Annotated in this window: 57 protein-coding genes and 2 pseudogenes (1 of these 59 only partly in view); 31 read left to right on the top strand and 28 right to left on the bottom strand. The window is 52.4% G+C overall.

What is annotated here, in order from left to right; translation table 11 throughout:
• Positions 1 to 82: 82 nt before the first annotated feature.
• From metJ to J4645_RS20595, 3 genes are all read left to right on the top strand, one after another.
• Positions 83 to 400 (top strand): met regulon transcriptional regulator MetJ, encoded by a 318-nt coding sequence (gene metJ, locus J4645_RS20605; RefSeq protein WP_000852811.1) that lies wholly within the window; start codon positions 83 to 85, stop codon positions 398 to 400.
• Positions 401 to 857: 457 nt separating this feature from the next.
• The gene (locus tag J4645_RS20600) at positions 858 to 2,648 is read left to right on the top strand and encodes an aryl-sulfate sulfotransferase (RefSeq protein ID WP_023214541.1); all 1,791 of its coding nucleotides are present in this window, start codon (positions 858 to 860) and stop codon (positions 2,646 to 2,648) included.
• A 200-nt stretch (positions 2,649 to 2,848) separates the two neighbouring features.
• Positions 2,849 to 3,511, top strand: a complete 663-nt coding sequence (locus J4645_RS20595; RefSeq protein WP_023214540.1) for a TIGR02117 family protein — start codon at positions 2,849 to 2,851, stop codon at positions 3,509 to 3,511.
• A gap of 44 nt (positions 3,512 to 3,555) precedes the next feature.
• On the opposite strand, the gene rpmE is transcribed toward J4645_RS20595, so the two are convergent.
• Complete coding sequence (gene rpmE / locus J4645_RS20590; protein ID WP_000715284.1) at positions 3,556 to 3,768, bottom strand: 50S ribosomal protein L31; 213 nt, start codon at positions 3,766 to 3,768, stop codon at positions 3,556 to 3,558.
• A 203-nt stretch (positions 3,769 to 3,971) separates the two neighbouring features.
• On the opposite strand from rpmE, the gene priA reads away from it, so the two are divergent.
• From priA to rraA, 7 genes are all read left to right on the top strand, one after another.
• Positions 3,972 to 6,170, top strand: a complete 2,199-nt coding sequence (gene priA / locus J4645_RS20585; protein ID WP_023214539.1) for a primosomal protein N' — start codon at positions 3,972 to 3,974, stop codon at positions 6,168 to 6,170.
• A 154-nt stretch (positions 6,171 to 6,324) separates the two neighbouring features.
• Positions 6,325 to 7,350: a DNA-binding transcriptional regulator CytR gene (gene cytR, locus J4645_RS20580; protein ID WP_000841337.1), complete on the top strand. Its 1,026-nt coding sequence runs from the start codon at positions 6,325 to 6,327 to the stop codon at positions 7,348 to 7,350.
• A gap of 93 nt (positions 7,351 to 7,443) precedes the next feature.
• Entirely contained in the window at positions 7,444 to 8,418 is a 975-nt protein-coding gene (gene ftsN, locus J4645_RS20575; protein ID WP_023377031.1) for a cell division protein FtsN, read from the top strand.
• Between the two features lie 91 nt (positions 8,419 to 8,509).
• The gene (hslV, locus tag J4645_RS20570) at positions 8,510 to 9,040 is read left to right on the top strand and encodes an ATP-dependent protease subunit HslV (protein ID WP_000208240.1); all 531 of its coding nucleotides are present in this window, start codon (positions 8,510 to 8,512) and stop codon (positions 9,038 to 9,040) included.
• A gap of 9 nt (positions 9,041 to 9,049) precedes the next feature.
• Complete coding sequence (hslU, locus tag J4645_RS20565) at positions 9,050 to 10,381, top strand: HslU--HslV peptidase ATPase subunit (protein WP_001293360.1); 1,332 nt, start codon at positions 9,050 to 9,052, stop codon at positions 10,379 to 10,381.
• Between the two features lie 66 nt (positions 10,382 to 10,447).
• Positions 10,448 to 11,377: a 1,4-dihydroxy-2-naphthoate polyprenyltransferase gene (menA, locus tag J4645_RS20560; protein WP_000139639.1), complete on the top strand. Its 930-nt coding sequence runs from the start codon at positions 10,448 to 10,450 to the stop codon at positions 11,375 to 11,377.
• A gap of 92 nt (positions 11,378 to 11,469) precedes the next feature.
• Complete coding sequence (gene rraA, locus J4645_RS20555; protein WP_000872918.1) at positions 11,470 to 11,955, top strand: ribonuclease E activity regulator RraA; 486 nt, start codon at positions 11,470 to 11,472, stop codon at positions 11,953 to 11,955.
• Positions 11,956 to 12,176: 221 nt separating this feature from the next.
• Here the strand turns inward: rraA and zapB are convergent, their stop codons facing one another.
• Complete coding sequence (zapB, locus tag J4645_RS20550; RefSeq protein WP_000051370.1) at positions 12,177 to 12,416, bottom strand: septal ring assembly protein ZapB; 240 nt, start codon at positions 12,414 to 12,416, stop codon at positions 12,177 to 12,179.
• 398 nt (positions 12,417 to 12,814) lie between these two features.
• Between zapB and J4645_RS20545 the strand changes: the two genes are divergently transcribed.
• The 4 genes from J4645_RS20545 (at position 12,815) to fpr (ending at position 17,154) form a co-directional block, all read left to right on the top strand.
• Positions 12,815 to 13,660: an MIP/aquaporin family protein gene (locus tag J4645_RS20545; RefSeq protein WP_000084285.1), complete on the top strand. Its 846-nt coding sequence runs from the start codon at positions 12,815 to 12,817 to the stop codon at positions 13,658 to 13,660.
• Between the two features lie 20 nt (positions 13,661 to 13,680).
• Positions 13,681 to 15,189, top strand: coding sequence for a glycerol kinase GlpK (gene glpK, locus J4645_RS20540; protein ID WP_001523753.1), 1,509 nt, complete (start codon positions 13,681 to 13,683; stop codon positions 15,187 to 15,189).
• A 111-nt stretch (positions 15,190 to 15,300) separates the two neighbouring features.
• Positions 15,301 to 16,311 (top strand): class II fructose-bisphosphatase, encoded by a 1,011-nt coding sequence (glpX, locus tag J4645_RS20535; RefSeq protein ID WP_001250624.1) that lies wholly within the window; start codon positions 15,301 to 15,303, stop codon positions 16,309 to 16,311.
• Between the two features lie 96 nt (positions 16,312 to 16,407).
• On the top strand, positions 16,408 to 17,154 hold the full coding sequence (gene fpr, locus J4645_RS20530; protein WP_000796304.1) for a ferredoxin--NADP(+) reductase: 747 nt from the start codon (positions 16,408 to 16,410) through the stop codon (positions 17,152 to 17,154).
• A gap of 109 nt (positions 17,155 to 17,263) precedes the next feature.
• On the opposite strand, the gene J4645_RS20525 is transcribed toward fpr, so the two are convergent.
• A complete protein-coding gene (locus J4645_RS20525; RefSeq protein WP_000155238.1) occupies positions 17,264 to 17,692 on the bottom strand; it encodes a DUF805 domain-containing protein in 429 nt (142 codons plus the stop codon).
• Between the two features lie 100 nt (positions 17,693 to 17,792).
• Here J4645_RS20525 and J4645_RS20520 point away from each other — a divergent pair, with 100 nt between their 5' ends.
• The gene (locus J4645_RS20520) at positions 17,793 to 18,389 is read left to right on the top strand and encodes a YiiQ family protein (RefSeq protein WP_000802241.1); all 597 of its coding nucleotides are present in this window, start codon (positions 17,793 to 17,795) and stop codon (positions 18,387 to 18,389) included.
• A gap of 112 nt (positions 18,390 to 18,501) precedes the next feature.
• Entirely contained in the window at positions 18,502 to 19,269 is a 768-nt protein-coding gene (tpiA, locus tag J4645_RS20515) for a triose-phosphate isomerase (protein WP_001216339.1), read from the top strand.
• Between the two features lie 91 nt (positions 19,270 to 19,360).
• On the opposite strand, the gene J4645_RS20510 is transcribed toward tpiA, so the two are convergent.
• The 7 genes from J4645_RS20510 to lsrA all read right to left on the bottom strand — a co-directional run bounded on the left by J4645_RS20510 (position 19,361) and on the right by lsrA (position 26,033).
• Positions 19,361 to 20,125, bottom strand: coding sequence for an epimerase (locus tag J4645_RS20510; protein ID WP_023137067.1), 765 nt, complete (start codon positions 20,123 to 20,125; stop codon positions 19,361 to 19,363).
• 9 nt (positions 20,126 to 20,134) lie between these two features.
• Entirely contained in the window at positions 20,135 to 20,425 is a 291-nt protein-coding gene (gene lsrG, locus J4645_RS20505; RefSeq protein ID WP_023214537.1) for a (4S)-4-hydroxy-5-phosphonooxypentane-2,3-dione isomerase, read from the bottom strand.
• Between the two features lie 82 nt (positions 20,426 to 20,507).
• The gene (gene lsrF / locus J4645_RS20500) at positions 20,508 to 21,383 is read right to left on the bottom strand and encodes a 3-hydroxy-5-phosphonooxypentane-2,4-dione thiolase (protein ID WP_000774146.1); all 876 of its coding nucleotides are present in this window, start codon (positions 21,381 to 21,383) and stop codon (positions 20,508 to 20,510) included.
• Between the two features lie 28 nt (positions 21,384 to 21,411).
• Positions 21,412 to 22,434, bottom strand: coding sequence for an autoinducer 2 ABC transporter substrate-binding protein LsrB (gene lsrB, locus J4645_RS20495; RefSeq protein WP_023208341.1), 1,023 nt, complete (start codon positions 22,432 to 22,434; stop codon positions 21,412 to 21,414).
• 28 nt (positions 22,435 to 22,462) lie between these two features.
• Entirely contained in the window at positions 22,463 to 23,464 is a 1,002-nt protein-coding gene (lsrD, locus tag J4645_RS20490) for an autoinducer 2 ABC transporter permease LsrD (protein ID WP_000981826.1), read from the bottom strand.
• Positions 23,461 to 24,504: an autoinducer 2 ABC transporter permease LsrC gene (lsrC, locus tag J4645_RS20485; RefSeq protein ID WP_000911133.1), complete on the bottom strand. Its 1,044-nt coding sequence runs from the start codon at positions 24,502 to 24,504 to the stop codon at positions 23,461 to 23,463. The genes lsrD and lsrC overlap by 4 nt, the downstream gene beginning before the upstream one ends.
• Positions 24,498 to 26,033 carry an autoinducer 2 ABC transporter ATP-binding protein LsrA gene (gene lsrA, locus J4645_RS20480; RefSeq protein WP_001167248.1) on the bottom strand — a complete coding sequence of 512 codons (1,536 nt, stop codon included), beginning with the start codon at positions 26,031 to 26,033 and terminating at the stop codon, positions 24,498 to 24,500. The genes lsrC and lsrA overlap by 7 nt, the downstream gene beginning before the upstream one ends.
• A gap of 255 nt (positions 26,034 to 26,288) precedes the next feature.
• On the opposite strand from lsrA, the gene lsrR reads away from it, so the two are divergent.
• From lsrR to J4645_RS20465, 3 genes are all read left to right on the top strand, one after another.
• Entirely contained in the window at positions 26,289 to 27,248 is a 960-nt protein-coding gene (lsrR, locus tag J4645_RS20475; protein WP_001283049.1) for a transcriptional regulator LsrR, read from the top strand.
• Positions 27,249 to 27,336: 88 nt separating this feature from the next.
• The gene (gene lsrK / locus J4645_RS20470) at positions 27,337 to 28,929 is read left to right on the top strand and encodes an autoinducer-2 kinase (protein WP_000113082.1); all 1,593 of its coding nucleotides are present in this window, start codon (positions 27,337 to 27,339) and stop codon (positions 28,927 to 28,929) included.
• Between the two features lie 13 nt (positions 28,930 to 28,942).
• Positions 28,943 to 29,293 (top strand): cupin domain-containing protein, encoded by a 351-nt coding sequence (locus J4645_RS20465; RefSeq protein WP_001173080.1) that lies wholly within the window; start codon positions 28,943 to 28,945, stop codon positions 29,291 to 29,293.
• A gap of 89 nt (positions 29,294 to 29,382) precedes the next feature.
• Here J4645_RS20465 and J4645_RS20460 read toward each other — a convergent pair.
• The 11 genes and pseudogenes from J4645_RS20460 to cpxP all read right to left on the bottom strand — a co-directional run.
• A pseudogene (locus J4645_RS20460) lies at positions 29,383 to 29,523 on the bottom strand (CDP-diacylglycerol diphosphatase); the annotation flags it as partial.
• 45 nt (positions 29,524 to 29,568) lie between these two features.
• Positions 29,569 to 29,694 (bottom strand): annotated as a pseudogene (locus tag J4645_RS20455) (hypothetical protein); the annotation flags it as partial.
• Positions 29,695 to 29,791: 97 nt separating this feature from the next.
• Positions 29,792 to 30,514 carry a GntR family transcriptional regulator gene (locus J4645_RS20450; protein WP_001528882.1) on the bottom strand — a complete coding sequence of 241 codons (723 nt, stop codon included), beginning with the start codon at positions 30,512 to 30,514 and terminating at the stop codon, positions 29,792 to 29,794.
• A 62-nt stretch (positions 30,515 to 30,576) separates the two neighbouring features.
• Positions 30,577 to 31,617 (bottom strand): ADP-ribosylglycohydrolase family protein, encoded by a 1,041-nt coding sequence (locus tag J4645_RS20445; protein ID WP_023214535.1) that lies wholly within the window; start codon positions 31,615 to 31,617, stop codon positions 30,577 to 30,579.
• 9 nt (positions 31,618 to 31,626) lie between these two features.
• Complete coding sequence (locus J4645_RS20440) at positions 31,627 to 32,586, bottom strand: aminoimidazole riboside kinase (protein WP_000646489.1); 960 nt, start codon at positions 32,584 to 32,586, stop codon at positions 31,627 to 31,629.
• 10 nt (positions 32,587 to 32,596) lie between these two features.
• Positions 32,597 to 33,931, bottom strand: a complete 1,335-nt coding sequence (locus J4645_RS20435) for an MFS transporter (RefSeq protein WP_001636335.1) — start codon at positions 33,929 to 33,931, stop codon at positions 32,597 to 32,599.
• Positions 33,932 to 34,195: 264 nt separating this feature from the next.
• On the bottom strand, positions 34,196 to 34,951 hold the full coding sequence (locus J4645_RS20430; protein ID WP_023214534.1) for a CDP-diacylglycerol diphosphatase: 756 nt from the start codon (positions 34,949 to 34,951) through the stop codon (positions 34,196 to 34,198).
• A gap of 100 nt (positions 34,952 to 35,051) precedes the next feature.
• Entirely contained in the window at positions 35,052 to 36,041 is a 990-nt protein-coding gene (locus J4645_RS20425) for a sulfate ABC transporter substrate-binding protein (protein WP_000758713.1), read from the bottom strand.
• Positions 36,042 to 36,244: 203 nt separating this feature from the next.
• On the bottom strand, positions 36,245 to 37,207 hold the full coding sequence (gene pfkA / locus J4645_RS20420; protein ID WP_000591793.1) for a 6-phosphofructokinase: 963 nt from the start codon (positions 37,205 to 37,207) through the stop codon (positions 36,245 to 36,247).
• Positions 37,208 to 37,391: 184 nt separating this feature from the next.
• Positions 37,392 to 38,294, bottom strand: a complete 903-nt coding sequence (fieF, locus tag J4645_RS20415; protein ID WP_001077322.1) for a CDF family cation-efflux transporter FieF — start codon at positions 38,292 to 38,294, stop codon at positions 37,392 to 37,394.
• A gap of 147 nt (positions 38,295 to 38,441) precedes the next feature.
• Entirely contained in the window at positions 38,442 to 38,942 is a 501-nt protein-coding gene (gene cpxP, locus J4645_RS20410; RefSeq protein WP_001233463.1) for a cell-envelope stress modulator CpxP, read from the bottom strand.
• Positions 38,943 to 39,092: 150 nt separating this feature from the next.
• On the opposite strand from cpxP, the gene cpxR reads away from it, so the two are divergent.
• Positions 39,093 to 39,791, top strand: coding sequence for an envelope stress response regulator transcription factor CpxR (cpxR, locus tag J4645_RS20405; protein WP_001033731.1), 699 nt, complete (start codon positions 39,093 to 39,095; stop codon positions 39,789 to 39,791).
• Positions 39,788 to 41,161, top strand: coding sequence for an envelope stress sensor histidine kinase CpxA (gene cpxA, locus J4645_RS20400; RefSeq protein ID WP_000580402.1), 1,374 nt, complete (start codon positions 39,788 to 39,790; stop codon positions 41,159 to 41,161). Before cpxR ends, cpxA begins: the two co-directional genes overlap by 4 nt.
• Before the next feature lie 50 nt (positions 41,162 to 41,211).
• Here the strand turns inward: cpxA and J4645_RS20395 are convergent, their stop codons facing one another.
• The 3 genes from J4645_RS20395 to sodA form a co-directional block, all read right to left on the bottom strand.
• Positions 41,212 to 41,607 (bottom strand): nuclear transport factor 2 family protein, encoded by a 396-nt coding sequence (locus tag J4645_RS20395; protein ID WP_000133441.1) that lies wholly within the window; start codon positions 41,605 to 41,607, stop codon positions 41,212 to 41,214.
• Positions 41,608 to 41,618: 11 nt separating this feature from the next.
• Complete coding sequence (gene yiiM / locus J4645_RS20390; RefSeq protein ID WP_000559225.1) at positions 41,619 to 42,308, bottom strand: 6-hydroxyaminopurine reductase; 690 nt, start codon at positions 42,306 to 42,308, stop codon at positions 41,619 to 41,621.
• Between the two features lie 69 nt (positions 42,309 to 42,377).
• Positions 42,378 to 42,998 carry a superoxide dismutase [Mn] gene (gene sodA / locus J4645_RS20385; protein ID WP_000122632.1) on the bottom strand — a complete coding sequence of 207 codons (621 nt, stop codon included), beginning with the start codon at positions 42,996 to 42,998 and terminating at the stop codon, positions 42,378 to 42,380.
• A gap of 328 nt (positions 42,999 to 43,326) precedes the next feature.
• Between sodA and J4645_RS20380 the strand changes: the two genes are divergently transcribed.
• From J4645_RS20380 to J4645_RS20370, 3 genes are read left to right on the top strand one after another with little or no spacing between them, the layout of a single operon-like run.
• A complete protein-coding gene (locus J4645_RS20380; RefSeq protein ID WP_000812816.1) occupies positions 43,327 to 44,310 on the top strand; it encodes a TRAP transporter substrate-binding protein in 984 nt (327 codons plus the stop codon).
• An 18-nt stretch (positions 44,311 to 44,328) separates the two neighbouring features.
• Positions 44,329 to 44,844 (top strand): TRAP transporter small permease, encoded by a 516-nt coding sequence (locus J4645_RS20375; RefSeq protein ID WP_001091413.1) that lies wholly within the window; start codon positions 44,329 to 44,331, stop codon positions 44,842 to 44,844.
• Positions 44,837 to 46,144 (top strand): TRAP transporter large permease, encoded by a 1,308-nt coding sequence (locus tag J4645_RS20370; RefSeq protein ID WP_000566800.1) that lies wholly within the window; start codon positions 44,837 to 44,839, stop codon positions 46,142 to 46,144. Before J4645_RS20375 ends, J4645_RS20370 begins: the two co-directional genes overlap by 8 nt.
• A gap of 157 nt (positions 46,145 to 46,301) precedes the next feature.
• Here the strand turns inward: J4645_RS20370 and J4645_RS20365 are convergent, their stop codons facing one another.
• A complete protein-coding gene (locus J4645_RS20365; RefSeq protein WP_000378721.1) occupies positions 46,302 to 46,985 on the bottom strand; it encodes an oligogalacturonate-specific porin KdgM family protein in 684 nt (227 codons plus the stop codon).
• A gap of 618 nt (positions 46,986 to 47,603) precedes the next feature.
• Between J4645_RS20365 and rhaT the strand changes: the two genes are divergently transcribed.
• Complete coding sequence (gene rhaT, locus J4645_RS20360) at positions 47,604 to 48,638, top strand: L-rhamnose/proton symporter RhaT (protein ID WP_000063541.1); 1,035 nt, start codon at positions 47,604 to 47,606, stop codon at positions 48,636 to 48,638.
• On the opposite strand, the gene rhaR is transcribed toward rhaT, so the two are convergent.
• Positions 48,635 to 49,483 (bottom strand): HTH-type transcriptional activator RhaR, encoded by an 849-nt coding sequence (gene rhaR / locus J4645_RS20355; RefSeq protein WP_000013296.1) that lies wholly within the window; start codon positions 49,481 to 49,483, stop codon positions 48,635 to 48,637. The two genes, rhaT and rhaR, sit on opposite strands and share 4 nt — an antisense overlap.
• A gap of 152 nt (positions 49,484 to 49,635) precedes the next feature.
• Entirely contained in the window at positions 49,636 to 50,472 is an 837-nt protein-coding gene (rhaS, locus tag J4645_RS20350; protein ID WP_000217116.1) for an HTH-type transcriptional activator RhaS, read from the bottom strand.
• A 287-nt stretch (positions 50,473 to 50,759) separates the two neighbouring features.
• Between rhaS and rhaB the strand changes: the two genes are divergently transcribed.
• From rhaB to rhaM, 5 genes are all read left to right on the top strand, one after another.
• Complete coding sequence (rhaB, locus tag J4645_RS20345) at positions 50,760 to 52,229, top strand: rhamnulokinase (protein ID WP_208209012.1); 1,470 nt, start codon at positions 50,760 to 50,762, stop codon at positions 52,227 to 52,229.
• Entirely contained in the window at positions 52,226 to 53,485 is a 1,260-nt protein-coding gene (gene rhaA / locus J4645_RS20340; RefSeq protein WP_000211474.1) for an L-rhamnose isomerase, read from the top strand. The genes rhaB and rhaA overlap by 4 nt, the downstream gene beginning before the upstream one ends.
• Positions 53,486 to 53,627: 142 nt before the next feature.
• Positions 53,628 to 54,455, top strand: a complete 828-nt coding sequence (gene rhaD / locus J4645_RS20335; RefSeq protein WP_001528871.1) for a rhamnulose-1-phosphate aldolase — start codon at positions 53,628 to 53,630, stop codon at positions 54,453 to 54,455.
• Positions 54,456 to 54,581: 126 nt separating this feature from the next.
• Positions 54,582 to 55,730 carry a lactaldehyde reductase gene (gene fucO / locus J4645_RS20330; RefSeq protein WP_000009253.1) on the top strand — a complete coding sequence of 383 codons (1,149 nt, stop codon included), beginning with the start codon at positions 54,582 to 54,584 and terminating at the stop codon, positions 55,728 to 55,730.
• Positions 55,727 to 56,041: an L-rhamnose mutarotase gene (rhaM, locus tag J4645_RS20325; protein WP_000619478.1), complete on the top strand. Its 315-nt coding sequence runs from the start codon at positions 55,727 to 55,729 to the stop codon at positions 56,039 to 56,041. The genes fucO and rhaM overlap by 4 nt, the downstream gene beginning before the upstream one ends.
• A gap of 88 nt (positions 56,042 to 56,129) precedes the next feature.
• Here rhaM and J4645_RS20320 read toward each other — a convergent pair whose 3' ends face one another.
• Entirely contained in the window at positions 56,130 to 56,678 is a 549-nt protein-coding gene (locus tag J4645_RS20320; RefSeq protein WP_001517951.1) for an XRE family transcriptional regulator, read from the bottom strand.
• 100 nt (positions 56,679 to 56,778) lie between these two features.
• Here J4645_RS20320 and J4645_RS20315 point away from each other — a divergent pair, with 100 nt between their 5' ends.
• Positions 56,779 to 57,080: the beginning of an AzlC family ABC transporter permease gene (locus tag J4645_RS20315; protein WP_000683586.1), read on the top strand. 358 nt of this gene lie beyond the right edge of the window; only the first 302 of its 660 coding nucleotides appear in the window; the start codon lies at positions 56,779 to 56,781; its stop codon lies beyond the right edge, outside the window.

Below are 57,080 nucleotides of genomic sequence, written 5' to 3'. Positions count from 1 at the left end.
CCACTACGGTAAACTACGCGCGATTATGGTCCGGGCTCAGGTTCAGACCTCAATATTAATGACGAAGAGGATTAAGTATCTCATGGCTGAATGGAGCGGCGAATATATCAGCCCATACGCTGAGCACGGTAAGAAGAGTGAGCAAGTCAAAAAAATTACGGTTTCCATTCCTCTGAAGGTGTTAAAAATCCTCACCGATGAACGTACGCGTCGTCAGGTGAACAACCTGCGCCACGCCACCAACAGCGAGCTGTTGTGTGAAGCATTTCTGCACGCCTTTACCGGGCAACCCTTGCCGGATGATGCCGATCTGCGAAAAGAGCGCAGCGATGAAATCCCGGAAGCGGCAAAAGAGATCATGCGTGAGATGGGGATTGACCCGGAAACGTGGGAATACTGATAGCAAAGCATGCGGTCAGAACGCCTCTGGCCGCGCTTTTTTAACGATTCCCCCTGTACGCGGCTATCTCCGACATTTTTCTAAATGTTCATCTTCCCGAATAGCCCTCGATAGATAAATTTGTCAGACATGATAAGTTTCTCTTCGTTACTTTCCTGAAAAAAAATTCCCGACATGCCATAACCGATATAATTTTATTATATTTAAACTTCCAATCTTTATTTAAAGTTTCACGTAGCAAAGCGCACATGAATAATAATACACCACCATATATTTACTGAACAAATAGTATAACGATGAGTATTGTTAAAAAGACCATGAATACCTCATATTTGTGACCAGCATCATTATTCCCCTCCGCGGATTGTTTTACTTTTTTAAATGTTTTTTCATCTCCAACAAATAAGGAAGTTAATATACATTCAACTTATCGATAATATCGAATGGGGAAATAAACATGTTATTTACAAGGAAAGTCTTACCTGTATTATGTTGCCTGTGTTTGAGCGGCAGCGTTTTAGCCTCAGGCGTTTTAGACCCAAACAGGCCAATGGTCGCATCAGCAGATGTCATTCCAGTACATGAAGGGCCATTAGGTATGGTCGATGTCGCTCCCTACGGCGGCGTTTTCCCATTAACAGCAATCATTAATAAAGCCAATCATAATGTACAGGACGTGAAGGTTACCGTTTTAGGGAAAGGGGAAAAAGGCATCCCGATCAGTTATGATGTCGGCCCGCAGGCTATAAATACCCATGACGGCATACCTGTATTTGGCTTGTATCCAGATTATGTCAATAAGGTTAAAGTTGACTGGACTGAAGAAGGTAAAAAACAAACATATACGTGGTTCATTTACGCCGCACCGGTATCATTACCCTCTACTACCGGGCAAACTGCCGTTCTTCCTACAGTAGAACCGGTTAAAGTCGATAGCTCGCTTAAAAATCGCTTATATCTTTTTAACCATATAACGGGGATGCCAAGAGCCGGCCACATTATGCATGTCGCAGGCGGCGCGGCGAACTGGGATTATACCGGTATCAACTGGATTAGCGATACGAATGGCGATGTTCGCGGCTATATGAATATTGATAAATTCCGTAACCAGGATGATATAACGCGCTTTGGTTCCATGATGAGCTTCCATCAGGTTAACGATGGCAATCTTATTTTTGGCCAGGGTCAACGTTACTTTAAATATGATTTCTTAGGCCGCGTTATTTCCGATAAACGACTGCCAAAAGGATTTATTGATTTTTCGCACGCCATTACCGAAACGCCGAAAGGCACCTACCTGCTGCGTGTCGCAAAAGAAAATTATCCATTAAATGGTAAATACACCATCAATACTGTGCGTGATCATATTCTTGAAGTTGACCAGAACGGCGATACCGTCGATTGCTGGGATCTGCCAAAAATCCTCGACCCCTATCGTGACGACGTTATTCTGGCGATGGATCAGGGTGCGGTATGTTTGAGCGTCGATGCCGAACATTCCGGTCAGGTCATGACCAAAGAGCAGCTTGCAAAACAACCCTTCGGCGATATCGCGGGCTCCGGCCCGGGCCGCAACTGGGCACATGTTAACTCCGTCAGCTACGATCCTCGCGACGACAGCATTATCATTAGCTCGCGCCACCAGTCTGCCATCATCAAAATTGGCCGCGATAAAAAAGTGAAATGGATACTTTCCGATCCATCCGGCTGGAAAGGCGAACTAGCGAAAAAAGTGCTGAAACCCGTAGACAGCAACGGTAAACCACTAACCTGCGAAGCGCACCACTGCGACGGTGGATTTGACTGGACATGGACACAACATACCGGTTGGTTAGTGCCATCCAAAAGCACCGGAGGTAAAACCGTCGTGACCGCCTTTGATAACGGCGATGCGCGCGGCATGGAACAACCGGCCATGCCATCAATGAAATATTCCCGCGGCGTGGAATATCAAATTGACGAAAAAAATATGACGGTTTCCCAAATGTGGGAATATGGTAAAGAGCGCGGTTTTGACTGGTACAGCGCCATTACTTCCGTCACGGAATATCGCCCGGAAACCAAAACGATGTTCATGTACTCGGCTACAGCGGGAATGAGCGGTACAAAACCGATCGTTTCCGTTCTGGATGAAGTCAAAGACGGTACTCAGGATGTGATGCTGGAGCTAAAAGTACACAGTAACCGTGCCGGTATGCTGGGTTATCGGGCGCTGATTATCGATCCAGAGCAGATGTTTAAAAAATAAAGCGAGATAGTAAAAGTAAAACAGGCGGAAGCCAACTTCCGCCTGAATGGTTAAAACGTATTGTAGTTACGACATCCACCTTATTACCCTCGAAGAGGAATGTAAAAATATCAATGGATTACCAATCCGGTACCGACCCGATAAGCGCTGCGTCATTAGACAAACGCCACAACATACCGCGCCTTTACTGGTGATATGTCATGAAAAATCTCTTTATCGCCTGGTTAAGTTTATTGCTATATGGCTGCACAACCTTTCCACAAGCCGTAAAACCTACGACAGGCGGACATCCCTCCCCGACGGAAATCTATATCGTCAGTCATGGCTGGCACACGGGAATTATTGCGCCGGCCCATGATGTTAATACCGTTCTGCCACAGCTTAAAAAACGGTTCGCTCAGGAGACGCAGTGGTATGAAATCGGCTGGGGAGATAAGGGCTTTTATCAGTCACAAGAAATAACCACCGCGCTTACGCTCCAGGCCATGTTCTGGTCATCCGGCGCGGTTATGCACATCGTCGCCTTTTCCGGTAAACCAGAACGCTATTTCGCCGGTAGCGAGATAAAATCACTGCTCCTGCACACAAACCAGCGTAACAGTCTGATGCGTTATCTGGGCCGCAGCTTTGCGCGTGACGCAGAGGGTAATCTGATTCCGTTAAAACAAGGAGTTTACGGCGATAGCCAGTTTTACGCCGCGAATGGCCGCTACGGCATACTCAATACCTGCAATAAATGGACAGCGAAGGGGCTGGAAAGCGCGGGACTGACTATAAATCCTTCGTTAAAACTCACGGCAGGAAGCGTAATGAAAGCGATTACGGATCACAGAATGTGTCTGAACAAATACTGTTATCCCTAGAAAACAAAAAAAGCGCCCTGCGGCGCTTTTTTTCTGGCGGTAACTTATTTGCTGCCAGGGATGCTGAAGCGCTTGTTGAAGCGCTCAACACGACCACCGGTATCAACAACACGCTGCTTACCAGTGAAGAACGGGTGGCATTTGCCGCACACGTCCAGGTTCAGGTCGTGACCCACGGTAGAGTGGGTTTTGATAACATTACCGCAAGAACAGGTTGCAGTAATTTCTACGTAATTCGGGTGAATACCTTTTTTCATGGGGAACCTCAGTGTAAGGCCGCGTCGCTCTTCCAGCCCTAACGCCAGACACCACGCGAAGTTAATAGTAAAGGGTTTGATGCTCACAACACGCACCAAAGGCGGCGAATCATACAGAATTTGACCACCGTATGCAAACTGATCCGCGCTCCCTTATCGTAATGTGTATACTACCCGACGAAATTTCAAGTCAGGAAGATGCTATGTCCGTCGCGCACGTTGCCTTGCCCGTTCCGCTTCCCCGAACCTTTGATTACCTGCTGCCGGAAGGCGGGGTCGCCAAAGCCGGGTGCCGCGTGCGCGTGCCGTTCGGCAAGCAGCAAGAGCGCGTAGGCATTGTCGTCTCGGTTAGCGACCACAGCGAATTGCCGCTCGATGAATTAAAATCGGTCATTGAAATCCTGGATAACGAGCCAATCTTTTCTCCCTCCATCTGGCGCTTACTCCTCTGGGCGGCGGATTACTACCACCATCCCCTCGGCGACGTTCTGTTTCACGCTCTGCCGGTTTTATTGCGTCAGGGAAAACCAGCCAGCAACGCGCCCCTATGGTATTGGTTCGCCACCGAAGAGGGGCAAGCCGTCGACATCAACAGCCTGAAACGCTCCGCCAAACAACAACAGGCGTTGGCGGCGCTGCGGCAAGGAAAGATCTGGCGCTATCAGGTAGCCGAGCTTGATTTTACTGACGCCACGCTGCAAACGCTGCGGCGTAAGGGGCTTTGTGAGCTTGCCAGTGAAACGCCCGCGTTTACCGACTGGCGGGAGCATTATGCCGTCACAGGAGAGCGCCTGCGGCTGAATACCGAACAGGCGACAGCAGTCGGCGCGATTCACAGCGCGTCGGACGGTTTCTCCGCCTGGTTGCTGGCAGGCGTAACCGGTTCCGGCAAGACCGAAGTGTATCTGAGCGTACTGGAAAACGTCCTCGCCCAGGGCAAACAGGCGCTGGTGATGGTGCCGGAAATCGGCCTGACGCCGCAAACGATCGCCCGTTTTCGCGAACGTTTTAACGCGCCGGTGGAAGTGCTGCATTCCGGGCTAAACGACAGCGAGCGTCTTTCGGCATGGCTGAAAGCGAAAAACGGCGAAGCGGCGATTGTCATCGGCACGCGCTCCTCGCTGTTTACGCCGTTTAAAAATCTTGGCGTGATTGTCATCGACGAAGAGCACGACAGCTCTTATAAACAGCAGGAAGGGTGGCGCTACCATGCCCGCGATTTGGCTGTGTATCGCGCCCATAGCGAACAGATCCCGATTATTCTCGGCTCCGCCACCCCAGCCCTGGAAACGCTATGCAACGTGCGGCAGAAAAAATACCGGATGCTGCGTCTGACGCGGCGCGCAGGCAACGCCCGCCCAGCCCTGCAGCATGTACTGGATTTAAAAGGCCAGCGTCTTCAGGCGGGACTGGCGCCCGCCCTTATCGCCCGTATGCGCCAACATCTCCAGGCCGACAATCAGGTAATTTTATTTCTTAACCGCCGGGGATTCGCGCCCGCGCTGCTTTGCCACGACTGCGGCTGGATTGCGGAGTGCCCGCGTTGCGATCACTACTACACGCTGCACCAGGCGCAGCATCATTTACGCTGTCATCACTGCGACAGCCAGCGTCCGGTACCGCGTCAGTGCCCCTCCTGCGGCTCCACACATATGCTACCGGTTGGGTTAGGGACGGAACAACTGGAGCAGGTGCTGGCGCCCTTCTTCCCCGGCGTGCCGATCTCACGAATCGACCGTGATACCACCAGTCGTAAAGGCGCGCTGGAGCAGCATCTGGCGGAAGTTCACCGCGGCGGAGCGCGCATTCTGATAGGCACACAAATGCTGGCGAAAGGCCATCACTTTCCGGACGTCACGCTGGTAGCGTTGCTGGACGTCGATGGCGCGCTTTTTTCCGCAGATTTTCGTTCGGCGGAACGCTTTGCCCAGCTCTACACTCAGGTTTCCGGCCGCGCCGGGCGCGCGGGCAAACAGGGCGAAGTGGTGCTCCAAACGCACCATCCTGAGCATCCCCTGCTGCAAACGTTACTGTATAAAGGCTATGATGCGTTTGCGGAACAGGCGCTGGCGGAACGGCAAACGCTCCTGCTTCCACCGTGGACCAGCCACGTCATTATTCGCGCAGAGGATCACAACAATCAGCAGGCGCCCGTCTTTCTCCAGCAGTTGCGTAATCTGATTCAGGCCAGCCCGCTATCAGACGATAAGCTGTGGATCTTAGGTCCGGTTCCGGCCCTCGCGCCAAAACGCGGCGGCCGCTATCGCTGGCAAATTTTACTTCAGCATCCTTCACGGATTCGCCTGCAACACATCATCAGCGGCACGCTGGCGTTGATCAATACGCTCCCTGAAGCGCGGAAAGTTAAATGGGTTCTGGACGTCGATCCGATTGAAGGATAGTCCTCACGATGCGAGGCGGATCGTAAAATTAAAGATCCATCACACTTTTTATGAAAATTCTGTAACCGCTTCCACGCACTATCTGATAAAAATGTTTTCGATGAGTGTTACCAGGGATAGATCTGCGCCAGCAGTTCCCAGGCGAGGAGAAAGAGTGAAATCGAACAAGCAGGTTACTGCCGCTACGATGAAGGATGTTGCGTTGAAGGCGAAAGTCTCTACGGCAACCGTATCCCGCGCGTTAATGAACCCCGATAAAGTCTCCCAGTCGACCCGTAGCCGGGTTGAACAGGCCGCGCTTGAAGTGGGTTATTTCCCGCAGTCGATGGGGCGAAATGTAAAACGCAATGAATCCCGTACGATTCTGGTGATTGTCCCGGATATTTGCGATCCCTTCTTCAGTGAAATTATCCGCGGTATCGAAGTGACCGCGGCAGAACAGGGGTATCTGGTGCTGATTGGCGATTGCGCCCATCAAAACCAGAAAGAAAAAACCTTTCTTAATCTCATCATCACCAAACAGATCGACGGCATGGTACTTCTCAGTTCCCGACTGCCCTTTGACGCCAGCGTTGAGGAGCAGCGCAATTTGCCTCCGATGGTGATGTCGAATGAGTTTGCGCCGGAGCTTGAACTGCCGACGGTACATATCGATAACCTCACCGCCGCGTTCAATGCCATGAACTACCTGTTGGATTTGGGCCACAAGCGGATTGGTTGTATTGCGGGGCCGGAAGATATGCCGCTCTGTCACTATCGCTTACAAGGTTACGTACAGGCATTAAGACGCAGTGGCATTGTGGTCGATCCGCATTACATCGCCCGTGGCGACTTTACCTTTGAAGCCGGGGCAAACGCATTAAAGCAGTTGCTTGAGCAACCGTTGCCGCCTACCGCCGTCTTTTGTCATAGCGACGTAATGGCGCTGGGCGCCCTCTCCTGGGCCAAGCGCCAGGGTCTGAAAGTGCCTGACGATCTGTCGATTATCGGCTTTGACAATATCGCGCTGGCCGAGTTTTGCGACCCTCCGTTGACAACCGTGGCGCAGCCGCGTTTTGACATTGGTCGCGAGGCGATGCTGCTGTTGCTCGATCAGATGCAGGGGCAAAATGTGAGCAGCGGCTCGCGTTTAATGGATTGCGAGCTGATTATTCGCGGTTCTACGCGCGCTTTACCCTAAAGTAAATAGCTTTAAGACTCACCTGTCTGGTCAAAGGCCCGCCGCTTCAGTAACATGACGGGCTGACGAACGAATAAATACAGCGAAACGATAGTGGCACAACGAGATTATGTACGTCGCGGCCAACCGGCTCCTTCGCGGCGCAAAAAGAGCACCTCACGGAACTCACGGAAGAAGCAAAGCAACATACCTGCCGTCTCGCCGGCAATGGTCGCGATTGCGGCAGCCGTCCTTGTGACCTTTATCGGCGGTCTGTACTTCATTACTCACCATAAGAAAGAAGAGTCCGAAACGCTACAAAACCAGAAAGTCACCGGCAATGGGCTTCCGCCAAAACCGGAAGAGCGCTGGCGTTACATCAAAGAGCTGGAAAGTCGCCAGCCGGGCGTGCGTACGCCAACGGAACCGTCCGCCGGCGGCGAAGTCATGAATCCGAATCAGCTCACCAGCGAACAGCGTCAACTCCTGGAGCAGATGCAGGCGGATATGCGTCAGCAGCCAACGCAACTTAACGAAGTGCCGTGGAACGAGCAAACGCCAGAACAACGCCAGCAAACGCTACAGCGCCAGCGTCAGGCGCAGCAGCAGCAGTGGGCTCAAACGCAGCCTGTTCAGCAACCACGTACGCAGCCGCGGGTAAACGAGCAGTCGCAAACACGCACGGTACAGTCCGCCCCGGCGCAACCCGCGCGCCAAAGTCAGCCGCCGAAGCAGACGGCCTCGCAGCAACCTTATCAGGATTTGCTGCAAACGCCGGCGCATACCAGCGCGGCAGCGCCGAAAGCCGCGCCAATTACGCGCGCGCCTGAAGCGCCGAAGGCGACAGCAGAGAAAAAAGATGAACGTCGCTGGATGGTGCAATGTGGTTCATTCAAAGGCGCCGAGCAGGCAGAAAGCGTCCGCGCTCAGCTGGCGTTTGAAGGCTTTGACTCCAAAATTACCACCAATAACGGCTGGAATCGCGTGGTTATCGGGCCGGTGAAAGGTAAAGAAAATGCCGACAGCACCATTAACCGTCTGAAGATGGCGGGCCATACAAACTGCATTCGACTCGCCACCGGGGGTTGAAACCCTCAAAATCTCCCCCATCTATACTTGCATTATGCCCCGTACGCCGTACGGGGCCGCAATTCAGCATTAGTAACCAAGGGGTCTGCTCGTGACAACAATAGTAAGCGTACGCCGTAACGGCCACGTGGTAATCGCCGGTGATGGTCAGGCCACACTGGGTAACACAGTAATGAAAGGCAACGTGAAGAAAGTCCGCCGCCTCTACAACGACAAGGTCATTGCGGGCTTTGCGGGCGGTACTGCGGATGCATTCACGCTGTTCGAGCTGTTTGAACGTAAACTGGAAATGCATCAGGGGCACCTGGTCAAAGCCGCCGTTGAACTGGCGAAAGACTGGCGTACCGACCGTATGCTACGCAAACTGGAAGCGTTGCTGGCCGTCGCGGATGAAACCGCCTCGCTCATCATCACGGGTAACGGCGATGTCGTGCAACCTGAAAACGATTTAATTGCTATCGGCTCCGGCGGTCCTTATGCCCAGGCTGCCGCTCGCGCTCTGTTGGAAAATACCGAGCTCGGCGCGCGCGAAATTGCTGAAAAGGCGTTGGATATTGCAGGCGATATCTGCATTTACACCAACCATTTCCACACCATTGAAGAATTGACCGCCAAAGCGTAAGGACCTCTCATGTCTGAAATGACCCCACGCGAAATTGTCAGCGAACTGAACAAACACATTATCGGCCAGGATAACGCAAAGCGTTCCGTGGCGATTGCATTGCGTAACCGCTGGCGTCGTATGCAGCTTGATGAAGAGCTGCGCCACGAAGTAACGCCGAAAAATATTCTGATGATTGGCCCGACCGGCGTCGGTAAAACCGAAATCGCCCGTCGTCTGGCGAAACTCGCCAACGCGCCGTTCATTAAAGTCGAAGCCACCAAATTCACCGAAGTGGGCTACGTCGGGAAAGAAGTGGACTCTATCATCCGCGATCTGACCGATGCCGCTGTGAAAATGGTTCGCGTACAGGCTATCGAGAAAAACCGCTACCGTGCGGAAGAGTTGGCGGAAGAACGTATTCTCGACGTACTGATCCCACCCGCAAAAAATAACTGGGGCCAGGCCGAACAGCAGCAGGAGCCTTCTGCCGCCCGTCAAACGTTCCGCAAAAAACTGCGCGAAGGCCAGCTCGACGATAAAGAGATCGAGATTAACCTCGCCGCCGCGCCGATGGGCGTAGAGATTATGGCACCTCCGGGCATGGAAGAGATGACCAGCCAGTTGCAGTCTATGTTCCAGAACCTGGGCGGTCAGAAACAGAAACCGCGTAAGCTGAAAATTAAAGACGCGATGAAACTGTTGGTTGAAGAAGAGGCTGCTAAGCTGGTCAACCCGGAAGAGCTGAAACAGGACGCTATCGACGCGGTTGAACAGCACGGCATCGTGTTTATCGATGAAATTGACAAAATTTGTAAGCGTGGCGAAACCTCCGGCCCGGATGTTTCACGCGAAGGCGTACAGCGCGACTTACTGCCGCTGGTAGAAGGCTGCACGGTTTCGACCAAACACGGGATGGTCAAAACGGATCATATTCTGTTTATCGCCTCTGGCGCGTTCCAGGTGGCGAAGCCGTCTGATCTGATCCCGGAACTGCAGGGCCGTCTGCCGATTCGCGTTGAACTTCAGGCGCTGACCACCAGCGATTTCGAACGCATTTTGACCGAGCCAAACGCCTCCGTCACCGTGCAGTATAAAGCGCTGATGGCAACTGAAGGCGTCAATATCGAGTTCACCGATTCCGGTATTAAACGTATTGCCGAAGCCGCCTGGCAGGTTAACGAAACCACCGAAAACATCGGCGCGCGCCGTCTGCATACCGTACTGGAGCGTCTGATGGAAGAGATTTCCTATAACGCCAGCGATCTGCACGGCCAAAACATCACAATTGATGCGGAATATGTGAGCAAACATCTGGATGCGCTGGTCGCAGATGAAGATCTAAGCCGTTTTATCTTATAATCGCGTCCAATGCATTTTCATCACTGTTGATGGGGCTGAAAAGCCCCATTTTTATTGGCGCTAAATATGACTGAACAACAACAAATTAGCCGCACCCAGGCCTGGCTGGAAAGCTTACGACCCAAAACCTTACCCCTCGCCTTTGCGGCGATTATCGTCGGTACGGCCCTGGCATGGTGGCAAGGCTATTTCGATCCTCTGGTCGCACTGCTGGCCCTTATCACCGCCGGGCTGCTGCAAATTTTATCCAACCTCGCCAACGATTACGGCGACGCTGTCAAAGGCAGTGATAAACCGGATCGCATCGGGCCGCTGCGGGGGATGCAAAAAGGCGTCATCACCCGGCAGGAGATGAAGCGGGCGTTAATCATTACCGTCGTGCTGATCTGTATCTCCGGACTGGCGCTGGTGGCGGTCGCGTGCCATACGTTAACCGATTTTGTCGGCTTCCTGATTTTGGGCGGGCTGTCGATTATCGCCGCCATCACCTACACCGTGGGTAATCGGCCCTACGGTTATATCGGGCTGGGTGATATCTCTGTCCTGGTATTCTTTGGCTGGCTAAGTGTCATGGGGAGCTGGTACCTCCAGGCGCATACGTTGATTCCGGCGCTAATTCTCCCGGCCACCGCCTGCGGTTTACTGGCGACGGCGGTGCTGAATATTAATAACCTGCGCGATATTAATAGCGACAGAGAGAACGGCAAAAACACCCTTGTGGTACGACTCGGCGATGTCAACGCGCGTCGTTATCACGCCTGCCTGTTGCTAGGCGCGCTGCTCTGTCTGGCGCTGTTTAATCTGCTCTCGCTACACAGTCCGTGGGGATGGTTGTTTATTCTGGCCGCGCCATTGCTCATTAAACAAGCGCGCTACGTAATGCGCGAAAGGGAGCCTGCGGCAATGCGCCCAATGCTTGAACGTACCGTTAAAGGCGCGTTGTTAACCAACCTGTTATTTGTGATTGGGATACTCTTAAGTCAGTGGGCCGTTTAACTGACAAATATCAATTAACAATTGATGATTTTGCCAACAGTATACTTAGCGCGATATACTAAAAATTCTCGCAGCAACTGAACGTTAAGCCTATGAAATACGATACTTCCGAGCTTTGTGACATCTATCAGGAAGATGTCAACGTCGTGGAACCGCTGTTCTCCAATTTTGGAGGACGGTCGTCGTTTGGCGGACAAATTATCACGGTAAAATGTTTCGAGGACAACGGGTTGCTGTACGATCTGCTCGAACAAAATGGCCGTGGTCGGGTTCTGCTGGTCGATGGCGGCGGTTCTGTCCGTCGTGCATTAGTCGATGCGGAGCTGGCGCGTCTGGCTACGCAAAATGAATGGGAAGGGCTGGTTATCTATGGCGCGGTGCGTCAGGTGGACGATCTGGAAGAGCTGGATATCGGCATTCAGGCGATCGCCGCCATTCCGGTTGGCGCCGCAGGTGAAGGCATTGGGGAAAGCGATGTGCGCGTCAATTTCGGCGGCGTGACGTTCTTCTCCGGCGATCATCTCTATGCCGACAACACCGGGATTATCCTTTCCGAAGACCCGCTTGATATCGAGTGATCAAAAAAGGCGCCGTAAGGCGCCTTTTTTATGCGTTGTCGCTGATTGCCGGATGGCAGCTTACGCCTTATCCGACCCACCGGTATCCGCATTCTAAATCCTCTATAGATTTCGCGTCAGGGCAAGGCGGCAAGTAAGTGAATCCCCAGGAGCATAGGCCACTATGTGACTGGGGTGAACGCACGCAGCCAACGCCGCCATAACGTGAAATATGACGAGGATTAGACTTCTTCCATACGACCAAGCAGCGCCTGCAAACGTTCCTGCCAGCCGCTCTGCTGTTCCTTCAGAGAATTATTTTCACGCTCGAGTTCTTCACGCTGATGCTGTGCAGACTGCACTTCCTGCGTCAGGCTGTTGTTCTTTTCTTTCAGCTCTTCAATTTCCATCTGTAACAGGGTGATGGTGTCAATCGCCTGCTGTACTTTTGCTTCCAGTTTCTCAAACACTTCTAAAGACATGATCTTACCTCTCCTGAATTGCAAGGCGACGCTTCACGTAAACGCGCACAATATATAGTGTCGATTGTATGAAGCCCCGCTCTCGCTGTCCAGCGACATACCGCGTAGATCGCGGTTTGCAGCAATTTTCATCCATCTCCTGGTAACATTCATTCAATAACTTAAAAGTGTTAACATATTGGTTAATGAAATGATTCAATTCACTCTCTTCTGCTGTCTCAAAATGCGCCTCATGGCGCGATAACGCTCATTTTATTGACGCAGTACACACATTTTGATTTCGATATTTCTCGTTTTTGCTCGTTAACGATAAATTAACAGTGTGCCTACAGGGCATCGTGGATGTCCATGACCTCCTCGCATACCAATAATCATTACATACTCTTCAGGATCCGATTATGAGTCAAACATCAACCTTAAAAGGCCAGTGCATTGCTGAATTCCTCGGTACCGGGTTGTTGATTTTTTTCGGTGTGGGTTGTGTCGCTGCGCTTAAAGTTGCCGGAGCTACTTTTGGACAGTGGGAAATCAGCGTCATCTGGGGTCTGGGGGTGGCGATGGCTATCTACCTGACGGCAGGTGTTTCTGGCGCACACCTGAACCCGGCAGTGACCATCGCACTCTGGCTATTTGCCTGTTTCGACAAACGTAAAGTTGTTCCTTTTATTATTTCTCAAGTTGCCGGCGCCTTTTGCGCAGCGGCGTTAGTTTACGGGCTTTATTACAATCTTTTTGTGGACTTCGAACAAACCCACCATATCGTCCGTGGCAGCGTTGAAAGTCTCGATCTCGCAGGCATTTTCTCAACTTACCCGAATCCTCATATCAATTTTGTGCAGGCCTTCGCGGTTGAAATGGTGATTACCGCTATTCTGATGGGGCTGATTCTGGCGCTGACCGACGACGGCAACGGCGTACCTCGCGGTCCGCTTGCGCCACTGCTCATTGGTTTACTGATCGCCGTTATCGGTGCCTCTATGGGGCCGTTGACCGGGTTTGCGATGAATCCGGCGCGTGACTTTGGCCCCAAAATGTTCGCCGGGCTTGCCGGTTGGGGTGAAATTGCATTTACCGGCGGTAGAGACATTCCTTACTTCCTGGTGCCGCTGTTTGGCCCCATCGTCGGCGCCATTCTGGGCGCGTTTGCTTATCGCAAATTTATTGGCCGTCATTTGCCGTGCGATACCTGCGTCGTGGAAGAGAAGGACTCCACCGCGACCACACAACAAAATGCTTCGCTGTAATCTGATTACGGGACAAAATTATGACTGAAAAAAAATATATCGTTGCGCTCGACCAGGGTACCACCAGCTCCCGCGCGGTCGTTATGGATCATGACGCGAATATCGTCAGCGTATCACAGCGTGAATTTGAGCAAATTTATCCTAAGCCAGGCTGGGTAGAACACGACCCGATGGAAATTTGGGCGTCCCAAAGCTCAACGCTGGTAGAAGTGCTGGCCAAGGCCGATATCAGTTCCGATCAGATTGCCGCTATCGGTATCACCAACCAACGTGAAACCGCGATCGTCTGGGAACGTGAAACCGGCAAACCGATATACAACGCTATTGTCTGGCAGTGCCGTCGTACCGCCGATATTTGCGAACAGCTTAAACGCGACGGCATGGAAGATTACATCCGCGACAATACCGGTCTGGTCGTCGACCCGTACTTCTCTGGCACTAAAGTGAAATGGATCCTTGACCATGTGGAAGGTTCGCGCGAACGCGCGAAGCGTGGCGAGCTGCTGTTCGGTACGGTGGATACCTGGCTTATCTGGAAGATGACGCAGGGCCGCGTCCACGTTACGGATTACACCAACGCCTCACGAACCATGCTGTTCAACATCCATGATTTGGACTGGGACGATAAGATGCTGGACGTGCTGGATATCCCACGCGCGATGCTGCCCCAGGTACGTAAGTCCTCCGAAGTCTACGGCCAGACCAATATTGGCGGTAAAGGCGGTACACGTATTCCTATCGCCGGGATTGCCGGGGATCAGCAGGCCGCGCTATTCGGCCAACTGTGCGTAAAGGAAGGAATGGCAAAGAACACCTACGGCACCGGCTGCTTTATGCTGATGAACACCGGCGAGAAAGCGGTAAAATCGGAAAACGGCCTGCTGACCACCATCGCCTGCGGCCCAAGCGGCGAAGTCAACTATGCGCTGGAAGGCGCGGTGTTTATGGCGGGAGCGTCCATTCAATGGCTGCGTGATGAAATGAAGCTCATCAGCGACGCGTTCGACTCCGAATATTTCGCCACGAAAGTGAAAGATACCAACGGCGTCTACGTGGTTCCGGCCTTCACCGGTCTGGGCGCGCCGTACTGGGACCCGTATGCCCGCGGCGCCATTTTTGGCCTGACTCGCGGCGTGAACTCTAATCACATTATCCGCGCGACGCTCGAATCTATCGCTTACCAGACCCGCGACGTACTGGAAGCGATGCAGGCCGACTCCGGTATCCGCCTTCATGCTTTGCGTGTGGACGGCGGCGCAGTAGCCAACAACTTCCTGATGCAGTTCCAGTCAGATATTCTCGGCACGCGGGTGGAACGCCCGGAAGTGCGCGAAGTGACCGCGCTGGGCGCCGCCTATCTGGCTGGTCTGGCCGTCGGTTACTGGCAGAATCTGGACGAGTTGCAGGAAAAAGCCGTCATTGAACGAGAATTCCGCCCCGGCATTGAAACCACCGAGCGTAACTACCGTTACAGCGGCTGGAAGAAAGCGGTTAAACGCGCAATGGCGTGGGAAGAGCACGACAAGTAAGGTCGCCATCCGGCAAAATCTTTGTGCGGGGGCAACTCCGCACACACATCAATTATTCCCTCCTTCCCCTGTGCTACACTGCGCGCCACTCCTTTTTGCTACGAGTTTTTTATGAGACGAGAACTTGCCATCGAATTTTCCCGTGTAACCGAAGCGGCGGCGCTGGCTGGCTACAAATGGCTGGGACGCGGCGATAAAAATACCGCGGACGGCGCGGCGGTCAACGCCATGCGTATCATGCTCAACCAGGTCAACATTGACGGCACCATCGTGATTGGCGAAGGCGAAATCGACGAGGCCCCGATGCTCTATATCGGCGAGAAAGTCGGTACCGGCCACGGCGATGCGGTAGATATCGCCGTCGATCCGATTGAGGGCACGCGCATGACGGCGATGGGTCAGGCGAACGCGCTGGCGGTGCTGGCGGTCGGCGATAAAGGCTGCTTCCTGAACGCGCCCGATATGTATATGGAAAAACTGATTGTCGGTCCGGGCGCCAAAGGGGCGATCGATCTCAATCTGCCGCTGGCGGATAACCTGCGCAACATCGCGGATGCGCTGGGTAAACCGCTTGGCGATCTGACCGTGACCATTCTGGCAAAACCGCGTCATGACGAGGTCATCGCAGAGATGGCCAAACTGGGCGTACGCGTGTTTGCCATTCCTGACGGCGACGTCGCGGCCTCAATTCTGACCTGTATGCCGGATAGCGAAGTCGACGTGCTGTACGGGATTGGCGGCGCACCAGAAGGCGTGGTATCCGCAGCGGTGATCCGCGCGCTGGACGGCGATATGCAGGGGCGTCTGCTGGCGCGCCATGACGTGAAAGGCGACAGCGAAGAAAACCGCCGCATTGGCGAACAGGAACTGGCGCGCTGCAAAGCAATGGGCATTGAAGCGGGCAAGGCGTTATGCCTGGGCGACATGGCGCGTAGCGATAACGTTATTTTCTCCGCGACCGGCATCACGAAAGGCGATCTGCTGGAAGGAATTAGCCGGAAAGGCCATATTGCCACGACGGAAACACTGCTGATCCGCGGCAAATCACGCACTATCCGCCGCATTCAGTCGATCCACTATCTTGATCGTAAAGATCCGGATGTACAGGCACATATCCTCTAGCGCATTTGTTAGTTAGAGCCTTCCAGCCTCGCGGGGCTGGAAATCTTTCTCCTGACGAACGAAGATAAGGTTAGCGATTCAGAACAGGAGAAAACCATGGCCGATTGGGTAACAGGTAAAGTCACTAAGGTGCAAAACTGGACTGACGCACTGTTCAGCCTGACCGTTCACGCCCCCATTAATCCTTTTACTGCAGGCCAATTTACCAAACTCGGACTGGAGATCGATGGCGAGCGCGTTCAGCGCGCGTATTCCTATGTGAATGCACCTGACAATCCGAATTTAGAGTTTTATCTGGTGACGGTTCCGCAAGGAAAGCTCAGCCCGCGGCTGGCAGCGCTAAAACCTGGCGATGAGGTGCAAGTGGTCAGCGACGCGTCGGGTTTCTTTGTACTGGATGAAGTGCCTGACTGCGAGACGCTATGGATGCTGGCAACCGGAACCGCTATTGGCCCGTATTTGTCTATTCTGCAATATGGCCAGGATGTCGCGCGCTTTAAAAATCTGGTCTTGGTCCACGCCGCACGCTTCGCCGCCGATTTAAGCTATCTGCCGCTAATGCTGGAACTGCAACAGCGTTATGAAGGCAAGCTGCGCATCCAAACGGTGGTCAGCCGGGAGAGCGTGCCAGGCTCGCTTACCGGACGCGTGCCAGCGCTCATTGAAAACGGCGAGCTGGAAAAAGCCGTTGGGTTGCCGATGGATAAAGAGACCAGCCACGTCATGCTGTGCGGTAACCCGCAGATGGTGCGCGATACGCAGCAACTGCTGAAAGAGACCCGACAGATGACTAAACATCTGCGCCGCCGACCGGGGCAGATGACGGCTGAACATTACTGGTGATGTTTTACCGAATGGCGGCTGGGGCTTATCCGGCCTCCTGCAAATCATCACCAATCTGTGGGCCCGGTAAGCGTCAGTACCACCGGGCAAATTACGGTTTACCGCCCGTTTACGATTCTGCTTTAAACTTCACGTCCTGTGTCGCTTTCCCAAACTTATTTTCCCCCTGAACACCGACAAACGCGCCCAGATCGATAAGCATCATCACCAGGATCAGCGTCGGAATAAATCGCCCGACGACCCACTGCCACATCCCCGGCAGCATCACCCAGTTTCCGGCCAGCAGCATCCACGCCAGAATCATTAGCAACGCCCACGCGCCGGAGCGTCCCCGGTCATGCAGACGTTTGACCATGACGGCGGCGGTCGGCCACAGCAGGCACACCAGGCAAAATGCCGCCGTTTGGATATCAAGCAGATTTTTCCCCGCCAGCGAAAATAGCGCCAGCATCCCGGCAAACCAGAGGCCGATCCAAATCCAGAAATCACGGCGTCCGATACGCCCTTTAAATGAGAATAACCATTGCTGTATGGTCATGTAAGTTCCTTATATTTTGCCTTCCGCTACAGTTTACCCTTTTGACAAGCCCGACAGTTATCGTTTTAATCGTGAGCAGTCCTAACGAAAGGTAAGATTGATGAAGCCAGGATGTACTCTGTTTTTACTGTTGTTTTCTGCTCTCACCGCCAGCATAACGGCGCACGCGCAGCTCTCTTCATCGACCACGACAGCGCCCTATTTGCTGGCGGGCTCGCCAACCTTTGATCTTTCTATTAGCCAGTTTCGTGAGAACTTTAACCGTCAGAATCCCGATCTGCCGCTCAATGAATTTCGCGCCATTGAGAATAGCCGCGATAAGGCGAATCTGACCCGCGCCGCCAGTAAGATTAACGAAAATCTGTATGCCTCCACGGCGCTGGAGCGCGGTACGCTCAAAGTGAAAAGTATGCAGATTACCTGGCTGCCCATTCAGGGGCCGGAACAGAAAGCGGCGAAAGCGAAAGCGCTGGAATATATGGCCGCCATTATTCGCACTGTCGCCCCGTTACTGACAAAAGAGCAAAGCCAGAAAAAACTACAAAAGATGCTTATCGCCGGTAAAGGTAAACACTATTACGCCGAGACCGAAGGCGCGGTACGTTATGTTGTCGCAGATAACGGCGAAAAGGGGCTGACCTTCGCGGTTGAACCGATTAAGCTGGCGTTATCTGAAAATCTGGAAGGGGCGAATTGATGACAAAAAGCAAAGCCTTTCCGGGGATGAATCTCTATACTGTTTCACAGACCATGCTGCTCTGACGAGCGGCCATCTTCCTTAATTCGCTGACTAAGCGTGGAGAAATGAAATGCGACATCCTTTAGTGATGGGTAACTGGAAACTGAACGGCAGCCGCCACATGGTAAACGAACTGGTGGCTAACCTGCGTAAAGAACTGACGGGCGTAGCAGGCTGCGACGTGGCAATCGCTCCGCCGGAAATGTATATCGATCTGGCGAAACGCGCTGCTGCCGGCAGCCACATCATGCTGGGCGCGCAGAACGTTGATCTGAATCTGTCTGGCGCATTCACCGGTGAAACTTCGGCTGAAATGCTGAAGGATATCGGCGCGCAGTACATTATTATCGGCCACTCCGAGCGTCGTACTTATCACAAAGAATCTGACGAGCTGATCGCCAAAAAATTCGCCGTACTGAAAGAACAAGGTCTGACGCCGGTACTGTGCATCGGTGAAACCGAAGCGGAAAACGAAGCGGGCAAAACAGAAGAAGTGTGCGCACGCCAGATCGACGCGGTACTGAAAACGCAGGGCGCGGCAGCCTTTGAAGGCGCGGTTATCGCTTACGAACCCGTATGGGCGATCGGTACCGGCAAATCTGCAACTCCTGCGCAGGCGCAGGCAGTGCACAAATTCATCCGTGACCACATTGCTAAAGCTGACGCGAAAATCGCTGAACAGGTTATTATCCAGTACGGCGGTTCTGTTAATGCCTCCAACGCAGCCGAACTGTTCGCGCAGCCGGACATCGACGGCGCGCTGGTAGGCGGCGCTTCTCTGAAAGCTGACGCCTTCGCCGTGATCGTGAAAGCAGCAGAAGCTGCTAAACAGGCTTAATTGCCAATCAATGTCTGATGGCGCTGCGCTTATCAGGCCTACCAGCCGAGTGCTTATGTAGGCCTGATAAGGTAAAGCCGCCATCCGGCATTTATGCTGTGGAGGGTAAGAAAGTAGTATCCCCGGCAACCTTAAACATCGCCCTCCAGCTCCGCGTATTCTCAACCAGCCGATCATCACGAAATAACGCACTACCAGAAACAACACGATCGATGCCCTGTGCAATCAGCGAAGGCAATTGATCCTGCGTTAACGACCCATCAATAACGATAATTTTACCTTCGCGTTTATCACCAAGTAGACAGAGAAGCTGCGCCACGCGCTCGTGCAAATCACTGGAGCGCATTTTACTGCCGTATCCAGGGTTCACTGCCAGTAGTTGAATAACCTCGATGTCGCTCAGAATGGGGATAATGACATCCAGAGGCGTTGCCGGGCATAAACTAATCCCCCGGATCACCGGCATTTCACCGCCGATAACGGGCACGGTCTGCTGACCAAGCCAGCTTAGCGTATGATGCAGATGAATATCGCCTTCAGCCTGAAGCGTGATGCAGTGTGCGCCCGCCTTCACGCAGGCTTGCGCCGCCGTCCATTGATCCGCTACCATCAAATGAACATCTTTGATAAAGGTTTGCGGCAGTTGCCCAACTGCCCATGGCCCAACGGTAAACTGCGGGCAAAATTGACCATCCATCAAATCCAAATGCAACAGCGGCTGGTTTAACGCTTCCAACTGTTGCAGATAGCGATGCAACGCAATCCACTGCCCTGCCAGAATACCCACACTAAGCGGATATGACGCTAACAATGCCACACATGCTTCGCGCGTTAATCCGGCAAACTGGCTGTTCATGAGCGCTCCTTAAGGCATCAAACCCATAAAAACTTTTTTTGTCCGCGGACCGGTCATCAACGGTTCAAGCTGCTCCACGCAAGTTTTATAGTGTGGCGTTGACTTATGAAAAGCGACGGCCTGTTCATCAACGTAGGCTTCATAAATATAAAATCGCGTAGGCACCTGCGGATCCTGCAGAACATCAAAACGCAAGTTACCCGGCTCTTTAATTGAGCCCAGATGATTTTGCCGAAAAACATCGATAAATTGTTCAACCTTGTCATCATGAACGTTAATTTCAACCAGCGTAACGTGCATCATTAACCCCCTGATTATTCCAAATAAAATAACAGTCATCCCCATCTCCTCGCATCGGTAAAAGATGGGGAAGCGATCTCATTTAACCTTTCTCACTCAAAAAAAGCTCATAAGCACGCTCTGCTGTTTCGTTATGATGAACGACAGCATGTACCGCTTTAATCATGGCTACCGGATCTTCTGACTGGAATATATTACGCCCCATATCTACGCCAGAAGCCCCCTGGTCAATCGCCTGATAGCACATTTCCAATGCTTCACGTTCAGGCAGTTTTTTACCGCCGGCGATGACAATCGGCACCGGACAACCTGCCGCAATACGCTCAAAACCTTTATCGACATAATACGTTTTGATAATTTGCGCCCCCATTTCCGCAGCGATACGCGTTGCCAGTGAAAAATAACGCTGGTCGCGAGCCATATCTTTACCCACTCCGGTCACTGCCATTATTGGCATCCCGACGCGTAACCCGGCATCAATCAGTTGAATAATATTTTTAATCGACTGATGTTCATGCTCACTACCAATATAAACCTGTGCGGCAGCAGCACAGCTATTCAACCGCACAGCGTCATCCATCGCCACCGCAACCGCCTCATTGCTTAATTCAGTGAGAATAGAATTCGCCCCGGACGCGCGTAAAACGACTGGTTTATTAATTGCCGGAGGTACCACACTGCGTAATATGCCGCGAGTACACATTAAGACATCAGCATATTCAAAGAGCGGCGCAATATTGATATCAATACGCTCAAGTCCGGTTGTCGGCCCCTGGAAATATCCATGGTCAAAGGCCAGCATGACCGTTTTTCTGGTCTTGGGATTAAAAATCCTCGCCAGTCTGGACTGCATTCCCCAATCCAGCGCGCCACAGCCTTTTAATGCGAACAAAGTGTTAGTTTGTGGTTTATCGGTGTGAAAATCTTTGCCATCTTTAATATCATCTAAATCAGCCATTCTTTACTCCGTCGATACATAACAGTTATCAGAAATCATATTTGTCGATATTGTCTTTGTTGAAAATGACACGCTCCGGCAATAACACAATGCCGTTACCTTTTGCCTCATAGTGATATCCCTGCTCACTATTAGGTGAAACGGTGACTTTGCCGATGCCGGGAATATCCAGTGAATCACCGACATTCATTGGCATATTTTTCAGCAACGCGTTGGCGACATATACGGAAATTTTTCCCTGTTGGACGACATCCCACAGGCCAAACTCTTTAACAGTGCCGCGCTGAACATAAGGGCGCATTACATTCGGCGTACTAAAACCAACAATCGCGAGATTATTGCGTTTAAGGTTCTCCGCCGCCTGTGCCGCAGCAGGTAAAGCGTTAGCGTCAGGCGCGATGATGGCATCCAGATCGGGATACGCTTTGATGATACCTTCCGCCGTCTGGAGCGATTTCGTGGCATCGTTATAGCCAAACTGGGTAGTGACTATCTCCCACCCCGGATGTTCCTGGCTAATTTTGGCTTTAGCTTCTTTTACCCACTGGTTCTGGTCGGTCACCGTTGGGCTGGAATAGAAGAAAGCGACTTTCGCTTTCTCTTTGTCCACCTGATGATCGGCCATCTCTACCAGCATGCTGCCGAGCTGTTTTGGCGTCCCTTGATTGATATAGTAAGAGCGGCACTCCGGCTTGGTATCGGAATCCCAGGTTAATATTTTCACGCCTCTTTGCATTGCCCGCTTCAACGCCGGGCACAGGCCATCAGGCGAAACGGCAGAAACGATAATGGCGTCATACCCCTGATTGACAAAGTTATTCACCAGTTGAACCTGGCCTGAGACGCTGGGCTCTGTAGGGCCATCGTAAGTTACGTCAATGCCCAGCGCTTTTCCCGCTTCCTGCGCGCCATTACCGCCGCTGGTAAAAAAGCCCACGCCAACCAGTTTGGGAATAAAAGCAATCCGCTCTGCCGCCTGCACGGTCATTACCGCAGATGCCAGACCAAACGCAGTGAGTAAGGCGATCATTTTAATGCTGTGTCTTGCCATTTTTTTCTCCATAAATTTCAAAAGGAAATCATGCCTGATGCGCATTGCGACGGCGTGAGTACCATTCAAGGATTTGGTGACGATGCAAACTGACGGAACGACCAACGACAACAACAATGAGAAGCGCACCGGACAATGCGCTGGAAATTTGATTCGGCACTCCGGCCATCTGTAGCCCCTGCTGTAAAAATCCCACCAGCAGCGCCGCCAACGCGGACCCCATAATCGACCCGGAGCCGCCATAAATATTGGCGCCTCCCAGCACAACCGCCGTAATGGCCGGCATCAGGAAAGAGGCGCCCAGATCCGAACGTGCGGAGCCAAAGTAAGAAACCAGTAATACGGCGGCGATAGCAGAGGCGCATCCGGTCATGGCATACACGGTATACAACGTGCGATTCACTGGGATCGCGCTGTACTGCGCGACACGGGCGCTCTGGCCAATCAGAAAAACGTTGCGTCCCATATGCGTGCGATGCATGAGCAGCCAGAAAAACAGACAGCACACAAGAAAAAAAATAAGCGGCATGGGAATACCAAGAAATGAAATATTGGCAAAGTCAGTGAACGCTGTGGGAAATCCACCAATACCTTCATAACCCGTGGCGCCAGCCATACCAGATAACAATAATGCGCTACCACCAAATAAATACATGGTTCCCAGGGTAATCACCAACGGGTTTACGCCGGTATAAATAATAAGTCCGGCATTTATCAGCCCACATATTGCGCCGAGTAGTAGGGTAATAATAATCGCTAAAGGTAGCGGCATACCGAGCTGAAACAGCACACCCAGGGTAATCGCGCATAGCCCGATTGTAGAACCAAATGAAATATCCATGCCACCGCTGACAATAACCATTGTTAGCGGCAAAGCGACAATACCGATACAAATAAAATCGCTAGTGCTAAAAAGTAAGACATTAATATCTAATAAACGTGGATTAATCAGACCGAAAGCCAGAATTTCAAAGATCAATAAGGCTGCCAGCGCAATTTCCCAGCTATAGCGTCGCCATGGATTCATCATGCCACCTCTTTGTTTTTATTCTGTTGTGCGTGCGTTTTTGCTTCCGCCTGTAGTGGAGTGGGTGGTGATATAAAACGGGCATATTTCTGGCGGCGCAGATTGCGTTGTAATGCGCAACGCAGCCGCCCATCGAATACCAGTACGCCCAACAATACCAGGCCAGCAATAAAATCGTTCCACCAGGCGGGGATGCGCAGCAGCACTAACACACTATCGATTTGCGTAAGAAAATAAGCGCCGAGAATAGCGCCGATGACCGTGCCTGACCCGCCTAACAGGCTAATTCCCCCCAATACGCAGGCCGCGATGGCTTTCATTTCCAGCCCCGTGCCGGTTTGATTGGGAATGAAGCCAATCTGCGAGGCAAACACGATTCCAGCCAATGCCGCCATACCGCCATTAAGTGAAAATGCCATGATGCGTACCATCTCGGTACGGACACCCAATTGCCGGGCGCCCTGCAGGTTATCGCCGGTGGCGTAAAAATTGCGGCCAAAGGCGGTTTTCGCCAGGAGCCAGGCCATAAGCAGCGCTAACACCAGGGTAAACCAGCCGATTGCGGAAATTCCCAGAAACACCGGAGCAGAGAGTTGCTTTAAGCCTGCGGGTAATCCTTCAATCCATTTTCCCCCTGTCCATAGCAGCATGATCCCACGATACAAGCCCAGCGTTCCCAGCGTGGCGACAATGGCGGGTATCTTCAACCAGGCAACCAGTACGCCATTAAAAAATCCGGCGACAATTCCTAATATTAGTGTGGCCAGGCAGGCGACCGGCAGGCTATAGCCGGCGTTTAACATCACTCCCAGCAATACCGCGCACATTCCTGTCGTCGAGCCCACCGATACATCAATATTGCGGGTGAGCATTACCATCGTCGCGCCAATTGCCAACAGCATCAAAATTTGCGCGCTACTGAAAACCATTGTCAGCGTTTGCACGCTCAAATACTGGCTATCCAGCGCGCCAGGAAACACGAATAAACAGACTATTGCCAGCAGTGCCGTCGCTTCCCGATTATTTTGGATGAATTTCAACATGTTGCCTCCGACGCACCATGTTCGCCAAACGCAACGTGCATGATGGTATCAACGTTAATTTCCTCGCCGCATAACGCAGGCCCCCCCAGTTCCCCCTGGTGCATGACATATACGCGATCGGCCATCTGCTCTATCTCTTCCAGATCGGAGGAAATAAACAGCACTGCGACATTTTGTTGCGCGATACTGCGCAACAGCTGATAAATATCGCTGCGGGCGGAGACATCGACACCGCGGGTCGGTTCATCGACAATCAGTAATTGCGGAGAGGCTTCCAGGCATTTAGCAATCAATACTTTTTGCTGGTTACCGCCGGATAAAGTACGCGCCGCCTGTTCGGCATTATTGAGTTTGATATTTAACGCGCGGTGGTAACGTTCAAGAGTGGCGTTATCCCGCTGGGGCTTTATCCAAAATCCTTTTTGGTTGTGGGTCAGCGAACAGACATTCCATGCCAGGGAAGCGTCAAGATACAGCCCGGATGACTGCCGATCTTCCGGCAAATAGACCAGGCCGAGCTGCAACCGCTGTTGGGTTGTCAGGGCGTTAATTTCTTCACCATTGAACAGCATCCGCCCCGCATTGACCGGTCTAATACCGTACAGCGTTTCAGCCAGTTCTGTGCGTCCCGCGCCGACCAACCCGGCCAGACCAAGTATTTCACCTGCCCGCACCTCAAGGTTGATATTCATAAAACCTTCGCCCGTCAGCGACTCCAGCGCTAATACCGTCGCGCCGCGTTCGTTCTGCGGGCGGCTGCCAGGCAATTCCAGCCACAACTTTTGATTCGCGGAAAGACTGACGCCCTGCGTTGCCGGGGTGATAGCTTGAATAATCTCGTCGGTAGAAAGGTCATGCGTTTTTCCGAATAATGCGATTTTACCGTCACGCATCACGCTAACGCAGTGAGCTAACTGTCTAATTTCTGGCAGCTTATGAGAAATAAATACAATTCCGACCCCTTTTTTCAGCAACTCTTGCAGACGCGTAAATAACCGGTCAGTTTCGGCTGGCGTTAACGACGCCGTGGGCTCATCAAGAATTAAGATTCGCGAGTCGCGCATCAAGCCGCGCATAATTTCAACGATCTGGCGGTCTGCAACATCAAGCGTACCCGCAGCGCTCGCCGGATCGAGTTGGCATCCCATCGCCTTTAATAGCTGCTGCATTTTTTCCGTGGAGGCCTGACGTCCCTGCAAGCCAAACAAGATATTTTCCCGCACAGATAAACTCGGAAATAACAGAGGCTCCTGGGGAACCAGGTAAATGCCATACTGGTGCGCCTTCAGAGGCGTTAAATGACTGCAACGCACACCAGCAATATCGATAGTCCCTCCATCTGGCGGGACTATACCGGCAATAATCTTCATTAATGTTGATTTACCCGCACCATTGCCGCCAAGCAATGCGTGCACCTCTCCCGCATGCAGAGTAAAGTCAATTCCCTTTAGTACTTCGACGCCGGAATAACTTTTATAAATGTTCTGCACACAAATCAGAGGGGATGCAGTATTGTGACTGATTTGCATGTTGCCTCCGCTCCCTCAATGTTGACTGACGGGACTGAACAAATGTTTTTTGAAAAAGAAATTGTTCAAAACGGTAGTAGTTATTTGGTCAAAAAACTCTCATCCAGATCACGTTTTCTGAATAAATGAATTTTTATATGATAAATGTTCAGATTTGACGCGTTTTTGTGGCGTTAATCACGGTTATTTCGGAGTGATAACTGAACAATTGTGTTAATGATTTAGAAATGTTCAAAGTAAAGCCAGGTTATGACAATGAGCGATAATACGTTGGTATCTGATTATGGAATGTGCGAAGAAGAGCAGGTGGCGCGTATTGCCTGGTTCTACTATCACGATGGATTGACGCAGAGTGAAATCAGCGAGCGTCTGGGGCTAACCCGGCTAAAGGTTTCTCGTCTGCTGGAGAAAGGGCATCAGTCCGGTATTATTCGCGTACAAATCAACTCCCGCTTCGAAGGGTGTCTTGAGTATGAAAATGCCTTGCGCAACCACTTCGCATTGCAGAATATCCGCGTGCTGCCGGCATTACCCGATGCCGATATTGGTCTGCGCTTAGGAATCGGCGCCGCCCATATGTTGATGGAGTCACTGCGGCCACAGCAACTGCTGGCCGTCGGCTTTGGCGAAGCCACGATGACCACATTAAAACGCCTCAGCGGATTTATCTCGGCGCAACAAATCCGACTGGTCACGTTATCCGGCGGCGTGGGGCCGTATATGACCGGAATAGGCCAGCTTGATGCCGCTTGTAGCGTAAGTATTATGCCCGCGCCGCTGCGCGCATCATCGCAGGAAATTGCCTGCACGCTGCGCAATGAAAATAGCGTGCGGGATGTGATGCTCACAGCGCAAGCTGCCGATGCCGCCATCGTGGGGATTGGGGCAATTAACCAGAAAGATCAAGCCAGTATCTTAAAATCCGGCTATATCACTCAGGGTGAACAACTCATGATTGGCCGCAAAGGCGCAGTAGGCGATATTCTGGGCTATTTTTTTGATGCTCATGGCGAAATTATTCCAGACATCAAAATCCATAACGAATTAATTGGCCTGAAGTTAAATTCACTTTCCACGATCCCAACCGTGATTGGCGTCGCCGGCGGCGAACAAAAAGCAGAAGCTATTATTGCCGCTATGCGCGGTAACTATATCAATGCGCTGGTTACCGATCAGAAAACCGCAGGAAAAATAATTCAACTTATTGAAAAATAAAAAAAATAAAATAACACTTACCTCAATTCAATAAACAATAACTGACAGGATTTTATGTAACGATGTAAAAATAGCCGAGGATAAAAAAATGGCTCGACTCTGTACCCATACTGAATCAGGACATTACCTGATGGCTCTTGACGCCGGTACCGGTAGCGTCAGAGCAGTAATTTTTGATCTACAAGGAAAGCAAATAGCTGTCGGTCAAGCGGAATGGCAGCATCTGGCCGTGCCGGATGTGCCTGGTTCGATGGAGTTTGATCTTGCCAAAAACTGGCAACTGGCTTGCCAGTGTATCCGTCAGGCACTACAGAAAGCCGCCATCCCTGCAACGGCTATCGCTGCCGTATCGGCCTGTTCGATGCGTGAAGGCATTGTTATTTATGACAGTAACGGCGAACCAATTTGGGCCTGCGCTAATGTTGACGCCCGCGCGGCGCACGAAGTCAGTGAATTAAAAGAGCTGCACGATAACACCTTTGAGGAGGAAGTTTATCGTTGCTCCGGGCAAACGCTGGCGCTCAGCGCTATTCCGCGTCTGCTCTGGCTTGCCCACCATCGTCCGGATATTTATCATCGCGCGTCAACCGTCACTATGATCAGCGACTGGATGGCCTTTATGCTCAGCGGCGAACTGGCGGTCGATCCCTCCAACGCAGGCACGACGGGGTTATTGGATCTGGTGACCCGCAACTGGAAACGTAGCCTGTTACAGATGGCGGGCCTGCGTTCTGACATTCTCTCGCCGGTAAAAGAAACCGGGACGCTGCTCGGTCACATTTCACAGAAAGCGGCTGAACAGTGCGACCTGCAAGCGGGTACGCCGGTCATCGTTGGCGGCGGCGATGTGCAGTTAGGCTGTCTGGGGCTGGGCGTCGTACGCCCGGCGCAAACGGCCGTGCTGGGAGGAACCTTCTGGCAACAGGTCGTCAATCTTCCCGCGCCGGTCACCGACCCAAACATGAACGTTCGCATCAATCCTCATGTGATCCCCGGTATGGTACAAACCGAGTCTATTAGCTTTTTTACTGGGTTAACGATGCGTTGGTTCCGCGACGCCTTTTGCGCTGAGGAAAAACTAATCGCTGAAAGGTTAGGTATTGATGCGTATTCCCTGCTGGAAGATATGGCCAGCCGGGTGCCTCCCGGCGCGCACGGTGTGATGCCCATCTTCTCTGACGTTATGCGTTTTAAACGCTGGTACCACGCCGCGCCGTCGTTTATCAATCTGTCTATCGATCCTGAAAAGTGTAATAAAGCGACCCTATTTCGCGCGCTGGAAGAGAATGCCGCCATTGTTTCCGCCTGCAATTTACAGCAAATTGCCGCGTTTTCCGGCGTACAGGCCGATTCGCTGGTTTTTGCCGGCGGAGGATCTAAAGGCAAATTATGGAGCCAAATCCTTGCCGACGTTACGGGACTCACCGTTCACGTACCTGTCGTCAAAGAAGCTACCGCGTTAGGGTGCGCTATTGCCGCAGGCGTTGGCGTGGGTATCTGGCCGTCGCTGGCGGAAACGGGAGAAAAGCTAGTGCGCTGGGATCGGGAGCATAAACCTAATCCTGAAAATTTCGCTGTCTATCAGCAGGCCAGAGAAAAATGGCAGGCCGTTTATCAGGATCAACGCGCGCTGGTCGATGGTGGCTTAACGACATCCCTCTGGAAAGCGCCAGGCCTGTAACAGGAGAATAAGCATGCAAAAAACGAATGAGAAGAATCATGAATACCGCTTTGGCGATAATGGCCCTAAATACTTAATCCGTGGGCCGGGCTGCGATATGGGCGTCGTTATACTACAACCAGGGCAGTCATTCCCTAACCATCGCCATAATACCGCTTGTGAGATTTTTTATACCCTAAGCGGTGAAGTGTGCCTGTATCTGGAAGGAACACCTCATATCCTGCAAACTGGAGATGTTTTACAGTGCGAACCTGGGGAGGCGCATTATCTCATTAATAACGGCGATAAACCCTGGAAAGGCGTGTTTATTAAATCGCCGCATCTGGAAAATGACAGCCACCCCGCGGATCCACCGGCCTGGTAACGCCCGCGCCATCGCCAGATTTTGCCGGATAGCGCCACGAGAGCCTTGTCCGGCCTCCAAACGGCATTCGTTAATGCAATATCAAGCTGTCATTTGATGACCTGTTGGTTCAAGATATCACACTGATGATCCTGAATTTCCTCGGCAGAAGCGCGATTGAAGGTCAGTAAATTACGCTCGGTCGCCAGCAGGACAAAAGAGCCATCGCTTTGGCGTACCCCCGCCAGCGCGATACATCACAGCATCCCCGCCCGCGCAGGAACTTTCCCTGGTCCCATCGCCACAGCAAAAAATAGCAGTGCGGTCATAAACTCCGGCAGTAGCGAAGTCGCCCACAGAAGGATAGTAACGCCAACGATGATGGAAGGGAGGAAAAGAGGATGGGACAACCAGAGCGACATACCTGTCTCCTGACGATTTTTTCAGCAAGAATACGACGGACAGTCAGGCAGGTAAACGCCAGATATAGTGAGGTTATCGCAGGATTAAGCGGACAGATCAGTGATAATGAATTTCACCAAAGTATTCAGACAGCACGTAATAGCGGCAATACTCAAAAGGGCTGTCCTTCCCGGCCTGAAACGTCTGTCTGGCGACAGATAACAGCGGTTTATTGGCGGCGATTTGCAATTTTTCGCACAGGTCAGCGGAAGGTAAAATCGCCTCAACTTTTTCTATCGCCGAGTCGCTTGTGACGTTTAATAACGAATAAAGCGACGTATGCTCCAGCGCCTGCGGTGTGAGTTGCAGATCGGGAAAGAAGCTAAGATCGAGATAAATTTTCTCATGGTTAAATGGACGGTTATTCAGGCAACGAATACGCGAAATATAGAGATAGTGATGCTGTGCGGGCAGGCTCAAGCCGTCTGCCTGAGCGTCGCGCGCGCGGCGCGGCGCGATTTCCAGAATACGGTTCTCAATCGCCACGCTGGCGTCCTGGAGATCGCGGGTAATACCGCGAAACGTGTGGCCGTAGCTCACGCCTTCCGGTACCGAGCACACCACCGAACCACTCCCGCGCTGCGACGAAATAATGCCCGCATTGATTAATTCGCTCCAGGCCTGTTTAACCACAATCAGCGAGACGTTGTAGGATCTGGCAATCTCTTTTTGCGTCGGTAGTTGGCTACCCAAAGGCAAAGACCCGTTCTGGATCTGCTGACAGATGATAAAAAATAGTTGCTTATAAAGCGGAGTAAAGCTCGTTTTATCAACCTGCAAGCTGCGCACCTCACGTCTTCGCCAGCAGGGGACGTTTTACCGTCCCCGGCAGGGTGAATTCGCTACCCTGCGATTTGCCTGGCCAGTTCTGCCAAATCGAAATGATTCATACGATCCAAAGTCGTTAAATAATCGGCGGGAAAAGCCTCCACGCCATGGAATGCGCCGGAAATCGCCCCAACCATGGTGGCGACAGTATCAGTATCATTGCCGATATTAACGCCGGAGATAATAGCATCTACCGCAGAATTCGGACAACACGCGAACAGGCCAAAGGCCGCCGGCACCGCTTCACTCACGTGCAGCCCGGAGCCAATAATATCAGCAAGTTCCACCACCGCCGTTTCCCAATGGCGATGACGTTTACCGATATCTACGGCCAGTTCAATGCGTCGGGCAACGGAAGGACCTGCCACCATCATCGCCCCTTGCTCCTGCGCCAGCAGATAGCCCCTTTGCGCACCGTAAATACCGGCGGCAATAATGCTGTCTACATTGGTCTGCGCTCTTAACGCCTCGCTGGTTGCCGCCGCCATCGCCGCTGCGCCGGACATCGCCAGCACGTTATTATGGGTAAAGCGGCAAATCTGCAGCGCGCAGTCAATCGCCGCGTCAATATCACCCGGATGCAGCACCGCCGCTGGCCAAATCTTCATGGCGGCGCCGTTCGTTGCCTCCGCGTTACCCTTATTAATAATCTGTACCGACTGTTTCTCGCCTTCCAGCTCACCCTGTAAAGAGGCACGGTTATCATTGAATATTGCCTTCATTGCCGCACGCGTCGTCGGGCCGGTAAAGTTGGCGTAGTACGGGTAATCCAGCCACTGCTGAAAAGCCTCGCGCATCGCCTCGTCGCTGACCTGGCGTTGATGGCGCAGCAGCGCGTCCATAATGTACTTCGCCTGAATAAAATCATCCGTGCACATCCCTGCTTCGTTGCAGCGGCCAAACGTGTCCGCAGGCGGTTTTTGAAAGGTCGTCACCCAGCCGCCAAAATAGTCTTTTATTTGCTGCTGGGTGCGTACTTCCGTCGCGGCTCCCATCGCGTCCGCGGCGGCGGCACCCACCAGGCATCCCAGTATTTTGTTTTGATCAACGTGCATGATGACTCCTTATTTCACGGTCATGGCTTGTGCCAGCGAATGGCTGGACAGAAAAGTGTTTAGCTGGTCGGGAAACGGCAGAGCGGTCATTGCGCCTTTTGCCGTCACCGCCATAGCGCCGCAGGCATTGGCATTGCTGATGGCTTCCGCCAGCAGGGCATGATCCCAGCAATTTGCGCGGGAAAGGGTGAACAGCAGGCCGCCGACAAAAGCATCGCCTGCCCCGGTGGTATCGACGACATCGACGCGCGGTGCGGGAAAATGGAGCTCCCCCTCGGCGGTAATCAACAGCGCGCCATCGGCCCCCAGCGAAATGATGGTGGTGTCGCAGCCCAGATCGCGCAGGTAATAACGCGCATCCTGCCAGTGGCTGGCGCCGCTGAGCTGGCACAGCTCATCTGCCGAGACTTTACAGATAGAAGCCAGCGCGGTGGAGCGGGCGATCAGCTCAGGGATTTCATCGGTATTGCGCCACATTTTGCTGCGCAGATTGACGTCAAACAGTACGTAACCACCCGCTTCACGCATTCTTCTCGCTCCCTCAAGACATGCTTCGCGAGCGGGCCTGTCGGTGAGGCCAATTGAGCTGAAGTAAAACCATTCGTGCTGCCTGAACGGCGGCAGGTCCTGCGGCGAGACGTAGGTATCGGCACCCGGATGCACCAGATAGGTAAAGCTGCGCTCCCCATCAGCCGTCAGGTTGACGATCAGCACCGCGCTGGTCAGGGCCGGATCCATGCGTAGAAAAGAGACATCCACACCGTTATCCTGAAAAACCTGGCGCAGGAAACGGCCGGCGTCATCGTCGCCAAGACAGCCAATAAAACCGCACTCTCCGCCCAGCCTGGCAACGCATACCCCCACATTCGCCGACGCTCCGCCGGGGCATTTCAGATAGCTGTTCTGCTTTTCCGGTACCAGGTCAACGGAGGCATCGCCGATAACCCAAACCTTATTCATGGCCTTCATTTGCGCCTCCTTATGCCTGTTTCTGCGCCAGGGCAAGCTGAATATCTCGATAATATTCATTATTAATCAGATACTTTTTCATAAGCAGCCCAACCGCAAGGTGGAACAGAGCCGGAATGAGCGTCATCATCAGCGCAATACCGGTGAGCGAACGTGCGGTCTGTTCAACATCGGCCTGATAGCCAAAGTGGCTCAGCAGGAATCCGAGTATCCCGCCCGCGATCCCCATCCCAAACTTCTGGAAGAAGAGGATGCCGCCAAACGCCAACCCGGAAACGCGCAGGCCGGTTTTCTTTTCTCCGTAATCCACCGCTTCGGCGATAGAGGACCAGAACACCGGCATTTGCATATCGCAGAAGAAATTAATAAGAAAATAGAACGCAAACGCCAGGACAAGATTTTCACGCCCGACGGAGAAATACATCAGCGCGCTCAGGACAAAGGTAATAATCTGGGTGTAGCGGAACATCTTAATTTTGTCCCAGAACTTGGTTATCCAGGTGGTGGCGATCATCGCTAAAATTGAAGCGATGACGCCGGTAGTCAGGAAGGGTGAAATCAGGCTATCTCCGCCGTTCAGATAATACTTAGCGTAATAAGCGGCAACGGAACCGCGAATAACATAACCGCACATCAGCAGCAGAATAACAACGCCGAGAATAATCCACTGATCGTTACGTAACAGATATTTAAACTGTTTCCCCACCGATAGCGAGGTAATTTCCGGCTCGCTGCGTTCACGCGTGGTGAGAAAACAGAAGATAAACAGCAGGGCGCCCATCGCCCCCATCAGCCCCATCGAAAACTGATAGCCCAGCGCCTTGTTGCCCTGCCCCAGCCAGACGGCAAGCATCGGTACGACGATAGTCACCAGGAAAGCGGCAATCTTGGTCATCACAAAACGATAACCGTTGGCGCTTAACCGTTCGACGGGGTCGCTGGTAATCACGCCAATCATCGAAATATAGGGAATGGTGATCGCGGTATAGACCAGGGTCATAAGAATATAAGTGCCATAGGCCCATGCCAGTTTGGCCATATAAGCCATATCAGGCGTAATAAACATCAAATAAACGGCGAAGCCAAAAGGAATAGCAAACCACAGCAGCCACGGGCGGTAACGCCCCCAGCGCGTGTTCAGTTTATCGGTCAGAACCCCCATGGCCGGATCGATAATGGCATCAATCATCCGCACAACCACAAACAGTACGCCAACATCAGCGGCGCTCAGGCCGTAGATATCGGTATAGAAATAGGCGAGGAGCAGCTGCATGGCGATAATCACAACGTTTATCGCCATATCTCCCGCGCCGAAGCCGATTTTTTCCACGATAGAAAGTTTCATGTTGATATTCCTTTACGCTTAACAGCGCAAATCTGGTGAACAATTAATGATGTCACTACATGAAATAAAAACGTTTTTATATATAAGCCATCCACCAGACAATCTATGGAGGCTATGAAGAGAGTGTAACCAACCACAAAAAGATATAAAGGTATACCTTTATATCTTTTGATCGGTTTCACATATTTTTATAGACACGATCTTACCCCAGTTTTAAACCGGGATAAGAATCAATAAGATAATGAGCAGAGGGTGGAACGAAAATCAGCGGGAAGACAAAATGGCGCAACTATGGTCCTGAATCTCTTCCGCCGATGCGCGATTAAGCGTCAGCAGGTTACGCTCGGTCGCCAGCAGGACAAAAGAGCCATCGCTTTGGCGTACCACCGCCAGCCCATAGCGTCCCATATGATCGCGCGCTTCCGGCACCTCTTCCGCCAACATCATAAACGGACTACGCTGCGCCAGTTCGCTCTCGGTTACCCGGCGCGCCAGGTATTCATGCCCCATCAGGTTGCCCGGTAGCGGAAGCCAGCGAGTGCTGATGCGCGTGAAATCGTTATCCAGTTGTTCCCGAACGTCAGGACGGATGCAAGAAATATGGATATGCAAATGGTCCTGTGAACGACCAAGCCGCGAATTAATCGCCAGCGAGACTGCGCTATCCGGAATATCATGCCCGTATTTTTTACTCATATAGCCGCGAGCCTGCCAGGCCAGCCAGAAAAAGTTGGGCGTAGCGGGTTCCAGCAATAGCGGGCTTTCTGTACCGTTGATACGGTAGGTGGGCATCAATAAATATTGCAACGGACCGTGACGATCTTTAAAGACGACATAGCCGGCGCGAGGTTTGACTTCCGCGCAAGGCGCTGGATTTTGATGCTGTAACTGATCGGGCAGGCATTGTTCAAGCACGATTTCCCGTAATGCATCAGGATTGCCGGAAAATTTCCAGTAACCGACGCCCGCCGCGGCAACAATCACTATCACCGCCAGTAAAAAGTAACCTGTTTTTTTCATGTTATGCGTTCCCTGTGACCCATAGACGGGGAAGAGTAACGCAAAATTGTGGCAAAGAAAAAACCCGGTAACATAATACGTTACCGGGTTTATAAACGGTTTAGCGTTTGCTGATTTGGTCGAACGTACCACCATTAGCGAAGTGATCTTTTTGCGCCTTCGCCCAGCCGCCAAACACCTCGTCAATGGTGAAAAGCTTCAGCTTCGGAAACGCATCGTCGTATTTTTTCACCACGTCAGCATCGCGCGGACGGTAGAAGTTTTTCGCTGCTATCTCCTGCCCTTCCGGCGAGTAGAGATACTTGAGATACGCTTCCGCTACCGCTTTGGTGTCTTTCTTTTCCACCACTTTGTCGACCACGGAAACGGTCGGCTCTGCGAGAATAGATTCACTCGGGGTCACTATCTCGAATTTATCTTTACCCAGTTCATTCGTCGCCAGTAGCGCTTCGTTTTCCCAGGCGATCAGCACATCACCGATACCGCGTTCAACGAAAGTATTGGTTGAGCCACGCGCACCGGAGTCCAGCACTTCAACGTTTTTAAACAGGGCTTTGACAAAGTCCTGCGCTTTGGCCTGATCGTTATTGTTGTGGTGCAGGGCGTAGCCCCATGCTGCCAGATAGTTCCAGCGTGCGCCGCCGGAGCTTTTCGGGTTTGGCGTAATCACCGACACACCCGGTTTAATCAGATCGTTCCAGTCATGAATTTGTTTTGGATTGCCTTTACGGACCAGGAAAACGATGGTGGAGGTGTAAGGTGCTGAGTTATCCGGCAAACGCTTGATCCAGTTTTTATCGATACGACCACGTTCCGCAATAGCGTCCACATCGTAAGCCAGCGCCAGCGTCACGACATCGGCTTCAATGCCGTTAATAACGGAAGTCGCCTGTTTACCCGAACCGCCGTGCGATTGGCGGATCACGACGTTGTCGCCGGTTTCCTGCTTCCAGTGCGCGCTAAACGCTTTGTTGTACTGCTCGTACAGCTCACGCGTTGGATCGTACGATACGTTAAGTAACTGAATATCCTTTGCCAGAATGCTGGTTGACGCCAGCAATAATGTGAACCCCACGCCCCACTTTTTCATCGCCCGACTCGCTTATGTTGTGTTGTGATGAGCAAAGCGTGCCAGAAAGAGATCCAAACATTAAAGAATAAAAAAAGATTGGCTATAACTTCGAGGAATAAATCTGAGGGATTGCCGAATGGCGGCTAGCGCCTAATCCGGCCTACACGTTTCTGCAACCTGTAGGCCTGATAAGCGTAGCGCCATCAGGCGCGCAAAAACAATCAGTACAGTTTTTTCGCGCACTCCATCCAGTCGCTTTTGAACGGACGCTTCATGTTTTCAATCGCATCGATGATGTCATGATGAACAAGCTGCTCGTTCTGGATACCAACACAACGACCGCCATGGCCTTCCAGCAGCAGGTCAATAGCATACGCGCCCATACGGGAAGCCAGAATGCGATCGTAAGGTACCGGGGAACCACCGCGCTGAATGTGGCCGAGCACCGTCGCACGCGTTTCACGGCCCGTTTCTTTTTCAATAAAGTGCGCCAGTTCATCAACATCACACATATGTTCGGTGATAGCGACGATAGCGTGTTTTTTCCCTTTCGCGATCCCGGCTTTGATTTCCGCCACCAGATCTTCGCGATTAAATTCAACTTCCGGCACCACGATAAACTCACAGCCGCCAGCAATAGCCGCCGCCAACGTCAGGTCGCCGCAATAACGGCCCATCACCTCAACGATAGAGATACGCTGGTGAGAAGAGGAGGTGTCACGCAGACGGTCAATCGCTTCCACTACAGTGCCGAGAGCAGTGAAGTAGCCGATAGTGTAGTCGGTGCCTTTGATGTCGTTATCGATAGTGCCTGGCAGACCGATGCACGGGAAGCCCATTTCAGTCAGACGTTTTGCACCCATATAAGAACCGTCGCCGCCAATAACTACCAGCGCATCGATACCGCGTTTTTTCAGGTTTTCGATCGCGACAGCGCGAATATTTTCGTCACGGAATTCCGGGAAACGGGCGGAACCGAGGAAAGTACCGCCACGGTTGATCATGTCAGATACGCTGTAACGGTCAAGCTGAACCATACGATCTTCATACAGGCCCAGATAGCCGTCATAAATGCCCATGACTTCCAGCCCTTCCGTCAACGCTGCGCGCACAACACCGCGGATTGCCGCGTTCATGCCCGGCGCATCACCGCCGCTTGTCAACACACCGATTTTCTTAATCATGACTACCTCTGAACTTTGGAATGCAAAATGAAATCTATTGCCGGAAGCCGATTTCGCACTTCGAAACGATCCAACGAATATACAGATAGTATAACAATCCCTTCCTGCTGAATTGATTCAGGTCAGGCCAAATGGCGGTAATTTATACACAAAATGCTGGCCTGGCTCACTTTTTAACAATCAATTATACAAGCTCGAACTTCTTGCCTTCCGTGGGGACGACTGAACAGGGATCCTGATGAATAATGACATCTGAACCCGGAAAACGCCGCAAAATCGCCTGCTCTACCTGTTCAGCCACTAAATGCGCCTGAACGAGCGGCAGATTATCTTCCATTTCCAAATGAATCTGAATAAAGCGGGTCGGCCCTGACTGCCGCGTGCGGAGATCGTGCGCGCCGCTGACTCCCGGCCATGACGTCACGATATCAATAATTTCCTGTCGTTCCGCATCGGGCAGCGCGCGATCCAATAATGACTGCACCGCCTCATACCCCATACGCAACGCGCTATACAAAATATAGATGCCGATACCTAACGCAAACAGAGCATCCGCACGATGCCAACCGTACCAGGATAATCCAAGCGCGATAAGAATCGCTCCGTTCATCATAACATCAGACTGATAATGAAGCATATCCGCCCGTACCGCCTGACTTTGGGTCTTGCGTACCACCCAGCGCTGAAACGTGACCAGTATAATAGTGCATATCAGAGCGATGACGGTAACGCCAATCCCCACGCCGGGGTCGTTCATTGGCGTCGGCTTAATCAGATTCTGGATACTGGTCAAAAACAGAAACAACGCCGAACCGGAAATAAACATACTTTGCGCCAGTGCCGCCAGCGACTCCGCTTTACCGTGCCCAAACGTGTGTTCATCATCTGCGGGTTGCAGCGAATAACGCACGACCAACAAATTCGTCAATGACGCGGCAATATCCACCAGCGAGTCCACCAACGCCGCCAGAATACTCACCGATCCCGTATACCACCACGCAAAAATTTTGATCAAAAGTAACGCTGATGCCATCGCCGTTGCCGCGATAGCCGCCCGGCTAACCAGCCGTCCATAGGTTTGATTCATAAATACTCCCGCTATCTTCTGCCGGTAGTATAACGGATGGTTTAAAACAGTAAGCTAATAACAGAATGACAAACTGGAGATAAAAAAAACCCCCACATCATGTGGGGGAAGACAGGGATGGTGTCTATGGCAAGGAAAACAGGGTTGTTACTGGGAACGTGAGTTGCTACTACTCAATAATTTCAACGATGAACTTTTTTGCCATTGCGCCACGTCGCGCAGTTGCTCCATTCGTTGCTGATGCTTTTCATTCAAAACCGCTTGCTGCTCCGGCGTTAACAGGCGATACATCTGGTTACGCACGCGGGCCATTTCGACCTGGCGGGCGACCTGCTCTTGCGCCATTTTTTCTGCCTGAGCGCGCACAGCGCTTTCATCAAATTTTTCTGCGGTGACAAGCCGATGCATTGTCTCCATTTCGCTAACATTAACAGGAGGCTGTTCGTGCCTTGCCTGCTGCATAAGATCTCGCATCTGCTGACGCTGATGTTCGGTTAAACTTATGCCGTCAAACATATGATTTTGCGCGCTACGCTGCGTGGCCCCGTCACCGGGGTGCCAGTTATCGCTTGTAACAACTTCAGCTGCGTGGCTTAAAAAACTGAATGCCAGCGTTGAGGCCATAACAGCAGCGGTAACTTTGCGCATCGCTTGCTCCCAAAATCTTTTCTGTCGCGATTCAACGAGAGACAGTTTACGATTCGGGCTGCAAACATGCGTCAGGGGGTGTAAAACAACGTAAAGTCATGGATTAGCGACGCCTGATGACGTAATTTCTGCCTCGGAGGTACGTAAACAATGAATAAAATCCTGTTAGTTGATGATGACCGAGAGCTGACTTCCCTGTTAAAAGAGCTCCTCGAAATGGAAGGTTTTAATGTCCTGGTGGCCCACGACGGCGAGCAGGCGCTTGAGCTTTTGGATGACAGCATCGATTTACTTTTGCTTGACGTCATGATGCCGAAGAAAAACGGTATCGATACGTTGAAAGCGCTTCGCCAGACACACCAGACGCCTGTCATTATGCTGACCGCGCGCGGCAGCGAGCTGGATCGCGTTCTCGGCCTTGAGCTGGGCGCGGACGACTATTTGCCCAAACCGTTTAACGACCGCGAGCTGGTAGCGCGCATCAGGGCTATTTTGCGCCGTTCCCACTGGAGCGAACAGCAGCAGAGCAGCGACAACGGCTCGCCGACGCTGGAAGTCGATGCGCTAAGCCTTAATCCGGGCCGCCAGGAAGCCAGTTTCGATGGCCAAACGCTGGAGCTGACCGGTACGGAGTTCACCCTGCTCTATTTGCTGGCGCAACACCTAGGCCAGGTGGTTTCCCGTGAACATTTAAGCCAGGAAGTGCTGGGTAAGCGCCTGACGCCGTTCGATCGCGCCATTGATATGCATATTTCTAACCTGCGCCGCAAACTGCCGGAACGCAAAGACGGTCACCCGTGGTTTAAAACATTGCGTGGTCGCGGCTATCTGATGGTTTCCGCTTCATGATAGGAAGTTTAACCGCGCGCATCTTCGCCATCTTCTGGTTGACGCTGGCGCTGGTGCTAATGCTGGTACTGATGTTGCCCAAGCTCGATTCACGCCAGATGACCGAGCTGCTGGACAGCGAACAGCGCCAGGGATTGATGATAGAGCAACATGTAGAAGCTGAACTTGCGAACGATCCGCCCAACGACCTGATGTGGTGGCGTCGCCTGTTCCGCGCAATTGATAAGTGGGCGCCGCCTGGACAGCGGTTATTACTGGTGACCTCTGAAGGACGCGTGATCGGCGCTGAACGCAGCGAAATGCAGATCATTCGTAACTTCATTGGTCAGGCGGATAACGCCGATCATCCGCAGAAGAAAAAATATGGCCGCGTAGAGATGGTGGGGCCGTTCTCCGTTCGCGACGGAGAGGATAATTACCAGCTTTACCTGATTCGACCGGCCAGCAGTTCGCAATCCGATTTTATTAATCTGCTGTTTGACCGCCCGCTCCTGTTGCTCATTGTCACGATGCTGGTCAGTTCGCCGCTCTTACTATGGCTGGCATGGAGTCTGGCGAAACCGGCGCGTAAGTTGAAAAACGCGGCTGATGAAGTGGCGCAAGGCAACCTGCGTCAGCATCCGGAGCTGGAGGCGGGTCCGCAGGAGTTCCTCGCCGCTGGCGCCAGTTTTAACCAGATGGTGACGGCGCTGGAACGGATGATGACCTCGCAGCAGCGTTTGCTGTCAGACATCTCCCATGAGCTGCGAACGCCCCTTACGCGCCTGCAACTGGGTACCGCGCTGCTGCGTCGTCGTGGCGGCGAAAGCAAAGAGCTGGAGCGTATTGAAACCGAAGCGCAGCGTCTGGACAGCATGATCAATGACCTGCTGGTGATGTCGCGTAACCAACAGAAAAACGCGCTGGTCAGCGAAACGATGAAAGCCAATCAGCTATGGGGCGAAGTGCTGGATAACGCCGCCTTTGAAGCCGAACAGATGGGCAAGTCGCTAACGGTAAATTATCCGCCGGGGCCGTGGCCGCTCTATGGCAACCCAAACGCGCTGGAAAGCGCGCTGGAAAATATTGTTCGTAATGCGCTGCGCTATTCACATACGAAGATTGAAGTCGGCTTCTCGGTGGATAAAGACGGTATTACGATCACGGTCGATGACGACGGGCCGGGCGTCAGCCCTGAAGACCGTGAGCAGATCTTCCGTCCGTTCTATCGCACTGATGAGGCGCGCGACCGTGAATCCGGTGGTACTGGCCTGGGTCTGGCGATTGTCGAAAGCGCCATGCAGCAGCACCGCGGCTGGGTTAAGGCTGACGATAGCCCGCTCGGCGGGTTGCGGCTCACGCTGTGGCTACCGCTGTACAAGCGAACCTAAAAACCATCGGCCTGCGAATGCAGGCCGATTTTTTATCTCGCCGTCGAGATTTACCGGGAAATGTCTGGCGCTAAAATCCACTCGGCGCTGTCATTCCACACGTCCATCCGGGTAATTTTGCCATCGCGCACTTCGAAGCGGTCGATAAAGCGGTTATCGGCAAACGGGCGACCGTCGGGCCATTCGCCATACAACGTACCGTTGGAATAAATCACAACGTAATCATCATGCTGCACCGCATCAAACTCGCCCAGCGCCTTCTTCACCCACTTGTAGCGAGCGCCGTTAAACTGCGCGATATCTGCCGCGCCCGCCATCGCCCGGCCTCCGGTGAAGGTAATTTTCACCTCCGGGTGCATATACGTTGCGGCGCGTTCAGCATCAGGAATCATCGAGGCCACCAAAAATTCTTTTACGATCGCCACCGCATTTTCAGCTTCAGTCATAACCCTTCCTTTCATTTTGGCGGAGTTTTATCACCCCACAGCCGTCTGGCGCTATCTTCAATTTTGCCGCTCAAACGACGCTTCTGCATGGTGCGGCTCCAGCTCGCCGACAGCCCGGCGGCGCTCAGCAGCCGATGATATTGTTCGTCATCAAACGGCATAGACCAGGCGATAACACCCGCTTCATGAACCGAGACATCGCTCAGACGCGACGCCAGTTCCAGCGGTGCATCGCTGGAGACTTTACCTGGCGCAATGACCCGATACAGCCAGCCGGTTTTTCCGCTGTTCTGCATAAGGAGGGCCATGTCGCTGATGGCAAAGTGGAAATTAAGTTTAAAGCATGGAGAGCGCGGCTGAGTGACCTGGATCAACGCCTCGCCCCAGCGGTAGATATCGCCAATAAACACGTTGTGTTCGGTCATTCCGTCCGTCGACAGATTCTCGCCAAACGCCGGGGCGCAAAACAGCGTCGCCTGCTCGGGGAACTGGCGAATCCAATCAGCATAGTGTTCACGGGGGTAATGGCATAGCGCGCGGTCGGGGCCGCCGTGGATTTTCTTTTCGGCCTGCTGATCGCCTGCCAGACCCAGCTCGGTCAGCATAAGTTCGCCGTCGATTTGCACCTTGGCGATAGCGCTCGGGCGGCTGCCGTCATAGTCACGAATTTTGCCAATAAACACGTCAACCGGATAATGCATCTGCTGCTCCTTACGCGGATACAAAAAAAGCGAGTCATCAGACTCGCTTCTACAGACGTGCAATGCAAATTATTTTTTAGCGGCGAAACGCGCTGCTGCTTCGTCCCAGTTCACCACGTTCCAGAACTCTTTGATGTAGTCCGGGCGGCGGTTCTGGAATTTCAGGTAGTAAGCGTGTTCCCACACGTCCAGACCCAGGATCGGGAAGCCGGAAGCGCCGGAAATGGCTTCACCCATCAGCGGGGAATCCTGGTTTGCGGTAGAAACCACAGCCAGTTTGTCGCCTTTCAGCACCAGCCACGCCCAGCCGGAGCCGAAACGGGTTGCTGCTGCTTTTTCGAATTCAGCTTTGAAGTTGTCAACGGAACCGAAGTCACGCTCGATAGCCGCTTTCAGGTCGCCCTGCAGAGTGGTGCCTTTTTTCAGCCCTTTCCAGAACAGGCTGTGGTTAGCGTGGCCGCCGGCGTTGTTACGCAGCACGGTTTTTTTGTCCGCTGGCACCTGGTCCAGTTTAGTAATCAGTTCTTCAACCGGCAGGTCAGCAAACTCAGGCAGGTTTTCCAGCGCCGCGTTAGCGTTGTTGACATAGGTTTGATGGTGTTTGGTGTGGTGAATCTCCATCGTCTGCTTATCGAAGTGCGGTTCCAGTGCATCATAAGCGTACGGCAGGGATGGCAGTGTATAACTCATAATCATCTCCATTATTGTCGAGCGGCACAGTGTTAACGCCGCGTAAGCAGTTGGTTCATTATAGTTAATTAAATGATATTGAAAATGATTATCAATGCCGTACTTTTTCCAGGGTTATAAACGTTACGGCATCCGCTGAAAAAAACCGTTTTTTACGCCTCCAACCGAAACCGTCTGTTGATGAATTCCTGGAAATCATGAAATGTGAAACAGGGTTTCAAAATCTTTCTTTTGGTGCCAAATTTTGTCATCGGTGGCAAAATCAAGAAGGTTATAATTTCACCATGCAATTACATTCCCGGTAAATTATTACAATTGCGAGGGAATTATGAAGCAACCTGGTTTTATACGTCTGGCTACGTTGGCCTTACTCTCCACACTCTCTTTCTTCTCCCACGGCGAAACCATTTTGCGCCTGGCCTACGCTGAAAATAGCCAGCCGGTAAAAGATGCGTTGCACTTCCTGGGGCAGCAAGTTGAAGAGAAAACGGGCGGCGATATCAAAGTACAGTACTTCCCGGACGGACAGCTTGGCGGCGAGCGCGAACTGGTGGAGTTGACGCAGGTCGGCGTCGTCGACATCACTAAAGTGTCGTCCGGGCTGATGGAGAGTTTTTCGCCTGAGTACGGCGTGTTCTCACTTCCCTACCTGTTTGCCACCGTCGATGAATACTACCGCGTAATGGATAACCCACAGGTGATGGAGCCTGTTTATCAGTCCACCGCCGCACAGGGGTTTGTCGGCGTAGGCTGGTATGATTCCGGCGCGCGTAATTTTTATATGAGCAAAGCGCCGGTTAAACGCATTGAGGATTTACGCGGGAAGAAGATCCGCGTCATGCAGAGTGAGACGGCGATCCAAACCCTCAAACTGCTGGGTGCTTCGCCCATCGCCATGAGTCAGGCGGAGGTCTATACCTCGTTACAACAAGGCATTCTCGACGGCGCGGAAAACAATGAGTTCGCTCTCACCATCGCCCGCCACGGCGAAGTCGCCCGTTATTACACCTACGATATGCACACCCGCATTCCCGATATCCTGCTAATGAGTACTCTCACGCTGGAAAAGCTGACGCCGGAACAGCAGCGCATCGTCGAAGCCGCCATCAAGGCGTCGATCGAATTTGAGAAAGCCGCATGGGACAAGGAAATAGAGAAAACCAGGCTGGCGGCGGTAAAAGATTTCAACGTTGAATTCTACGAGATCGACAAAAAACCCTTCCAGAAGGCAGTACAGCCTATTTACGACGGCCTGAAAAACAAACCGCGGCTTTACGGGCTGTATCAACGTATCCAGACAGCAAAAAATTAATCTAATCAGGAAATTAAGATGAACACATTCAGAAAAGGACTTGATTTATTGCTGGGCGCTATCTGTTGCCTGGTGCTGGCGATAATGGTTGGCATCGCCTGCTGGCAGGTGGTGAGCCGCTACATTCTGGGCGTTCCCAGCACCCTTACCGAAGAGATGCTGCGATTTCTCCTGGTGTGGGTATCAATGCTGGGCATGGCTTTTGTCGCCGGTCAGAAACAGCATATCAGCCTGACTCTCTTACTGGATAAGGTGTCGCCGACGATTCGCGGCTGGTGGGATATTATCCTGCAGGTCATTTTTATCGCGTTTTCCATTTGGGTATTGATTATCGGCGGCTTAAAGATTTCTGCGATTTCTATGCTGCAAATCTCCCCTGCGCTGGGCATTCCGATGGGGAAAATTTATTACGCGCTCCCCTGCGCGGGCGTACTGATCATCCTCTATGGGCTGCTAAATATCGTTGACGCCCTGAAAGCTATCCATTCCGCCACGGATACCACTGAGCACACTCTGGAGAAATCACATGATTGACCCTATTTTTGCGTCCTGTACGCTAATTGCCGTCTTTGTTGTTTTACTGGCCATGGGCGCGCCTATCGGGATCTGCATCGTCATCGCCTCTTTCAGCACCATGATGCTGGTACTGCCTTTCGATATTTCGATGTTCGCCACCGCGCAAAAAATGTTCTCCAGCCTGGACAGTTTTGCCTTGCTGGCCGTGCCGTTCTTCGTTTTGTCCGGGGTGATCATGAATAGCGGGGGAATTGCCGCCCGACTGGTCAATTTTGCCAAACTGTTTACTGGCAAACTGCCCGGCTCGCTCTCTTACACCAACATCGTCGGCAATATGATGTTCGGTGCAATTTCCGGATCGGCAATTGCCGCCTCAACCTCTATCGGCGGCGTGATGGTGCCGATGAGCGCGCGCGAAGGTTACGATCGCGGCTTTGCGGCCGCGGTGAATATCGCCTCCGCGCCGACGGGAATGTTAATTCCACCCACCACGGCTTTTATCCTTTATGCGCTGGCAAGCGGGGGAACATCGATTGCCGCTCTGTTCGCTGGCGGTCTGGTCGCGGGAGTGCTGTGGGGCGTTGGCTGTATGCTGGTCACGCTGGTGGTCGCTAAGCGTCGAAATTATCGGGTTTTCTTCACCGTCCAAAAAGGCATGGCGCTAAAAGTTGCCGTTGAGGCCATTCCCAGCCTGCTGCTGATCGTGATTATTGTCGGCGGCATTGTGCAGGGGATTTTCACCGCCATTGAAGCCTCCGCGATTGCCGTGGTGTATACGTTATTGCTGACGATGGTGTTTTACCGCACGCTGAAAATTAAGGATTTGCCTTCGATTTTGCTCCAGACAGTGGTAATGACCGGGGTCATCATGTTCCTGCTGGCAACCTCTTCGGCGATGTCCTTCTCGATGTCGATCACCAATATTCCTGCGGCGCTGAGCGATATGATCCTCGGTATTTCCGCCAATAAACTGGTTATCCTGTTAGTCATTACCGTCTTTTTGTTGATTATCGGCGCATTTATGGATATCGGTCCGGCCATTCTGATTTTTACCCCGATTCTGCTGCCGATCATGGCTAAACTGGGCGTCGATCCGGTGCATTTCGGCATTATCATGATCTATAACCTGGCGATTGGCACTATTACGCCGCCAGTTGGCAGTGGTTTATATGTCGGGGCGAGCGTCGGTAAGGTCAAAGTTGAGGAAGTGATTAAACCGTTGCTGCCTTTTTACGGCGCGATTATCGGCGTTCTGTTATTAATTACCTACATTCCGGAAATCACACTGTTCTTACCCCGTCTACTGGGCATCATGTAAGCGCATAGTTTCCTGCACATCTCGTTGCCGGATGGCGATTCGCGTCTTATCCGGCCAACGCACGATAATAATTATCCGCAGGTCATCACCAGGTAAAAAAAACCGGCTACCTATAAAGTAGCCGGAAAAGGGAATAAATAATAAACAGGGATAATGATTAGAATGTGTAGCCTATACCCACGCGGAAACGGGTTTGTCTTTCATCGCTGTTGCTATTGACGGAAACATTACCTACCTCAACGAATGGCGACCATTGATCAATAATATAGGCAGTTCTGAAGTTATATTCATAGTTATCTTTGCCGCCATCGTAAAGATCATATTTATCAGCTTTCTTATAAATTCCTTCGATTGTCCAGTCAAAGTTGTTCCATTTATAACCCGCCCAGACATCCATACGATTGATGGTATCATCATCACGGATATCAGAAGAACGGCGTACATATTCAAAACGATAGCGCGCACCAACCCACCAGCTTTCATTTAATGTCCACGTCGCGCGGAAGTAAGGCTTATAGGTAGAGTAACCATTGCCGGTTTCCAGCACAAAACCCGGTTGCCAGGCGACATCACCGGTTTTAAATTGGTAGCTTATCGTATATTCGTTGCCCTGTGTTTCCAGGTCATTAAACGCTTTATTGGTGTCATCCCCGCCTGATTTTGAGATAGCTTCTATCGCAAAACCAACACCATTCGCAAACCGATGAGAAATATACGCACGGTCATAGTTAGCTTTACTATCATCAAGATATTCATGACGAACATCGACATATACTGCATGCGCATTTGTTACAACAAGAGGTAATAGTAAGAAAAGAGATTTTCTCATAACAGAATCCATTTAATTTAAAATTAAAACGTTGTTTTATGTCAGGCCGTTACAACCATAATACGCAATGTGAATGGCGACAATATAGGCAAAGATCTTTAATTTAAAATTGGGATAATGTTCAAAAAGCAAAATAAAATAAATGAAATTTATATTCGCCATATAACATAAAAATCAAAACACCATCAACAAAGCCAATATAGGGATTTCCCTATATTTATATTTCATTGATTCCTAACGTTAATTTCAATATATTTAAATTGTAAATACAAATAAAACAACTAAATAATTACTGTATAACTACCCTTTTATCAAACGGTAAGTCAGACTATTCCCATTATGTGATCTCACGCAGCGTTTTCTTTGCATTGTTGCCAGCTAAGTCGTTTCGTGTCGTTATGATGAAGGTATTTTAGAAAACCAATATTACCCACTGATTTAAATAACATCCAGACGGTCATGATGCGCTCCGACTTTTTTAAAACGTGAAGTTAATCACTTCATTAACGTGCTGATTGCCAGAATACACCCAACGGCGGCAATCGTTATAAGGTTACCAGGCGGCGTAATTTTTAAACTCATGCAAACGGAAGGGGTATCCCGTCCATAAAAAATAATGAGGAACATGTCATGAGTAACGCGATTACGATGGGTATTTTCTGGCATTTGATAGGGGCGGCCAGTGCAGCCTGCTTCTATGCTCCGTTCAAGCAAGTGAAACAGTGGTCATGGGAAACCATGTGGTCAGTGGGCGGCATCGTCTCCTGGCTTATTCTGCCGTGGACAATTAGCGCTCTGTTACTGCCTGATTTCTGGGCCTATTATGGACAGTTTAACCTCTCCACCCTTTTACCGGTTTTTCTGTTCGGCGCCATGTGGGGCATCGGCAATATTAACTACGGTCTGACCATGCGTTATCTCGGGATGTCGATGGGTATCGGCATCGCTATCGGCATTACGCTTATCGTCGGCACGCTGATGACGCCTATCATCAACGGTAACTTCGATGTGTTAATCCATACCGAAGGGGGACGCATGACGCTACTTGGCGTTTTTGTCGCGCTGATCGGCGTCGGGATTGTGACGCGCGCCGGACAGTTAAAAGAACGCAAAATGGGCATTAAAGCGGAGGAGTTCAATCTGAAGAAAGGGCTTCTGCTGGCAGTGATGTGCGGTATTTTCTCGGCGGGGATGTCTTTTGCCATGAACGCCGCGAAACCGATGCATGAAGCTGCTGCCGCGCTTGGCGTTGACCCGCTCTATGTCGCGCTGCCGAGTTACGTGGTGATTATGGGCGGCGGCGCGCTGGTGAACCTCGGTTTCTGTTTTATCCGCCTGGCAAAAGTGCAAAATCTGTCGATAAAAGCTGACTTCTCGCTGGCAAGACCGTTGATTATCAGCAATATTCTGCTGTCCGCGCTTGGCGGTCTGATGTGGTATTTACAGTTCTTTTTCTATGCCTGGGGTCACGCGCGCATTCCAGCGCAATATGACTACATGAGCTGGATGCTGCACATGAGCTTCTATGTGCTGTGCGGGGGGCTTGTCGGTCTGGTGCTAAAAGAGTGGAAAAATGCTGGCCGCCGTCCCGTTGCCGTATTAAGCCTCGGCTGCGTGGTAATTATTATCGCGGCGAATATTGTCGGTTTAGGCATGGCCAGTTAATCGCTTTGATTACTGAGATGACGCCATTGGCTCGGCGTCATCCCGGTTTCCCGCGTGAACACCACTGAAAAATAATTACTATCTTCAAAACCGCACTGCATCGAAATCTCGCTAATCATCAGCGGGCTATGCTGAAGCAGATACTGCGCGTGGCAAATACGGACCTGGCGTAAATATTGATTAATCGTCATCCCGGTTTGGGCGCGAAACTGCTGCCGCAGCACCCGTTCGCTGCATTGTTCCTGCTGGCAAAACGCATCCAGCGCAAAGGGACGCTCAAGGCTATTAGCCAAAGCGGTAATTAATTTATCCAACAGGGTTTCTCTGGAGGTTGCCGGAAGATCGTCGGTCGCGTAGCGATGCCGTTTTAACGTCATCACCAGTTGACCAAACAGCAATTCCGCCATCTCATTCGCCAGCGGATCGCGCCCATTACTCTCATGTTCAAGCTGGTTAATGACCTGCCGCGCCTGATTCATTCCCATACTGCCCAGCCGCCAGTGAGGATACCACTGCGCTCCCTGAAAGCCGGGAATCATCGCCTGCCAGTTTACATTGAGTTTCAAACGCTCCGGGCAGTAAATGATATTTTGCAGCACCAGATCGTTAACGGAGGTATAGGAGTGTTTGTCTTCAGCACGAATGTAAAACAGATCGCCGCGGGTAATTCTGTATGGGCGCTCATTAAGAACGTGTAGGCCATTGCCCCGCCAGACCATCACCAGTTCACAAAACTCATGCGTATGTTCCGCAAAAACATCCTGTGGATAGCGATCGGCAACCGTAACGGCCTGCTGCTCATCAGTAAAAAAATCTTTTTTCAAAAGGATTAACTGATTTGCCACCGCAGCACCTCATGTTGAATGCTTGCCGGATGGCGCTACGCTTATTCTGTCTACCGCTCGCCGCCGTAGGCCAGGTAAGGCGCAGCCGCCATCCGGTATTAAAGGGTATAATTATCAGCATATTGGCGACGAAAACGTTGATAGCGTTCGCGTTACTGGATTATCGCATCGCGTCCCTGACGGATATCCCGCGGCGACCAGTTAAATTCTCGGCGAAACAGAGTCGAAAAGTGGTTACTGTCGCCAAAACCGCAGCGGTACGCGATTTCTGTCACGCTATGATCGCTATGGCGTAATAAATGCCGGGCTTTGATCAAACGCAGGCGATTAAGGTAACGTTGCGGCGTCAGCCCGGTATGCTGTTTAAGCTGACGATGCAGCGTGCGTAGCGACAGCGAAAACTGTTCAGCTACCGCCTCCCAGCAGACCTCCTCCGCAAAATGTTCTTCCAGCCATGCCATCAGTTGGTTGAGTTTGGCGTCGTTATTGGTTGCGCCTTCCATCAGGCTACTGCGGCGCAACAACACCAGTAGTTGCATAAACAAAATTTCGCGATTCGCCACGGCAGGCGCATCCATGCTGTCTCCGGCGCGCTCCATCAGACCGACCAACTGGCGCACCTGCTGCAACACACTCTGATTCACCCGCCAGTGCGAAGGATAGTAACCATCCTGCTCCTGCGGCAGCAATTGATCCAGCCCCGCCAGGAATTGGAAAGCGTCCGGCGAACGCCACAGTACATTCGTCAGGCATAGGTTGTCGGTATGTTCATATAAATGCCGGTCGTGATCGCGAACAAAACACACGGTACCGCCGCTGATGGTATACGGCTGCCCGTTGAATACATGAATGCCCGTACCGTGTTCCACAATCACGATTTCATGAAAATCATGATGATGTTCAGGGAAAGCGGCTTGCGGCAGACGGGGTTCAATCGCCACGGGCGCTTTACCTGATGGAAAAAAATCCACGCTATGCAGTACGGTCATGGTTGCTTCCTCCTGAATTCAACATGTCCGAATAGTAATTAAGGGCTATCGGCCTCACCTTAAATTTTTGACGCTAAAGCGCGCAAACATGGTCTTTTTTTCAAGAAAAGGCGGGAAAAAGCGGGAAATGCGGACGACATCACACCGGCCTATTAGTAGAAACTGTGAACGCTATCACGTTCATCTTTGCCTTGTTGCCAGCGGCTCATTTTCCTGTCAGTAACGAGAAGGTAGGTCTTTGAGGGCTTTTTTAGACTGTGCGCAATGACTCTAAGAAGGACCTGATTATGACTTTTCGCCATTGTGTCGCGGTTGATCTCGGCGCATCCAGCGGGCGCGTGATGCTGGCGCGTTACGACAGCAAACACCGTACCCTGACGCTACGTGAAATTCACCGTTTTGTGAACTGCCTACAAAAAACAGACGGGTTTGACACCTGGGACATCGACAGTCTGGAAAAGGATATCCGTCTTGGTCTGAAGAAAGTCTGCAATGAAGGCATTCTTATCGACAGCATCGGCATCGACACCTGGGGCGTCGATTATGTCCTGCTGGATAAACAAGGTCAGCGTGTCGGCCTGCCGGTCTCCTACCGCGATAATCGTACCACGGGCATCATGTCGCAAGCGCTGGTCCAGATCGGCAAAAGCGAAATCTATCGCCGCAGCGGGATTCAGTTTCTGCCGTTTAACACCATCTATCAGTTACGCGCGCTGACGAAGCAACAGCCTGAGTTAACGGCGCAGGTCGCTCATGCGCTGCTGATGCCCGATTATTTCAGCTACCGCCTGACCGGTGAAATGAACTGGGAATACACCAACGCCACGACCACCCAATTGGTCAATATCAATACCGATGACTGGGACGATACCCTGCTGGCGTGGACTGGCGCGAAAAAGGGCTGGTTCGGCCGCCCCTCGCACCCTGGCAATGTTATCGGCGACTGGATTTGCCCGCAGGGCAACCGTATTCCGGTGGTAGCCGTCGCCAGCCACGATACCGCCAGCGCCGTTATTGCCTCTCCGCTGGCAAATAAACATAGCGCTTACCTGTCTTCAGGCACCTGGTCGTTGATGGGTTTTGAAAGCAAAATGCCCTACACCACTGACGAGGCGCTGGCTGCCAATATCACCAACGAAGGCGGCGCGGAAGGGCGTTATCGGGTACTGAAAAACATTATGGGTTTGTGGCTGCTCCAGCGTGTGCTGAAAGAACGGCGCATTACCGATCTGCCTGCGCTTATCGCCCAAACAGAAGCGCTGCCGGCCTGCCGTTTCCTGATTAACCCGAATGACGATCGCTTTATCAATCCTGACGATATGCGCGCTGAAATCCAGGTAGCCTGTCGCGAGACCGACCAGCCCGTTCCCGCCAGCGATGCCGAACTGGCGCGCTGCATTTTCGACAGTCTGGCGCTGTTGTATGCCGACATTCTGCACGAACTGGCAAATCTGCGCGGCGAAAAATTTACCCAACTGCATATTGTCGGCGGCGGATGCCAAAACGCGCTACTCAACCAGTTGTGCGCCGATACATGTGGTATTCGCGTGATGGCCGGGCCGGTTGAAGCCTCCACCCTTGGCAATATTGGTATTCAGCTTATGACCCTCGACGAATTAAACAACGTCGATGACTTCCGTCAGGTCGTCAGCGCTAACTACGACCTGACAACCTATATCCCTAATCCTGATAGTGAAATTGCCCGCCACGTTGCGCAGTTTCAACCCAAACGACAGACAAAGGAGCTTTGCGCATGACCACTCAACTGGAACAAGCCTGGGAACTGGCAAAACAACGTTTCGCCGCAGTAGGTATTGATGTCGAGGAGGCGCTGCGCCAGCTCGATCGCCTGCCGGTTTCCATGCACTGCTGGCAGGGCGACGATGTTGCCGGATTCGAGAACCCGGAAGGTTCGTTGACGGGCGGAATTCAGTCAACCGGCAACTATCCGGGCAAAGCGCGTAACGCCACCGAACTGCGCGCCGATCTGGAACAGGCGCTGCGTCTGATCCCAGGACCAAAACGGCTGAACCTGCACGCCATTTATCTTGAGTCGGATACGCCGGTTGCCCGCGACCAGATCAAACCGGAGCATTTTAAAAACTGGGTGGAGTGGGCGAAAGCGAACCGGCTGGGGCTGGATTTCAACCCCACCTGTTTTTCTCATCCACTGAGCGCTGACGGTTTTACCCTCTCTCATCCAGACGCGAAAATTCGCCAGTTCTGGATCGATCACTGCAAAGCCAGCCGCCGCGTCTCGGCATACTTTGGTGAGCAGCTCGGTACGCCGTCGGTGATGAACATCTGGATTCCGGACGGCATGAAAGACATTACCGTCGACCGTTTAGCCCCGCGCCAGCGCCTGCTGGAAGCGCTGGATGAGGTCATTAGCGAGAAATTCGACCCGGCGCACCACATCGACGCCGTCGAAAGCAAACTGTTTGGCATCGGCGCGGAAAGCTACACCGTCGGCTCCAATGAGTTCTACATGGGCTACGCCACCAGCCGTCAGACCGCGCTGTGCCTGGATGCGGGCCACTTCCATCCCACTGAAGTGATTTCCGACAAAATTTCCGCCGCCATGCTCTACGTGCCACGGCTGCTGCTGCACGTCAGCCGCCCGGTACGCTGGGATAGCGACCACGTGGTGCTCCTGGACGATGAAACCCAGGCAATTGCCAGCGAGATCGTCCGTCATAACCTGTTCGACCGTGTGCATATCGGCCTGGATTTCTTCGACGCCTCTATCAACCGTGTCGCCGCGTGGGTTATCGGTACCCGCAACATGAAAAAAGCGTTACTGCGCGCTCTGCTGGAACCCACAGATCAACTGCGTCAGCTTGAGGCCAGCGGCGATTACACCGCGCGTCTGGCGCTGCTGGAAGAGCAAAAATCTCTGCCATGGCAGGCCGTCTGGGAAATGTATTGCCAGCGTCACGGCACGCCGGCTGGCAGCCAGTGGCTGGACAGCGTTCGCGTCTATGAAAAAGAGATCCTGAGCAAACGTAGCTGACAGCGACACCTGATTTGTAGGCCGGATAAGACGCCCGCGTCACTATCCGGCAATAAATGAAACACGATTGCCGGATGGCACTGCGCTTATCCGGCCTACGTAAGACCCGAATAACCTTCGGGCAATGAATGGGAACACGAACATGCAAAATATTACCGATTCCTGGTTTGTCCAGGGCATGATTAAAGCCACGTCTGATGCGTGGCTGAAAGGGTGGGACGAACGTAATGGCGGTAACCTGACGCTACGTCTGGATGAAGCCGACATCGCGCCTTTTGCGGCTAATTTCCACGAAAAAACGCGCTACATCGCGCTAAGTCAACCCATGCCGCTGCTGGCGAACACGCCGTTTATTGTTACCGGTTCCGGCAAATTCTTCCGCAACGTGCAGCTCGATCCGGCAGCCAATTTAGGCGTGGTCAAAATCGACAGCGACGGCGCAGGCTACCACATTCTGTGGGGCTTAACCCACGACGCGGTACCCACCTCTGAACTCCCGGCGCATTTCCTCTCCCACTGCGAACGCATCAAAGCCACCCACGGCAAAGACCGCGTCATTATGCATTGCCATGCGACTAACCTGATCGCCCTCACCTACGTACTGGAAAACAACACTGCGCTGATCACCCGCAAACTGTGGGAAGGCAGCACCGAATGTCTGGTGGTATTCCCGGACGGTGTCGGCATTCTGCCGTGGATGGTGCCAGGCACCGATGAAATCGGCCAGGCCACCGCGCAAGAAATGCAGAAACATTCGCTGGTACTGTGGCCGTTCCACGGCGTGTTCGGAAGCGGACCTACGCTGGATGAAACCTTCGGTTTGATAGATACCGCAGAGAAATCCGCTGAGGTATTAGTCAAAATCTATTCGATGGGCGGTATGAAGCAGACCATCACGCGCGAAGAACTGGTCGCACTCGGCAAACGTTTTGGTGTGACACCGCTGGCCAGCGCCGTAGATCTGTACTGATACCTCCCAACTCAACGCCGGATGCGGCTTTGCCTTATCCGGCCTACAGGACGGTGCGCATTTTACCGTAGGCCCGATAAGCGTAGCGCCATCGGGCAACAGGGAATTTTTTTAAGGAGAATAGTGATGAGCTTTATGTTGGCACTGCCAAAAATTAGCCTGCATGGCGCTGGAGCGATTGCCGATATGGTGAACCTCGTGGCGAATAAGCAATGGGGCAAAGCGCTGATCGTTACCGATGGTCAACTGGTAAAGCTGGGCCTGCTGGATAGCCTGTTTAGCGCACTGGATGAACATCAAATGTCTTACCACCTGTTTGATGAGGTGTTCCCAAATCCGACAGAAGAGCTGGTGCAGAAAGGTTTTGCGGCGTATCAGAGCGCAGAATGTGACTACATTATCGCCTTCGGCGGCGGCAGCCCGATCGATACCGCAAAAGCGGTGAAAATCCTCACCGCCAACCCTGGCCCTTCCACCGCCTACTCCGGCGTCGGCAAAGTGAAAAACGCCGGCGTACCGCTGGTAGCAATTAATACTACGGCAGGTACCGCGGCCGAGATGACCAGCAACGCGGTGATTATCGACTCTGCCCGTAAGGTCAAAGAGGTGATCATCGACCCGAATATCATCCCGGATATTGCCGTGGATGACGCCAGCGTCATGCTGGAAATCCCGGCGTCTGTGACCGCCGCAACCGGCATGGATGCCCTGACCCATGCGGTGGAAGCCTATGTCTCCGTTGGCGCGCATCCGCTCACCGACGCTAACGCGCTGGAAGCGATTCGCTTAATCAATGTGTGGCTACCGAAAGCGGTTGACGATGGCCATAACCTCGAAGCCCGTGAGCAAATGGCATTCGGCCAGTACCTGGCGGGTATGGCGTTCAACAGCGCCGGTTTGGGGCTGGTTCACGCGCTGGCGCACCAGCCGGGCGCAACCCACAATCTGCCGCACGGCGTCTGCAACGCTATCCTGCTGCCAATTGTCGAGAACTTTAACCGTCCGAACGCCGTCGCGCGTTTTGCCCGCATCGCACAGGCGATGGGCGTGGAGACGCGCGGTATGTCTGACGAAGCCGCAAGTCAGGAAGCGATTAACGCTATCCGTACGCTGAGCAAACGCGTCGGCATTCCAGAAGGTTTCAGCAAGCTGGGCGTCACAAAAGAAGATATCGAAGGCTGGCTGGATAAAGCCCTCGCCGACCCGTGCGCGCCGTGTAACCCGCGCACCGCCAGCCGCGATGAAGTTCGCGAGCTGTACCTGGAGGCGTTATGATCCGCAAAGCCTTTGTGATGCAGGTAAATGCCGACGCGCACGAGGAGTATCAGCGTCGTCATAACCCAATCTGGCCGGAGCTGGAAGCCGTATTAAAATCTCACGGCGCGCATCACTACGCGATTTATCTCGATCAGGAGCGCAATCTGCTGTTCGCCACCGTTGAGATTGAATCCGAGGAGCGCTGGAATGCCGTTGCCAGCACCGACGTTTGCCAGCGTTGGTGGAAACATATGCGTGACGTTATGCCCGCGAATCCGGATAACAGCCCGGTCAGCGCAGAGCTAAAAGAGGTGTTCTATCTGCAGTAAGTCGTGTGCCCGGTGGCGCAAGCTTACCGGGCCTACGGTTTTATTTTTTGTCGGCCGGATAAGGCGGTTACGCCGCCATCCGGCAATTTCAATTCTGCTCCGCTACCAGGATAGCCTGAGTATCCGGTTCCAGCGCTTTAAAGATATGCGCCTGGTCGCCGGGATAACAAATGTAATCGCCCTCCGCCAGCTCTTCCGGCGCCTCGGTTAAGCCGACAAGGGCTTTCCCCTGCGTCACAATAATATGTTCCACCGACCCCGGCGGATGCGGGTGAGAGATCCGGTCGGCCCCCGGCTGCGTCAACAGCAGATAGATATCACGCCGCGCGCCGGGCGGACACGCCGCCAGTAATATCGCCTGATAATGCGCCTGCTCCGCCACGACTTTGGTGCCCTCTCCGCGGCGAATCACCTGCGTTTTTTGTACCTGCGGCTCCAGCAGCCTGGCAAAGGGAATGTCGAGCGCGACGCATAGCGACCATAGCGTCTCCAGGCTGGGGTTGCCGTTCCCTGCTTCCAGTTGTGAAAGCGTAGATTTAGCGATGCCTGCGCGCCGCGCAATCTCCGCCAGCGACAGTCCGGTTCGCTGGCGTTCGCGTACCAGACTTCTGGCAATGACGCTAATAGGTTGTGTCATAAAGCATCCAACGTTCACTATAACGAACGAAATGTTCGTCTTGTAAAGCAAATCTGTTCCGTTCATTATAATGAAAATTCGTTCGATATGACTAAAGAAGATGAAACACTATTTTTCCTGTCTCAAGGGAGACACGATAAAAGCGATATTTTTAGTGTGCCTGGCCGTGGGCGTCGTCGGCATGTCCTATGGCTCACTGGCGATGGCCTACGGCTTCCCACTGTGGGTGCCGTTTGTCCTCTCTATTTTTGTGCTGGCGGGCGCGTCCGAATTTATGTTTATCGGCATTGTTGCCAGCGGCGGCAATCCGTTAGCGGCGGCGGCGGCAGGACTGCTGGTGAATGCGCGCCACGTGCCGTTTGGCGTAACGGTGCGCGATTTGGTTGGCACCCGCGCCGCCAG

The sequence above is a fragment of the Salmonella sp. 32082101201600294FB01SM01 genome (assembly GCF_017572865.1).
GTDB lineage: Bacteria > Pseudomonadota > Gammaproteobacteria > Enterobacterales > Enterobacteriaceae > Salmonella > Salmonella enterica.
Note: the sequence above shows the minus strand (reverse complement) of the source record. Positions and strands in the feature narration are given on the sequence as shown.

What these genes read in the sequence shown, in the direction of transcription:
- lsrC (WP_000911133.1), bottom strand. Translation starts at nt 24,504, where the DNA reads ATGTTGAAATTCATCCAAAATAATCGGGAAGCGACGGCACTGCTGGCA.
- J4645_RS20510 (WP_023137067.1), bottom strand. Translation starts at nt 20,125, where the DNA reads ATGAACAGCCAGTTTGCCGGATTAACGCGCGAAGCATGTGTGGCATTG.
- J4645_RS20375 (WP_001091413.1), top strand. Translation starts at nt 44,329, where the DNA reads ATGAACACATTCAGAAAAGGACTTGATTTATTGCTGGGCGCTATCTGT.
- lsrK (WP_000113082.1), top strand. Translation starts at nt 27,337, where the DNA reads ATGGCTCGACTCTGTACCCATACTGAATCAGGACATTACCTGATGGCT.
- tpiA (WP_001216339.1), top strand. Translation starts at nt 18,502, where the DNA reads ATGCGACATCCTTTAGTGATGGGTAACTGGAAACTGAACGGCAGCCGC.
- priA (WP_023214539.1), top strand. Translation starts at nt 3,972, where the DNA reads ATGTCCGTCGCGCACGTTGCCTTGCCCGTTCCGCTTCCCCGAACCTTT.
- metJ (WP_000852811.1), top strand. Translation starts at nt 83, where the DNA reads ATGGCTGAATGGAGCGGCGAATATATCAGCCCATACGCTGAGCACGGT.
- rhaT (WP_000063541.1), top strand. Translation starts at nt 47,604, where the DNA reads ATGAGTAACGCGATTACGATGGGTATTTTCTGGCATTTGATAGGGGCG.
- rhaS (WP_000217116.1), bottom strand. Translation starts at nt 50,472, where the DNA reads ATGACCGTACTGCATAGCGTGGATTTTTTTCCATCAGGTAAAGCGCCC.
- J4645_RS20430 (WP_023214534.1), bottom strand. Translation starts at nt 34,951, where the DNA reads ATGAAAAAAACAGGTTACTTTTTACTGGCGGTGATAGTGATTGTTGCC.
- zapB (WP_000051370.1), bottom strand. Translation starts at nt 12,416, where the DNA reads ATGTCTTTAGAAGTGTTTGAGAAACTGGAAGCAAAAGTACAGCAGGCG.
- rhaM (WP_000619478.1), top strand. Translation starts at nt 55,727, where the DNA reads ATGATCCGCAAAGCCTTTGTGATGCAGGTAAATGCCGACGCGCACGAG.
- rhaA (WP_000211474.1), top strand. Translation starts at nt 52,226, where the DNA reads ATGACCACTCAACTGGAACAAGCCTGGGAACTGGCAAAACAACGTTTC.
- J4645_RS20435 (WP_001636335.1), bottom strand. Translation starts at nt 33,931, where the DNA reads ATGAAACTTTCTATCGTGGAAAAAATCGGCTTCGGCGCGGGAGATATG.
- rhaD (WP_001528871.1), top strand. Translation starts at nt 53,628, where the DNA reads ATGCAAAATATTACCGATTCCTGGTTTGTCCAGGGCATGATTAAAGCC.
- lsrF (WP_000774146.1), bottom strand. Translation starts at nt 21,383, where the DNA reads ATGGCTGATTTAGATGATATTAAAGATGGCAAAGATTTTCACACCGAT.
- fieF (WP_001077322.1), bottom strand. Translation starts at nt 38,294, where the DNA reads ATGAATCAAACCTATGGACGGCTGGTTAGCCGGGCGGCTATCGCGGCA.
- J4645_RS20395 (WP_000133441.1), bottom strand. Translation starts at nt 41,607, where the DNA reads ATGACTGAAGCTGAAAATGCGGTGGCGATCGTAAAAGAATTTTTGGTG.
- menA (WP_000139639.1), top strand. Translation starts at nt 10,448, where the DNA reads ATGACTGAACAACAACAAATTAGCCGCACCCAGGCCTGGCTGGAAAGC.
- glpX (WP_001250624.1), top strand. Translation starts at nt 15,301, where the DNA reads ATGAGACGAGAACTTGCCATCGAATTTTCCCGTGTAACCGAAGCGGCG.
- J4645_RS20545 (WP_000084285.1), top strand. Translation starts at nt 12,815, where the DNA reads ATGAGTCAAACATCAACCTTAAAAGGCCAGTGCATTGCTGAATTCCTC.
- fucO (WP_000009253.1), top strand. Translation starts at nt 54,582, where the DNA reads ATGAGCTTTATGTTGGCACTGCCAAAAATTAGCCTGCATGGCGCTGGA.
- J4645_RS20595 (WP_023214540.1), top strand. Translation starts at nt 2,849, where the DNA reads ATGAAAAATCTCTTTATCGCCTGGTTAAGTTTATTGCTATATGGCTGC.
- J4645_RS20465 (WP_001173080.1), top strand. Translation starts at nt 28,943, where the DNA reads ATGCAAAAAACGAATGAGAAGAATCATGAATACCGCTTTGGCGATAAT.
- J4645_RS20525 (WP_000155238.1), bottom strand. Translation starts at nt 17,692, where the DNA reads ATGACCATACAGCAATGGTTATTCTCATTTAAAGGGCGTATCGGACGC.
- lsrB (WP_023208341.1), bottom strand. Translation starts at nt 22,434, where the DNA reads ATGGCAAGACACAGCATTAAAATGATCGCCTTACTCACTGCGTTTGGT.
- yiiM (WP_000559225.1), bottom strand. Translation starts at nt 42,308, where the DNA reads ATGCATTATCCGGTTGACGTGTTTATTGGCAAAATTCGTGACTATGAC.
- hslU (WP_001293360.1), top strand. Translation starts at nt 9,050, where the DNA reads ATGTCTGAAATGACCCCACGCGAAATTGTCAGCGAACTGAACAAACAC.
- lsrR (WP_001283049.1), top strand. Translation starts at nt 26,289, where the DNA reads ATGAGCGATAATACGTTGGTATCTGATTATGGAATGTGCGAAGAAGAG.
- rpmE (WP_000715284.1), bottom strand. Translation starts at nt 3,768, where the DNA reads ATGAAAAAAGGTATTCACCCGAATTACGTAGAAATTACTGCAACCTGT.
- cpxP (WP_001233463.1), bottom strand. Translation starts at nt 38,942, where the DNA reads ATGCGCAAAGTTACCGCTGCTGTTATGGCCTCAACGCTGGCATTCAGT.
- J4645_RS20440 (WP_000646489.1), bottom strand. Translation starts at nt 32,586, where the DNA reads ATGAAGGCCATGAATAAGGTTTGGGTTATCGGCGATGCCTCCGTTGAC.
- lsrD (WP_000981826.1), bottom strand. Translation starts at nt 23,464, where the DNA reads ATGATGAATCCATGGCGACGCTATAGCTGGGAAATTGCGCTGGCAGCC.
- fpr (WP_000796304.1), top strand. Translation starts at nt 16,408, where the DNA reads ATGGCCGATTGGGTAACAGGTAAAGTCACTAAGGTGCAAAACTGGACT.
- J4645_RS20600 (WP_023214541.1), top strand. Translation starts at nt 858, where the DNA reads ATGTTATTTACAAGGAAAGTCTTACCTGTATTATGTTGCCTGTGTTTG.
- J4645_RS20380 (WP_000812816.1), top strand. Translation starts at nt 43,327, where the DNA reads ATGAAGCAACCTGGTTTTATACGTCTGGCTACGTTGGCCTTACTCTCC.
- J4645_RS20520 (WP_000802241.1), top strand. Translation starts at nt 17,793, where the DNA reads ATGAAGCCAGGATGTACTCTGTTTTTACTGTTGTTTTCTGCTCTCACC.
- J4645_RS20365 (WP_000378721.1), bottom strand. Translation starts at nt 46,985, where the DNA reads ATGGATTCTGTTATGAGAAAATCTCTTTTCTTACTATTACCTCTTGTT.
- sodA (WP_000122632.1), bottom strand. Translation starts at nt 42,998, where the DNA reads ATGAGTTATACACTGCCATCCCTGCCGTACGCTTATGATGCACTGGAA.
- rhaB (WP_208209012.1), top strand. Translation starts at nt 50,760, where the DNA reads ATGACTTTTCGCCATTGTGTCGCGGTTGATCTCGGCGCATCCAGCGGG.
- cpxR (WP_001033731.1), top strand. Translation starts at nt 39,093, where the DNA reads ATGAATAAAATCCTGTTAGTTGATGATGACCGAGAGCTGACTTCCCTG.
- lsrG (WP_023214537.1), bottom strand. Translation starts at nt 20,425, where the DNA reads ATGCACGTTACGCTGGTTGAAATTAACGTTCATGATGACAAGGTTGAA.
- cpxA (WP_000580402.1), top strand. Translation starts at nt 39,788, where the DNA reads ATGATAGGAAGTTTAACCGCGCGCATCTTCGCCATCTTCTGGTTGACG.
- J4645_RS20445 (WP_023214535.1), bottom strand. Translation starts at nt 31,617, where the DNA reads ATGCACGTTGATCAAAACAAAATACTGGGATGCCTGGTGGGTGCCGCC.
- lsrA (WP_001167248.1), bottom strand. Translation starts at nt 26,033, where the DNA reads ATGCAAATCAGTCACAATACTGCATCCCCTCTGATTTGTGTGCAGAAC.
- glpK (WP_001523753.1), top strand. Translation starts at nt 13,681, where the DNA reads ATGACTGAAAAAAAATATATCGTTGCGCTCGACCAGGGTACCACCAGC.
- pfkA (WP_000591793.1), bottom strand. Translation starts at nt 37,207, where the DNA reads ATGATTAAGAAAATCGGTGTGTTGACAAGCGGCGGTGATGCGCCGGGC.
- rraA (WP_000872918.1), top strand. Translation starts at nt 11,470, where the DNA reads ATGAAATACGATACTTCCGAGCTTTGTGACATCTATCAGGAAGATGTC.
- J4645_RS20320 (WP_001517951.1), bottom strand. Translation starts at nt 56,678, where the DNA reads ATGACACAACCTATTAGCGTCATTGCCAGAAGTCTGGTACGCGAACGC.
- J4645_RS20425 (WP_000758713.1), bottom strand. Translation starts at nt 36,041, where the DNA reads ATGAAAAAGTGGGGCGTGGGGTTCACATTATTGCTGGCGTCAACCAGC.
- J4645_RS20370 (WP_000566800.1), top strand. Translation starts at nt 44,837, where the DNA reads ATGATTGACCCTATTTTTGCGTCCTGTACGCTAATTGCCGTCTTTGTT.